This window comes from Pseudomonas sp. Marseille-Q7302 (assembly GCF_965111925.1).
In genome coordinates, this window is record NZ_CBCOPK010000001.1 from 4,283,126 (window position 1) to 4,339,852 (window position 56,727).

A 56,727-nucleotide genomic window follows, 5' to 3' on the forward strand; every position below is an offset into this window, starting at 1 on the left:
TGCTCATCCTCGTGTTGTTGTCATTGGCGGAAGGGCCGATTGTTCGCCGATGCGAGCTGCGGGTGCAATCGGTGCGCGATCAGCCCATCGGTTGTTGCAAGTCATTCTCGATAACGAAAGAATGCCTTCAGGGAACCTAAGACCGCAGGACTGCGACGAATGACCACGGCCAGAGCGCTGGGAAAGGGTGCTGCCCTTTGCAAAGCTTGCTGCCGCTGACGTCCCCGGCCCCTACCGGGCCAGCGTTGCCGCTGCACGCGGTGACCTGTCGTCAGCCACCCCGGCCCAGGCCGGTTTCCCGAGACCACCGGAATCTGCGAGCGCCCGATGCGTACCACCTGGAAATTCCTGTTGCCCCTCGCCGTCACCGGACTGCTGGCGCTGCTGCCTGCCCCGGCCGGCCTGCCCAGCCATGCCTGGCTGTACTTCGCCCTCTTCGCCGGCGTGGTGGTGGGGCTGATCCTCGAACCCCTGCCTGGGGCGGTGATCGGTCTGATCGGCGTGGCCCTGGCGGCCTTGCTGGCGCCCTGGGTGCTGTTCAGCCCGGCGCAATTGGCGACACCGGGCTTCCGAGCGCCCCAGGAGGCGCTGAAATGGGGCCTGGCGGGCTTTTCCAACAACACCGTCTGGCTGATCTTCAGTGCCTTCATGTTCGCCCTGGGCTACGAAAAGACCGGTCTCGGCCGACGGATCGCCCTCCTGCTGGTCAAGGCCATGGGCAGCCGGACCCTGACCCTGGGCTACGCAGTGATGCTGGCGGACCTGGCCCTGGCGCCCTTCACGCCGTCCAACACCGCGCGCAGTGGTGGCACCGTCTACCCGGTAATTCGCAACCTGCCGCTGCTCTACGATTCCAAGCCCAACGACCCCAGCGCCCGGCGCATCGGCTCCTATCTGATGTGGGTGGCGATTTCCTCCACCTGCGTCACCAGCACTCTCTTCCTCACCGCCCTGGCACCCAACCTGCTGGCCGCCGCCCTGATCGAGAAGACCGCCCAGGTGCACATCAGCTGGGGCCAGTGGTTCATCGCCGCCGCGCCCATGGGCATCCTGCTGCTGGCCGTGCTGCCGCTGCTGGCCTACTGGCTATATCCGCCTGAGATCAAACGCAACGACCAGGTGCCGCTGTGGGCAGCCAAGGAACTGGCCGAACTCGGCCCGCTGACACGCAACGAGAAGCTGCTGCTGGCCCTGGTAATCGGCGCCCTGGCGCTATGGATCTTCGGTGCCGCCTGGGCCGATCCGGCACTGGTGGGCATCCTGGTGATCGTGCTGATGCTGCTGCTGAAGGTCATCAACTGGAACGATGCCCTGGGCAACAAGGCCGCCTGGAACACCTTCGCCTGGTTCGCCACCCTGGTAGCCCTGGCCGACGGCCTGACCCGGGTCGGCTTCGTCGCCTGGTTCGGCCAGTGGGTCGCCGGCCACCTGGGCGGCTTCCACGCCGGCACCGCCATGGTGGCGCTGGTGGTGGTCTTCTATCTCGCCCACTACCTGTTCGCCAGCTCTACCGCCCATACCACCGCCCTGCTCCCCGTGATGCTGGCCGCCGGCATGGGCATCCCCGGCATCGACCTGCCGGTATTTGCCCTGCTGCTGGGCACCTCGCTGGGGCTGATGGGGATCATCACGCCCTATGGCACCGGGCCAAGTCCGGTGTACTACGGCAGCGGCTACCTGCCCAGCGCGGACTACTGGCGACTGGGGACCATTTTCGGCGCGCTGTTCCTGCTGGTGCTGCTGGGGATCGGGGTGCCGTGGATCATGATGGTGGCGTGAGGCGGAAGCCCGTGCGGAGCACCGTAGGTTGGGTCGAGCGACAGCGAAGCCCAACATTGCGGAGGTTGCCGTGATGCCTTGGTTTAGCGGTGCCCTGGCTGCTTATCGAGTACTCGGATGGTTTTCGTTTCGCCCACCCGACCTTTTGCTTAGGGACCTAATCATCCCTTCGGCGTAGAATCCACATTCTTAGTGTGCTTTCGATAATGCCCGCAGAGGTCGTCATGTCCCACCGTATTCGCCATCCCGGTTTCGCCGCCAAGCGCCAGAGCGCCGAGCAGGCCGCACAGTTCATCCGTCACGGCATGACCGTGGGCATGAGCGGTTTCACCGGAGCCGGTTATCCCAAGGCCGTGCCCGGCGCCCTGGCCCAGCGCATCACTGCCAGCCATGGCGCCGGCGAGCCGTTTCGTATCAAGGTGCTGACCGGTGCTTCCACCGCTCCGGAACTGGATGGCGCCCTGGCGCGGGTCGATGGCATCGAGCTGCGGGTGCCCTTCCAGTCGGATCCCGAGCTGCGTAGCCGCATCAACGCCGGCGGCCTGGACTACATGGACATCCACCTGGGCCAGCTGGCGGAAAAGGTGCGCTACGGTTTCTTCGGCAAGATCGACGTGGCGGTGGTGGAGATCGCGGCGATCCGCGAAGACGGCCTGTTGGTACCCTCCTCCTCGGTCGGCAACAACAAGACCTGGCTGGACATGGCCGATGCGGTGATCCTCGAGGTCAATCGCTGGCAGCCCGATGCCCTGGACGGCATGCACGACATCTACACCGACGGCGCCCTGCCGCCCCACCGCACGCCCATTCCGCTCGCCCATCCCAGTGACCGCATCGGCTCGCCTTACCTGGAGGTACCGCTGGACAAGGTGGTGGCCGTGGTGGAGACCGACGCCCCCGATCGCAACAGCCCCTTCAAGGCACCCGACGCCGCCTCCCAGGCCATCGCCGCGCACCTGCTGGACTTCCTCAGATTCGAGGTACGCCAGGGGCGCATCCCGGCCAATCTGCTGCCGATCCAGTCGGGCGTCGGTAACATCGCCAACGCCTTCATGCAAGGCCTGGCCGAGAGCGAATTCCAGGGGCTGACCGCCTTCACCGAGGTGATCCAGGACGGCATGCTGGAGCTGCTCATCAGCGGCAAGATGGAGCTGGCCTCGGCGACGTCCTTCTCCCTGAGCCCGGCGGGCATCGAGCGTTTCCTCGAACACGCCGAGTCCCTGCGCCAGCGCATCATCCTGCGCCAGCAGGGGGTGAGCAATCATCCGGAACTGGTGCGCCGCCTGGGCTGCATCGCCCTGAACGGCATGCTCGAAGCCGACCTCTATGGCAACGTCAATTCCACCCACCAGATGGGTACCGGGATGATGAACGGCATCGGCGGCTCCGGGGATTTTGCCCGCAATGCCTACCTGTCGGTCTTCATGGCGCCAAGCACGGCCAAGAACGGCCTGATCTCGACCCTGGTGCCCATGGTCAGCCACGTCGACCATACCGAACATGATGTCTCGGTGATCGTCACCGACCAGGGCCTGGCCGATCTGCGCATGCTCAGTCCCAAGCAGCGTGCCCGGGCCATCCTCGAGCACTGCGTGCATCCGAGTTTCCGCCCGGCGCTGGAGGATTACTTCGAGCGCGCCCTGGCCGGCAGCCATGGCAAGCACACTCCGCACCTCCTTCCCGAGGCCCTGGCCTGGCACGAACGCTACCTGGTCACCGGCAGCATGCTCGGTCCCGCCGCCCAGGAAGCCCACGACTGAAGGCAAGGCGCCCGAGGCCACTCGGGCGCCCTTTCGGCCTCCTATCCCTGCCGTCCGTCGCCCATATGCAACTAATTGTGACTTTTTGCCAGCGCGCTGTGTAAAAAGCTGCCTTGTCGGATTCCCAGCCGACATCCCGGGTGATAAAAGACGTGAAATCTCTGAGCAATGTCCTTGATCTGCAAGGTGCATTGCCGTTCGCGGTTGTTCTAACCCCGCCCCCCTTTGAGAGCTGCCACCGTGAAGATCTGTCATCAACTTGCCGGCTTGTTGCTGGCTGGCTTGGTCGGGCTGAGTCCGGCCGTCCTGGCCCAGACCCCACCCAAGGTCAAGGCCGCGGCTGCCGCCACCGCCCAGCGCCTGGCCTCGAACCACGCCCTGGTCGTCGACCTCAAGACCAACCAGGTACTCTTTTCCCAGAATCCCGATCAGGTCGCCCCCATCGCATCGGTGACCAAGCTGATGACCGCCATGGTGGTGCTCGATGCCAAGCTGCCGCTGGAGCAGACCATCGACATCGACATCAGCGAGAATCCGGCCATGCGCGGCATCTTCTCGCGGGTGCGCCTAGGCAGCCAGCTGACCCGCCGCGACATGCTGCAACTGGCGCTGATGTCCTCGGAAAATCGCGCCGCCACCAGCCTCGCCTTCCACTATCCGGGTGGCCAGCGGGCCTTTGTCGCCGCCATGAACGCCAAGGCACGTGCCCTGGGCATGAAGAACACCCGCTACGCCGAGCCTACTGGCCTGTCGCCGCTCAACGTCTCCACCGCCCGCGACCTGGTGACGCTGCTCAAGGCCACCGAGCGCTACCCCCTGCTCGGTCAGCTCAGCACCACCCCGGAAAAGACCCAGGCCTTCCATAACCCCAACTATGTGCTGGGCTTTCGCAACACCAACCACCTGGTCTACAACGCCGACTGGAGCGTGCAGCTGACCAAGACCGGCTACACCGACAAGGCGGGTCACTGCCTGGTGATGCGCACCGTGATGGCCGGTCGTCCAGTGGCCTTCGTGGTGATGGACGCCTTTGGCAAGTTCACCCACATGGCCGACGCCACCCGCGTCCGTCGCTGGCTGGAAAGTGGCGAGCTGACGCCCCTGCCGGGCGCGCCCAAGGGCGCACGCAGCACGGTACTGGCGCGCAAGTAACGCCCGCCCAGGAAAGGCCCGAAGCCGCGTCCCCGACGCGGCTTTTTCATGTCTGGCGTCCAGGCGGCTGGCGTGATCGGCAGTGGCCAGCAATAGTTAGCTGAAGCGCTGGAGATTGCCGTACCGGCACGCCCTGCCCGTCCATCCTCGAAGAGGTGTTCCCGATGAAGCCCTCCCTGTCGCGTCGCCAGCTCCTGCACTGCGCCTGTTGCCTGCCGCTCGCTGCGGCCCTGGCGCCCCTGACCCTGCCTGCCCTGGCTGCTCCCACCAAGGCCCACACCACCCTCACGGCCGAGCAGGCCCTGCAACGGCTGATCGACGGCAACCAGGGCTTCATGGAGGACAAGCCCCTGCATGGGGAAACCAATCGCGACCGCCGCCTGGAGATCGCCAAGGGCCAGACGCCCTTCTGCGTGCTGGTGTCCTGCTCGGATTCGCGGGTCTCGCCGGAGCTGCTGTTCGGGCGCGGGCTGGGCGAGTTGTTTATCGTGCGCAACGCCGGCAATACCCTGGACACCACCGCCTTCGGCTCGGTGGAATACGCTATCAGCCAGCTGGGCGTGCCACTGATCGTGGTCATGGGCCACGAGAAATGCGGCGCGGTGGAGGCCGCGGTGGCGGTGGTGGAGCAGAACGTCCTCTATCCCGGCGCCATCGGCGCCATGATCGAACCCATCCTGCCGGCGGTACTCAGCGCCCGCGCCGGCAATCCGCCGGATCTGCTGGAAGCCGCGGTGCGCAGCAACGTGCAGCGCACGGTCAGACGGCTGCGCGCAGCCTCCGAACCAACCCTGCTGGCGCCGCAGAAGGAGGGTCGGGTCAAGGTGGTGGGCGCCTACTACACCCTGGAAAACGGCCACGTGGATTTCTTCGACGTCTGAGGCGGGCACCCCGGGCGTCCGGTGCGGTCTAGGGCTGTATCCCCTACCTGGAACGCCCCATGAGCAAAGACGCGATCGCCCACGAGTACTACGAGACCGTCACCGGCCGCTGCTGGCTGGATGACGTCCGCGAATGGCGCCGACTGCAAGCCGAGGCCCAGGCCGCCGCCGATCGCTACCTGGCCTGTCCGGAAGACCTGGGCACGCCCGAGCGTAAGCGGCTGGAACAGAACTGGCGCGCCATCAATGAAGAAGCCGGCGCCTTCTGGCAACGTATGTGGTCGAATCTGGATCGTCAGTGAGCGGCGGGTGGCTGCTGCAAGGTCAGGCTGAAGGTTTCGAAGCCTAAGGCGGCCCAGAACGCCTGACCGGCTCTATTGCCGGCAAGGACGTTGAGCTGTACCGGCCAGTCCGTTGGCCAAAGCTGATGACGCAGATGACCATAGAACGCACGGCCCAGGCCCTGGCGACGTGCCTGCGGCGCCACATAGAGATGGCGCAAGAAGATCGACGTCTCTTGCAGGCGATACAGTGCGTAGCCCAAAGGCAGTCCGTCCTGCTCGGCCAGTACCGCCTGGTAGGTGCCATCGATCAACCAGCCCGCCAGGCGGTGACGCAAGGCCGTCTCAGCGAGAGGCCGTGGACTACCCTCGTCCCTTTGCAGGCCGGCATTGAAGCCAGTCAGTACCTCAAGGTCCTCCAGTCCGGCCTGCCGGTAGATGATCGGCATCGCTAGACCAACCCTTCCGCCTTCAATTCGCTCTTGAGATAGGCGTAGTACACCGGCGCCGCCACCAGGCCCGGCAGGCCGAAGGCCGCCTCGAATACCAGCATGGCCACCAGCAACTCCCAGGAGCGGGCGCTGATCTGGCCGCCGACGATGCGGGCGTTGAGGAAGTATTCCAGCTTGTGGATGGCGATGAGGTAACCCAGTGCCGCCACCGCGACCCAGATCGACAGCGACAGGCCGGCGATGAAGATCAGGGTGTTGGACATCAGGTTGCCGATCACCGGCAGCAGCCCCAGGATGAAGGTGAGGATCACCAGGGTCTTGGCCAGCGGCAGATGGACGTCGAACAGCGGCAGCACCCCGAGCAGGAAGATGCCGGTCAGGGTGGTGTTGAGCAGCGAGATCTTGATCTGGGCGAAGACGATGTTACGAAAGGCCTGGGCAACCAGGCCGACGCGCACCAGCAGGGCGCCGCTTAGGGGCCGCAGGCGCTCGGGATCGGGGGTGGGCTGCAGGGCGACGATGGCGCCCAAGATCATGCCGATGAGCACGATGACGAAGGTCCGCGCCGCATCACGGCCGAACAGCTGCAACTGCGCCACGTGGGCGCGCAGCCACTCCACCAGCTCCCGCTTCATGCTGTCGGCGTTGACCGGCAGGTAGGCGTCCAGCGAGGGCGGCAACTGGGCGCGCGCGCGCTCGGTGAGCACCATGAACTTGTCCAGCAACCGTCCGGGGTTCTGCACCTCCTGGATGATGAAGCTGGTGAACCAGACGAAGAACAGTGTCAGCAGGCTCACCACCAGGGTCCCGAGCAGGGCCACGGCGAGCCAGCGCGCGCCGCCGCCAGGCATTTGCCGCTGCAGGCGCCCGGCCAGGGTGTTGACCAGTTCGTACACCAGGAGCCCGGCGAGCAGGCTGGGCAGGAGCTTGAGCGGGAGAACCAGGTAAAGCGCGGTGAAGACGATGATCCAACTGGCCAAGATGGCCTGGCGTTGCGTGAAGGCGTACATAGATTACCGGCGGCAGAATCCCTGTCCGCAGTCTGCCAGCCTGCCGCCTCGCCGCCCAGCCTGGATAGCGAAGAAAGCCTGAGCCTCTGTTACCCGGCGTTACCCGACCGGCCCTTTTCGACCGAACGCCTCAGCCGGCCAGCTCGGCGGCGCAGACCCGCGCGCGCCCCTGGTGCTTGGCCGCATAGAGCTGCGCATCGGCGGCGGTGATCAGGGCGGCTGGATCGACATTGGTCGGCGGAAGCGCGGTGGCCACGCCCAGGCTAAGGGTGACGTAGCCGGTCACCGATGAATAACCGTGGGGCAGCCGCTGGTCGTGCAACTGCTGCAGCAGCCGCTCGGCGACCTGAGTGGCACCCTCCAGGTCGGTGCCCGGCAGCAGGCAGCCGAATTCCTCGCCACCGTAGCGCGCCAGCAGGTCGTAGGGGCGGAACAGCCCCTGGCCCAGGGCCTGGGCGACCTGACGCAGGCACTGGTCGCCGGCGAGATGGCCATAGTGGTCGTTGTAGGCCTTGAAGTGATCGATATCCATGAGGATCAGCGAAAAAGGCGTGCCTTCGCGTTGACTCTGGCGCCAGCCGCGCAGCAGCGCCTCGTCGAACTGGCGGCGATTGGCGACCCCGGTGAGGCCATCGACCAGGGCGATGCTGCGCAGGGCGTCACGCTGCGCCTTGAGGGTCAGCTGGGTGCGTACCCGGGCACGCACGATGACCGGATTGATCGGCTTGCTGATGAAGTCCACCGCGCCCAGTTCCAGGCCGGTGACCTCTTCGTCCGGGCCTTCCTGGCCGGTGACGAAGATCACCGGAATGGCGGCGGTGGCCGGATCGGCCTGCAGCCGCCGCAGCACCTCATGGCCATCGAGCTGGGGCATCATCACATCGAGCAGGATCAGGTCCGGCTGCTGGGCGAGGGCCAGCTGCAACGCCTGGGCGCCATTGGTGGCCATGAGCGTCTCGCAGTCCTGGCGAAAGAGCTCGTGGAGGATGCGGATGTTCAGCGGTTGGTCGTCGACGATCAGCAGCTTGGGTTTGCTGCGCCGCCCAGCGGCCTCGGCGGTCGGCGGATTCATAGGGCTTCCTTCAGGTCAGGCAGGGTAGTGAGGGCCGCGGCGAAGTCGAGGGTCTCGACCTGGGCACGGAAGAGGTCGTAACGCACCTGGGCTTCGGCGCGGCACTGCACGGGCAGCTCGGCGATGAGATCCAGGGCTTCGAGACTGCCTTGGCCGAGCAGCTGCTCGAGCTCGTCCAGGCGCGCGGACCAGTCGACCGTCGACTCGGGGTCCTGGCTGACCACGACCGGCGGCGGTGGCAACACCTCCGCCAGGGCGCTGCGCAGCTCCACCAGGGCTTCGTCCAGCAACAGTCGCAAGGTAGCGAGTTCAGCCATGACATCCGCGGGCACTCCAGCACCGGCCTTGCCGTGGCGCTCACCCTCGGCGGCACGAGCCGCCAGGCGCTGCGCGCCCATGGTGCCGGCACTGCCCTTGAGCGAGTGTAGTACAGCCACCGCGCCCTCGCTGTCGCCGGCCTGCCAGGCCCGCGCGAGGTTTTCCAGCAGACTGGCGGAGTCCTCGGCGAAGCGCTCGAGCAGCGAGCCGAACAGCCGGGCATCACCACCGAAGCGGCGCAGGACGACGCTCAGGGGCTCCACCTGGCGGTCGGTGGCGGCCGGGGCGACGTCCACGGCGGCGCTGACCTCCTGGCCGGTCAGGCGTTGCAGCCGGCTGACCAGCAACTCCAGGTCGATGGGCTTGCCGACGTGGTCATCCATGCCGGCGGCCAGGCAGGCGTCGCGATCGGTGTGGGAGGCGTTGGCCGTCATCGCCAGGATCGGCAGGGTGCGGAAGCGGCCGTCGGCGCGGATACGACGGGTGGCCTCCAGGCCATCGATGTCGGGCATCTGCATGTCCATGATGACCACGTCCAGTGGCGCACCGGAGAGCACCCGTTCGACGCCTTCCAGCCCACCCTCCGCCAGTTCCACCTGGGCACCCTGGGCCAGCAGCAGCTCGGCGGCCACCTGGCGGTTGAGGGCGTTGTCTTCCACCACCAGCAGGCGCATGCCGGCCAGGCGGTGGCTTTCGTCGACCACCGCGGCGGCGTGGACACCGGCCGGGACTTCGGCGCCCAGGGCGCGCTCCACCACCTCGACGATCTGCGCCGGGGTCACCGGCTTGGTCAGGTAGTCGTCGAAGGGCGCATCGGCGCTCTGATGGGCCTCATTGAGAAAGTCGCGGCCGAAGCCGGTGAGCATGATGACCTTGGGTCGACTGGCCTGCTGGTGCTCGCGCAGGTGCCGAGCCGTGACCAGGCCGTCGCCATCGGGCATGCGCCAGTCCATGAGCACTGCCTCATAGGGCTGCTCCTGCTGCTGGGCCTGGGCGACCCGCGCCAGAGCGGCGGCGCCGCTGGTGACCAGGTCGACGTCCCAGCCGAGGGCGGCCAGGGTTTCCACCAGCACCTCCCCGACCAGGATGTTGTCGTCGGCCAGCAGCACCCGGCGCTGCCGGGGCGCGAGCAGGGCCTGACTCTGGCTATCCAGCGCCAGGGTCACATCGAACCAGAAGCGGCTGCCCACGCCCAGTTCGCTTTCCACCTGCAGCTGGCCGTCCATCAGCTCCACCAGACGCTTGCAGATGGCCAGGCCCAGCCCGGTACCGCCAAAGCGCCGGCTGATGGAGGCCTCGGCCTGGGTAAAGCCCTGGAACAGCTGCGCCTGCTGGGCCGGACTGATGCCGATGCCGGTGTCCTGCACCGAGAACTCCAGCCGCAACTGGCCGTCCGCCCAGGACAGCTGGCGCACGCTGACCAGCACCTGGCCCACCTCGGTGAACTTGAGGGCATTGCCGGCCAGGTTGATGAGGATCTGCTGCAGGCGCAGGCTGTCGCCGATCAGCGCGGTGGGCAGCCCGGCTTCGAGGTGATAGTTGATCTCGACGTTCTTCTCGCCGCTGTTGCCGGAAAGGACCACGCCCAGGTTGCGCAGCACCTGCTCCAGGCTGAAGGGATGGACGTCCAGCTGCAGCTTGCCGGCTTCGATCTTGGAATAGTCCAGCACGTCGTTGAGCAGCCCCAGCAGCGAGCGCGCCGCCTGCTGGGCCTTGGTCAGGTAATCGCCCTGGCGCGCGTCCAGGGCCGTGCGCTGCAGCAGCTGCAGCATGCCCAGCACCGCGTTCATCGGGGTGCGGATCTCGTGGCTCATGTTGGCCAGGAAGGACGACTTGGCCTGGCTGGCCAGGTCGGCGCGGGTACGCTCCTCGCGCAGACGATGCTCCAGCTCCAGCTGTTCGGTGATGTCGCGATTGATGCCCACCACCCGCAGCACCCGGCCGCGCGGATCACGCTCGGTGCGGGCGCCAGCAATGATGTGCCGTAGCGAGCCATCCCGACGGCGGATCCGGAACACCGGATCGAACACCGCGCGCCCGGCCATGGCCGCACCCAGGCGCTCTTCGGCGCTGCCCAGGTCGTCCGGGTGCACACGGTCGCGCCAGTCGTTGTAGGTGATGCCGCTAGTGCGCTGCTCCTCGCTCCATTCATAGAGATCGAACATCCGATCGTTGCACTGCACCTGGCCGGTGTCGGGCTGCCAGCACCAGATGCCGAGCTGGGCGACGTCGGCGGCCATGGTCAGCTGATCGCGGGTCTGCACGAGCGCCTGGCGCTGGCGACTCTGTTCGGTGATGTCGGCGATGATGGCCACCGCCAGGCGCTCGCCATCGGTCCACATCACCCCCAGGCTCAGGGTGATGGGGAAGACACTGCCGTCCGCACGGCGCCCCTCCATTTCCTGGCCCTGTTGGGCGGCATTGTCGTCGGGTACCGCCTGCGAGCAGCTGAACAGCGCCTCGTAGCCGGCCAGATAGCCGGGAATCAGGCGACGGATGGGTTGACCGATCACCTCGTCAGCGCGATAGCCGAAGATGTGCTCGCCGGCAGGGTTGAAGGAACGCACCAGGCCGGCGCTGTCCACGGTGACGATGGGGCTGACCGCGGTGTCCAGGATCGCCCGGGTCAGGGCCAGACTGGCGGCCAGCTCCTGCTCGGCGGCCTTGCGCTCGGTGACGTCCGAGGCGATACCCAGATAGCCGCTGATCTGGCCACCGGCGTCGCGCATGGTGGTCACCACCAGGCTGACGTCGCGGTGCTCGCCGTCGCGGCGCACGTAGGTCCATTCCCGGGCCTCGGCGCCGGCGCGCTCGGAGCGCTCCACCAGCACCCGGAAGCCGGCGACCGGCACGCCGTACGCGGCTTCCAGGGCAACGCCCTGGGTCGAGAGCTCTTCCGGCAGATGGAAATCACTGGCGTGCCAGCGCCCCACCACCTCGGCGGCACGATAGCCCAGCAGTCGTTCGGCGCCCTCGTTGAACAGGGTGATGCGGCCCTCGCGGTCGGTGGCGATGATGCCCACCTCGGAGGCCGCCCGCAGCACGTCGCCCAGCAGTCGGTTGGTCTGGCTGAGTTCGGCGGTGCGCTGGGCCACCTGCTCTTCCAGGCGGGCATTGAGCGCCAGGATCTCGGCCTGGGCGGCCTTCTGCACCGAGATGTCGCGCACCGTCTTGGAGGCGCCGATCACCCGGCCGTCACGGCCGCGCATGGGCGAGACGCTGACCAGGACATCGATCAGGCGACCGTCGCGGTGCTGACGCCGGGTCTCGAAGTGCGGTACCGGCTCGCCGCGACCGATGCGGCCGAGCACGTCCCTCTCTTCGTGCTCAAGCTCGGTGGGCACCACCAGATCGAGCAGGCGCTGGCCCACGGCCTCGCTGGCGGAATAGCCAAACAGCTGTTCGGCCGCATGGTTCCAGCTCAGCACCACGCCCTCGAGGTTCTTGCTGATGATGCCGTCGGAAGAGCTTTCCACCACGGCGGTGAGATTGGCCTGGTCCTGCTGATACTGACGACGCCGCTGGCGGGTGGTGAGCAGGGCAAAGGTCAGGCAGGCGGCCAGTAGGCTGACCAGCTTGCCGACCAGATGCACCAGGGGTATCGAAACCAGGTTGAGGCCGGCGACAAAGGCCGGGGTGGCGGTGAACGCCATCTGCCAGCGCCGCCCGTAGACATCACGGGTAGCGACCACCTCCGAGAGCCCCTCGGCGACCGGCTCGCTGGTAGCACCGCGGCTATAGAACAGCGTGGGCCGGGCAGGTTCGGTGACGTCGGTCAGGCGGATGAGTAGGCCGGGGATGTCCAGGCGCAGACTGCCGAACAGCTCCTGGATGCTCAGGGGTACATAGGACCAACCCAGGGTCGCGGCTTCACGGCGCGCCGGATCCTTGGGCAGCAGGCCATCGCGATAGATCGGCAGCATCAACAGCAGGCCGCGCTCGGGCGGTTGATAGGCCTGCAACTCCACCGGCCCGGACAGGTGCATGCTGCCGCGCTGCATGGCCAGTACTGCCGTCTCGCGGCGTACCGGTTCGGATGCGGCGTCCATGCCGACGGCGCGCTGGTTGAGCGCCACTGGCTCGACGTACTGGACCACGAATCTATCCCCGCCGTGGGGCGCGAAGCTGCGAATGGCGAAGTCCGGCCAGCCATCGGCGCGCGCGGCATGGACGAAGCGCTCCTCCTCGTCGACGGGAACCCGGCGGATGAAGCCTATGCCCCTGGCACCACGAAACTCCTGGTTGAGGTCGTGGGTACGGCCATAGTGCTCCAGCAGCTCCCGCGACAGACCCGGTCCGGCCACCACGATAACGTCACGCATGCCGCTCAGGCTGTATTCATAGACCCGCAGGCGCTCGGCGATCTGCTCGCGCACGTCAGTCGCCGCGGCCTCGAGAGCGTTGCGTACCTGGCGCTCGTTGCGCTCAGCCAGATGACGCATGGTCAGGCTGGTCAGCAAGACGCCGAATAGAAAGACGCCGAGACTCCAGCGTACGCGAGAGGATTTGCACAGCCTGATGAACATGGAGCCCCTGATGGCAAAAGGTGCCACACCGCGAATTGGCGATGCCAGGGACAGGAAGCTCAACGGGAGCGGGCCTCCACCAGACCTGGCGGTAACGGCTAACCCATCGGCGGGAAAAAACGCTTTCTTGATACCGCGGAACGGTCGCAGCGCTGAACCACAGCGCTGCAGGCGCGGAAAAGGGCGGACCAGAGCAAGTTGGTGCGCTAACAGGTTTTGCCCTATCTGACGAACGGCGGTGGTAGCTAGTCGGCCAATTACGCCAGATGCCAGAGATTTCGACGTGATTGGGTCCTACCGGCAGGAGCGCTGCTGCGGCAGCGGCCCTTGACTTTCACGCTAAAGACGACGTTTAGTAAGCGTCAGTGTTAACGTTACCAAAACAACAACAAGAGGTTCTTCCATGGCTCGTTCGCATCGTCGCGCCTATTGGCTGGTCAGTGGTCTGCTGTTCACTTTCTTTTTCGCCTGGTCGTCCAGCTACTCGTTGTTCTCGCTCTGGTTGCACCGAGAGGTCGGTTTGAATGGCACCGAGACCGGTTTCGTCTTTGCTGCCAATGCCATCGCGGCCCTGCTTATCCAGCCCTGCTACGGGGCCCTGCAGGATCGACTTGGGTTGTCGCGCAAGATCCTGGTCTGGATCGGCGTTCTGCTGGCCTTGGGCGCCCCCTTCTCCACTCATGTCTACGCCACCCTGCTAGCCGGTAACCTGGTACTCGGCGCCCTGGTGGGTGCGCTGTTCCTCGGCTTCGCCATGCTCGCCGCCGTCGGTGTGATCGAGTCCTATACCGAGCGCCTGGCCCGTTGCGGTGGCTTCGAGTTCGGCCTGGTCCGCACCTGGGGCTCGCTCGGCTGGGCTGCGGCCACCGCAGTGGCGGGCATAGCCTTCAACATCGATCCACAGATCACCTTCTACCTGAGCAGCGCTGCCGGCACGGTCTTTCTGCTGCTGCTGAGCCGGCTCGACCTGAGCCTCTTCAATCAGGCCGAAGCCCGCGCCTATACCGCCGCCGTGCCGGTACGCGGTGCCGATCTCCTGGGGCTGCTGCGCCTGCGGCGGTTCTGGGCGCTGAGTCTGTACCTGACTGGTGTGGCCGGGGTTTACATGGTCTACGAACAGCAATTCCAGGTGTATTTCGCCAGCTTCTTCGCCACGCCGGCAGAGGGCGTCCGCGCCTATGGCTACCTGAATTCCAGCCAGGTGCTGGTGGAAGCGGGTTGCATGCTGTTGGCGCCCTGGCTGGTGATCCGCCTGGGGGCCAAGCAGGGCCTGATCCTGGCCGGCACGGTGATGTTCGTGCGCATCCTTGGCTCGGGGTTGGTCGACAGCGCCTGGGCTCTCGCTGCCTGCAAGATGCTGCATGCCCTGGAGGTACCCATCCTGCTGGTAGCGGTCTTCAAATACATCAACCTGCACTTCGATCCGCGCCTGTCGGCGACCCTCTACATCGTCGGCTACCAATTTGCCCAGCAACTCACTGCCATGCTGCTCGCCCCGGTGGTCGGCTATGGCTACGACCGGCTTGGCTTCGCCCCGGTCTACCTTCTGCTGGCCGCACTCGTGGGCGGCTGCCTGCTGCTGTCCTGGTCACTGCTGCGCGGCGATCCACGCACGACCCGCCCTGCCCTTGCCGTCGAACACTCGACCCCTGCCTGAGAGAAGTCCATGTCCAGCTCCGCCCTGCGCGATGCGCAAGCCGCCCTCCTGCATCTTCTGCCGCAGCGCCAGGATGACTGGCGCCCGGCCTATCACCTGGCACCGCCGGTAGGCTGGATGAATGATCCCAACGGCCTGGTGTTCTTTCGCGGCCATTACCATGTCTTCTATCAGCACCACCCCTATTCGACCCAATGGGGCCCCATGCACTGGGGCCATGCGCGCAGTGCCGACCTGGTCCACTGGGAGCATCTGCCGGTGGCCTTGGCACCGGACAGCGAGGCCGACCGCGACGGCTGCTTTTCCGGCTCGGCGGTGGTCTGGGACGACACCCTGTACCTGGTCTATACCGGTCACCGCTGGCTCGGCACGCCGGGCCGCGACGACGAGGGGTTGCACCAGGTGCAATGTCTGGCCAGCAGCCGGGATGGCCAGACCTTTACCAAGCACGGCGTGATCATCGATCCGCCCGAGCCGGCGCTGCAGCACTTTCGCGACCCCAAGGTCTGGCGCCAGGACGACAGCTGGTGGCTGGCCCTGGGCGCGCGATACGGCGACGATCCTCACTTGCTGCTCTATCGCTCCACTGACCTGCATCATTGGGAGACACTGGGCAGCGCCCTTGCGGGTACCCGTGAGGCGGACGGCTACATGTGGGAGTGTCCCGACCTGTTTCGGCTCGACGACACCGAAGTCTTCCTCTACTCACCGCAAGGCCTGGCGCCTTGCGGCTACGCTCATCGCAACCGCTACCAGACCGGCTACCGGCTCGGCCGGCTGGACGCGAACGGACGCTTCCAGCCACGCACCCCCTTCGTCGAACTCGACCACGGCCACGATTTCTACGCGGCCCAGACCCTAGACGCGCCCGACGGCCGCCGCCTGCTGTGGGCCTGGCTGGACATGTGGGAAAGCCCCATGCCCAGCCAGGCCCAGGGCTGGTGCGGCCAGCTCTCGCTACCGCGGGAGCTGAGCCTGGACGGTGAGCGTCTGCGCCAACGTCCGGCGCGGGAGCTGGTGGGTCTGCGCCAGACCGCGCAGCAGTACGGTGCGACACGGCTGCGCAACGAGCGCTGTCCGCTGCCACTCCGGGGCGACCGCCTGGAATTGCAGCTTGAACTGGATCTGGCTACCAGCGATGCCGAGCGGTTCGGCCTGGCCCTGCGTTGCGACGCCACGGGCCAGGAGCAGACCCGCCTCTATGTGGATGCCCAGGCCGGCCGCCTGGTGCTGGACCGAGAACGTGCCGGATGCGGCGTCAGCGGCGTGCGCAGCATCCCGCTGACGCCCGGACAGGCACGGCTGAAGCTGCAGCTGTTTCTCGATCGCTCTTCGCTGGAGGTGTTTGTCGACGACGGCGCCTGGGTTCTCAGCAGCCGCCTCTATCCCCGCCAGGACAGCCAGGGACTGGCGCTGTTCGCCCATGACGGCCAGGCCCTGTTCGGCGACATGCAGGCCTGGACGTTGCGCGACCTGCAGCTCTGAAGACGGCATACTCCCAGCCCTGGATAACAGGCGGTGGAGTAGCGGATGGCGTCGGTAAAGGATGTGGCCCGGTTGGCGGGGGTTTCAGCCATGACCGTGTCGCGCGCCCTGAACAGCCCGGACAAGCTCAGCGCCGACACCCTGGCACGCATCCAGGCAGCGATCCAGGCCCTGGGTTATGTGCCCGACCTAGCTGCCCGGCGCACCCGCGGCGGGCACTCCGGTGGCAAGACCATCGGGGTCTTCGCCCTCGGCACCGCCACCACACCCTTCGCCGTGGATCTGCTGCTGGGCCTGGAGCGTACCGCCCGTGAGCACGACTGGAATCTGTTCATCGTCAACCTGCTGGACGAGGGCCCCCGCCCGCAGGACCTGGCCCTGATGCTGGCGCATCGTCCCGACGGCATTGTCTTCAGCTCCATGCACCTGTGCCAGGTGGAGATTCCCGCCGGCCTGGGCGAACGCCCCCTGGTGCTGAGCAACTGTCATACCCTGGCGGCCGACCTGCCCTGCTATGTGCCCGACGATAGCGCTGGCCAGTATCTTGGCATGCACGCGGCCCTGGCGCGCGGCGTGCGGCAGCCGTTGTGCCTCAATCTGCCGCGTCACAGCCTGGCCTGGCCGTTGCGTCAGGCCGGCATGCTGCAGGCCTGCCGTGAGGCGGGCCTGGCCGCAGCAGACCTCAAGCAGTACGACCTCAGCGCCGACGACGCCTATCAGGAAATCCCGGCCGAACTGGAGCGCCGCTTCGCTGCCGACCAGTCGCCACCCGACCTGCTGGTGTGCGGCAACGATCGCATCGCCCTGGTGGCCTATCAATGGTTACTGGCCCGCGGCCTACGCATTCCCACGGACGTCGCGGTACTCGGCTACGACAACATGGTAGGGGTGGCCGAACTCTTTCATCCGCCCCTCACCACGGTGCAACTGCCGCACTTCGAACTGGGCCGCCAAGCCGCCCTGCACCTGATCGAGGCCCGCACTGACCGCGGGCTGATCAGACTGCCCTGCCCGCTGGTGGAGCGGGCGTCGCTCTAGCTAGATCCGGAAGCCCCCCACCAGGCGCTGCAGGCGACCGGCTTCGGCTTCCAGCGCGGTGCAGGCCGCCAGGGTGGCCTGGAGGTTGTCGACGCCCTGCTGGTTCAGCAGGTTGATCTCGCTGATGTCCATGTTCAGGGTCTCCACCACCGAGGTCTGCTCCTCGGTCGCAGTGGCCACAGATTGGTTCTGGCCGTCGATCTCGCCGATGCGCTCGGTCACGCTGCCCAGGCGCTCGCCGGCGCTCTTGGCCACCTGCATGCTGTGGGCGCTCTGCCGCTGGCTTTCCTGCATCAGGGCCACGGCGTCGCGCGAGCCGGTCTGCAATTCCTCGATCATCTGCTGGATCTGCTGCGCCGAACTCTGGGTACGGCTGGCCAGGGAACGCACCTCGTCGGCCACCACGGCGAAGCCACGACCGGCCTCACCGGCCCGAGCGGCTTCGATGGCGGCGTTGAGCGCCAGCAGGTTGGTCTGCTCGGAGATGCCGCGGATGACTTCGAGGATCTGGCCAATGTTGGCGGTCTTGCCGTTGAGGGCTTCGATATGCTCGCAACTGGTGCCGATCTTGGTCGACAGTGCCAGCATGGCGTGCAGGGCTTCGTCCAGCACCTCACGCCCCTCTTCGCCCTGGGCGCGGGCGGTACTGGCCTCGCCCGAGGCATGGGCGGCGTTGCGCGCGATCTCCTGGGCGGCAGCGCCCAGCTCGTTGATCGCCGCAGCCACGCTGGTAGTGCGCTGGGCCTGGACATCCGACTGCTGCATGGAGGATTGCGAAGACTCCAGCACCCGCCGCGTGCTTTGGTTCAACTCGCCGGTGGTCTGGGCCACGTCGCGGATCGAGGTATGAATCCGCGCCACGAACTTGTTGAAGGCCTCGGCCAGGGCGCCGAATTCGTCGCGAGCCTGTACTGGCAGCCGCCGGGTCAAATCGCCCTCGCCTTCGGCGATGTCGTCCATGGCGCGGGTCAGGTCATGCAGCGGGCGCAGCAGAACGCGGATCAAGAGGCCCAGCAGCAGGATGATGGCGATCACCGCCACCAGGGTGGCGACGATGGCCAGGTTGCGCGCCTGGGTCACCGGGGCATAGGCCTTGGCCTGGTCGATGGACAGACCCAGGTACCACTTCACCGAGGGCAAACCGTTGACCGGGGTGAAACTCACCAGGCGCTCGTTGCCGTTCTGGGCGAGGGCCTGCAGGCCGGGCTGCAGCGACAGGCTCTGCGCGGGGAAGACGTCCTTGAGCGTCTTGAGCACCTGCTCGGGATGGCTGCTGACCAGGATCTTGCCGTCGCCGTCGACCAGGAAGGCTTCACCCAGGCCGCCGACGTTGAGCGACGTGATGATCTCCACCAGGGCTGAGAGGTTGAGGTCGCCGGCCACCACGCCGGCCAACTGGCCGTCACGCTGCAGCGGGGTGGCGATGGTCACGCCCAGCTGTCCGGAGGAGGCGAAGATATAGGGCGGAGTCAGCACCGTGGTGCCGGCGGCGGTGGCAGCCGCGTACCAGGGCCGCTTGCGCGGATCATAGCCGGCTGGCAGGTTGCGCAGCGGTCGGGTGGTGTAGGTGCCGTCGACTTCGCCCAGGTAGGTGGAGTCGAAGTTGCCGGTATAGATCTTCTGATCCAGCAGGCCCACCAGCCCCTCGGGCGAGTGGTCGCGTGCCAGGGTCTGGGCCTCGCCTTCGATGAGCTTGACCCGTGTATCCAGCCAATAGGCAATGTTGCCAGCCGTGACCCGGCCGGTTTCCGCGAGGTTGGCGCTCAGGCTCTGGTCGATGGCCTGACGTTGCAGGTAGGCATTGAAGCCGGCCGAGGCAGCCAGCGCGGTGGTGATCACCAGTGCCGCGACCAGCAGGATCTTGTGGCTGAATTTCAGGTGTCGCTTCATACAGGTCTGCGTCCGTAGCGAGAGGAGCCAGGCCGGATTCAGGGCATGGCGGTCCCTCGTTATCGGGCACGTACGTTACGACTTGAGCGGAGCGGCACCCTCTTTTCAGCCTGCCCGAGCTAGATGCGGAAGCCCCCCACTAGCCGCTGCAGGCGACCGGCTTCGGCTTCCAAGGCGGTGCAGGCAGCCAGGGTGGCCTGGAGGTTGTCGACGCCCTGCTGGTTCAGCAGGTTGATCTCGCTGATGTCCATGTTCAGGGTCTCCACCACCGAGGTCTGCTCCTCGGTCGCAGTGGCCACAGATTGGTTCTGGCCGTCGATCTCGCCGATGCGCTCGGTCACGCTGCCCAGGCGCTCGCCGGCGCTCTTGGCCACCTGCATGCTGTGGGCGCTCTGCCGCTGGCTTTCCTGCATCAGGGCCACGGCGTCGCGCGAGCCGGTCTGCAATTCCTCGATCATCTGCTGGATCTGCTGCGCCGAACTCTGGGTACGGCTGGCCAGGGAACGCACCTCGTCGGCCACCACGGCGAAGCCACGACCGGCCTCACCGGCCCGAGCGGCTTCGATGGCGGCGTTGAGCGCCAGCAGGTTGGTCTGCTCGGAGATGCCGCGGATGACTTCGAGGATCTGGCCAATGTTGGCGGTCTTGCCGTTGAGGGCTTCGATATGCTCGCAACTGGTGCCGATCTTGGTCGACAGTGCCTGCATCGCATGCAGGGCTTCGTCCAGCACCTCGCGGCCCTCTTCACCCTGGGCGCGAGCGGTACTGGCCTCGCCGGAGGCATGGGCAGCGTTGCGCGCGATCTCCTGGGCGGCAGCGCCCAGCTCGTTGATCGCCGCGGCCACGCTGGTGGTGCGCTGGGCCTGGACATCCGACTGCTGCATGGAGGATTGCGAGGCTTCCAGCACCCGCCGCGTGCTTTGGTTCAACTCGCCGGTGGTCTGGGCCACGTCGCGGATCGAGGTATGAATCCGCGCCACGAACTTGTTGAAGGCCTCGGCCAGGGCGCCGAATTCGTCGCGAGCCTGTACTGGCAGCCGCCGGGTCAAATCGCCCTCGCCTTCGGCGATGTCGTCCATGGCGCGGGTCAGGTCATGCAGCGGGCGCAGCAGAACGCGGATCAAGAGGCCCAGCAGCAGGATGATGGCGATCACCGCCACCAGGGTGGCGACGATGGCCAGGTTGCGCGCCTGGGTGACCGGGGCATAGGCCTTGGTCTGGTCGATGGACAGCGCCAGGTACCACTTCACCGAGGGCAGCCCCTCGATCGGGGTAAAGCTCACCAGCCGCTCGCCGCCATTTTGGACGACGTTGTGAAAACCAGGCGCCAGCGACGGCGTCTGGTCCGGGAAGACGTCCTTGAGCGATTTCAGCACCTGGTCGGCGTGGCTGCTGACCAGGATCTTGCCATCGCCGTCGACCAGGAAGGCTTCGCCCAGGCCACCGGCGTCCAGCGAGGTGATCATCTTCATCAGGCTGTCCATCACCAGGTCCCCGGCCACCACGCCGATCAGCTTGCCGTTCTGCAGGACCGGCGCCGCGATGGTGATGCACAGGAAGCTCTGCGGCGGTGCGGTGAGATAGGGCTCGGTGAGGATGGGCCGCCCGGCGCTGACCGCGGCCTTGTACCAGTCGCGCTGGCGGGCGTCGTAACCGGCCTCCATGGGTGTATGGGGGCGGTCGGTAAAGGTGCCGTCGACTTCACCCAGGTAGGTGGAATCGAAGTTGCTCGTGTAGAGCTTCTGCTCCAGCAGACCCACCACGTTGGCTGGGCTGCTGTCACGGCTGAGCGCCTGGGCCTGGCTGTCGATCAGCTTGACCCGCGCATCCAGCCAGTAGGCGATGTTGCCGGCGGTGATGCGGCCGATCTCACTCAGGGAAGCTTCAAGACTCTGGGTGATGGCCTGGCGCTGCAGATAGGCGTTGAAACTGGCGAAACCGGCCAGGGCGACGGTCACCACGAGGGCAGCCGCCAGCAGGATCTTGTGGCTGAATTGAAGCGAGCGTTTCATGGATACCACGCGAAAGGCTTGGATAGTAGACGGCCCCTCCCCTCGCAAATACTAACTGCGATAACAATCGGAAGGGTAAGCGGACCTGGGACGGTCGATGCCGCACTATTACGCTTAATCTCACTTTTCGCTGCGGACAACCGATGGACGCTTTCACAACGCCGATGTCTGGTGGACGGCGCCCTATAGCAAGCTGAATCCTTTCAGTAGCAGCAGGCCCAGATTGGTGGTCAGCATCCCGCCCAGGGTGCTGAGCACCACGATGGTCGCTGCCAGCTGGGAGTTGCTGCCAGCGGCGCGGGCCATGACGAAACTCGACGCGGCCGTGGGGCAGCCCAGGTAGAGGAAGAGGATGCCCAGCGCCGGCCCCTGGATCCCCAGCGCCAGGGCGCCCAGCACGCCCAGCAGCGGAATCCAGACGATCTTCCACAGGCTCGCGCCTATCGCCAGGCTGCTGCTCTCGCGCAAGGAGGTGAGCGACAGGGTGGCGCCTATGCACATCAGTGCCAGCGGCAGAGTGAGACCCGCGAAGTAGCGCGCCGAGGTGTCCAGCCAGCGTGGCAGCTGCCACTGGAAATAGGCAAAGGGAATCGCCAGCAGGATGCCGATGATCAGCGGGTTGCCAAGGATGCTGCGCAGCAGGGTGCGCCAGTTGGCCTCCAGGTGCGGACTGTAGAGCGCCAGCACGATGGTCGAGAGCACGTTGTAGAAGAGGATGACCATGCCGGCCATGATCCCGCCCACCGACAAACCGTAGTCGCCGTACTGGGTGGCCGCCAGGGCCAGGCCGACGATGCCGCAGTTGCCGCGGAAGGCGCCTTGCACATAGACCCCGCGATCGGCATGGGGGCAGCGCCAGATCGCCCAGCCCCAGGCAGCGAGAAAGCTCACCACCGTGGCCAGGGCGAAGTAGCCCAGCAGCAGCGGTTGCAGGGCTTCGCCGAGGTCGGCCTTGAGGATGCCGAGAAACAGCAGGGTCGGCATGGTGGCGCGAAACACCAGGGCGGACGAGGTGTTGATGAAGGCGGTATCGATCCAGTTCAGCCGCTTGAGCACACAGCCGAGCAGCACCAGGGCGAAGACCGGGGCGGTGACGTCGAAGGTCGCCTGAACCAGGGCAAGCACGTCGGACATGGCGGACAACATCGGAAAAAGGCCCGCGATGGTAGCAGGCACGGTGCCAGATCGGCCCCGTCCTTCTGTCATCGCGAAGTGACATCAGTCAATGCTTAGCTTACTATCTACCCGCCCGATTCAGACGACGCCTCTCAACCATCCCTCGCTTCGCCTACGCGCGACCGCTCTAGCTTCCTGCCAGGGAAGCCGGCGAAGGGGTGGAACAATAAGACACACAACAGGTTCAGACGTAGCAGACGACAGATCCGCATGCGGTTCCGATTTGCGATGTCGTCGATCGAGTCGAAGTCTTTTTTCACGATTGCATTGCGAGCGCTGCCATGACTGTCACTTCCAACGCGAGACCGGGAGGCCTGCCCGCCAGGTTACTCGGCATCCTGTTCATCCTCCTGGGCCTGGCCCTCTTGGGGCTGGGCATCAAACTGGCCACCCTCGGGGGCTCCCTCTACTACCTCGGCGGCGGCGTGCTGCTCGCCCTGAGTGGTTACCTGCTGTGCATTCGGCGGGCCAGCGGGGTCTGGGTCTATGCCTTCTTCCTGGTGGTGTCCACCGCCTGGGCCGTACTGGAAGTCCAGTTCGACTGGTGGCAACTGGTGCCGCGCCTGGCACTCTGGTTCGTCCTCGGCCTGGTCCTGCTGATCCCGGCGTTCCGCCGGCCGCTGGACAGCCGTAGCGGCGGCCTGCCGCTGGTCGGCTCGCTGGTGATCGCGGCGGTCGTCGCCCTGGTCGCCCAGTTCGTCAACTACAACCGTCTGGACGGTGACCTGGGCCGCGACACCGCGGGCGTCGAAAGCGCCGCCCCGACCGCCGCCGATGGCGACTGGCCGTCCTATGGCCGCACCGCCTTCGGCGATCGCTACTCGCCGCTCAAGCAGATCGACGTCAACAACGTGAAGAATCTGGAGCCCGTCTGGACCTTCCGTACCGGCGACATCCCCGGCCCGAACGATCCCCAGGAGACCACCGCGGAAAACACCCCGCTCAAGGTCAACGGCATGCTCTATGTCTGCACGCCGCACAGCCAGGTGATCGCCGTGGACCCCGACAGCGGCAAGGAAATCTGGCGCTTCGATCCCAAGCTGAGCACCCAGCACGCCGACAGCTTCAAGGGCTGGGCGCACATGACCTGCCGTGGCGTGGCCTACCATGACGACGCCACCTACGCCGGCACCACCACCGCGGGCCAGAGCCCGGCCACCGGCAGTGCCGTCCCGGTCGACGAGCAGAGCACCCCGGCTGCCAGCAGCTGCCCGCGTCGCCTGTTCCTGCCCACCGCCGACACCCGCCTGATCGCCCTCAACGCCGACACCGGCAAGGTGTGCAGCGACTTCGGCGACAACGGCCAGGTCGACCTGACCGCCAACATGGGCAGCTTCACGCCCGGTGGCTACTACTCCACCTCGCCGCCGGCCGTGACCCGCAACCTGGTGATCATCGGTGGCCACGTCACCGACAACGTCTCCACCGACGAGCCTTCCGGCGTGATCCGCGCCTACGACGTGCACAGCGGCAAGCTGGTATGGAACTGGGACAGCGGCAATCCGGACGCCACCGCGCCCATCGCCGCCGACGGCATCTATACCCGCAACTCGCCCAACATGTGGTCGATGATGGCGGTCGACGAGAAGGTCGGCATGGTCTATCTGCCCATGGGCAACCAGATGCCCGACCAGTGGGGCGGTAACCGTACCCCGGCGTCCGAGAAGTACAGCGCTGGCGTGGTCGCCCTCGACATCGCCACCGGCAAGGTACGCTGGAACTACCAGTTCACCCACCATGACCTCTGGGACATGGACGTGGGTGGTCAGCCGACCCTGGTGGACATCAAGACCGACGGCGGTGTGAAACCCGCGCTGATGGCCTCGACCAAGCAGGGCAGCATCTATGTGCTGGACCGCACCAATGGTCAGCCCATCTACCCGATCAAGGAAACCCAGGTGCCCCAGGGCGCGGTGGAAGGCGACCACACCTCGCCGACCCAGCCGGTCTCCTCGATCAACCTGGCGGCGCCGACCCTCAAGGAAAGTGACATGTGGGGCGGTACGCCCTTCGACCAGGCGCTGTGCCGTATCTCCTTCCGCGAGCACCGCTACGAGGGTATCTACACCCCGCCGTCCACCCAGGGTTCGATCGTCTACCCGGGTAACTTCGGCGTGTTCGACTGGGGCGGTATCTCGGTCGATCCGGTCCGCCAGATCGCCTTCCTGAACCCCAGCTACATGGCCTTCACTTCCAAGCTGGTACCCCGTGAAGAGATCGCCAACCAGCCGGCGCGCAAGAGCGAGACCGAGGGCATCCAGCCCAACAAGGGCGCGCCCTACGGCGTGATCCTGTCGGCCTTCCTGTCGCCCCTGGGCCTGCCCTGCCAGGCACCTGCCTGGGGCTATGTGGCCGGTCTCGACCTGACCACTGGCAAGCTGGTCTACAAGCACAAGAACGGCACCGTGCGCGACAACTCGCCGGTTCCGCTGCCCCTGCCCATGGGCGTGCCCAGCCTGGGCGGCACCGTCACCACCGCTGGTGGCGTGGCCTTCCTGAGCGGCACCCTGGACCAGTACCTGCGCGCCTATGACGTGAAGAACGGCAAGGAACTGTGGAAAGGCCGCCTGCCGGCCGGTGGCCAGACTACCCCCATGACCTACACCGGCAAGGACGGTCGCCAGTACGTGCTGGTCTACGCTGGCGGCCATGGCTCGCTGGGCACCAAGCAGGGCGACTACGTGATGGCCTTCGCCCTGCCCGAGAAGAAGTAACGGCGCCTGCGCCTGAGCTCCCCTCTCCTTCGGGAGAGGGTCGGGGCGGGGCGGGGGATGCTTCGAGCATCCCGACATCCTGTTAGAAACCCCCTCGCCCCACCCCAAAATCCCGGCCTGGCCGGGATTTTTTTCGCCTGGGCTTTTCTCTTCATGAAAAGGGCTGCCGCCAGGGCTCTTTTCCTTCTGGGAGAGAGCGGGGTGAGAGCCCCCTGGCACCCAGAGCCGCAGGACCCTAGTGGAAAAGGCTGCGCCGTTTTCCACGCTGCGGTGTCGAGACCGCGCCTCGAACCTCTCCCTCAGGGAGAGCGTCGGGGATGGGGGCAAACCCAGGCACGGCTCTCGCTTTTCCCCCTCTCCCTCTGGGAGAGGGCTGGGGTGAGGGCACGCCCGCTCCATCACCTTGCCTTGGACTCGGTTAAGCTATCCCCATGCCCAGTTCCCTGCCCCAACACCGCCGCCTGCGCCTGGCCAATGGCCTGGCCGTCGCCCTGCTCCATGACCCCGAGCTGCCCCAGGCCGCCGCCCTGGTGCGCATCGGCGCGGGCAGTCACCAGGCACCGCGGGCCTATCCGGGGCTGGCCCACTTTCTCGAACACCTGTTCTTTCTCGGCAGCCGCCACTATCCCGCAGCGGACGGCCTGATGCCCCTGGTGCAACGCCTGGGCGGCGAACTCAACGCCAGCACCCGCGAGACCACCACCGACTTCTTCTTCGCCCTGGCGCCCGAGCACCTGGCCGCCGGCCTGGCCCGCCTGCTGGACATGCTCGCCGCTCCCCTGCTGGAGCCGGGCGCCCAGCGCCGCGAACGTGAGGTGCTGCACGCCGAGTTCATCGCCTGGTCGCGCAGCGCCGATACCCGCCGCGACCTGGCCCTGGCGGCCGGATTGCCCGCGGACCATCCAGCCGCCGGCTTCCACGCCGGCAACCGCTACAGCCTGCCGCTGCAGAACCCCGCCTTCCAGACGGCACTGCGCGACTTCCAGCGCCAGCAGTACCGTGGGGAAAACGCCCTGCTGCTGCTGGCCGGGCCGCAACCGCTGGCCGAACTGGCAGAACTGGCCCGCGAACACGGCGCCCTGCTGCCCTCCGGCCCTGCGCCCAGGAGCCCAGTACCCCCACCGCTCGCGGCCAGAAGCGAACACTGGCAGACAGCGGCTGACGCACCCCCGGCGCTGGCCCTGCAATTCGCCTTCGACGACCTGCCGCCCGGCAGCTGGGAGGCAACGGAGCTGCTGGAAACCCTGCTGCTTGGCGACCATCCCGGTGGCCTGCCAACACGCCTGCGTCAGGCGGGGCTGGCCGAGCGCCTGGGCCTCGCCTGGCCTTATCGCCAGGCACGACAGGGGCTGCTCCGGCTGGATATCACGCCTGGCCCCAAGGCCGACCCTGCCCGCCTGAGCGCCACCTTGTTCGGCTGGCTGGACGCCTTGCGCCAGGTGCCCCTCGCCACCCTGGAGCAGGACCATGCGGACCGCATCCAGCGCCAGTGGGCCACCCTGCCCGCCCTGGCACTGGTGCGACGCCTGGGTGAACGCCTCTGGCTGGATCGCGACGGCGAGACCTGGCCACACGCCACGCTCTCGCCTGCGGCCCAGGCAGCCTGGCCGCGGCTGCTCGCCCAACTGGTGCCAGGCCGTCTCAGCGGTTTCGCCACCGGCCTGCCCGACCAGCCAGGTGCGACCGAACCCGTCGCAGCCCCCTTCGAGCTGCCACCACCCAATCCGCTACTTGCCGATCCACCGGTGGCGCGCCCTTGCTCGACGCAACCCTGGCCGATCAGCCAGGCCCTCGCCCCCCAGCAGCGCGAAGGCCTGCTGTTCCTGCGCTGGCAGTGGCCGGGACAACCGCCGGTCGCACCCGCGGCCAGCGCCCTGGGCGCCTTGCCGCGTCTGGCCGCCGAGGCCGGGGTCACACTGCGCTGGAGTCCGCCAGGAGCCCCCTGGGAGCTGCGCCTGCAAGGCTGGGCCACGACGCTGCCGGCAGCGCTGGAGCAGGCGCTCGAACACTTGAAAGGCGAACTGGACAGCCCCAAATCGCCCTCTGCGGCACCCTCCGAACCCATGCTGATCCGCCAGCTGCTCAAGGTGCTGCCCGAGCGCTTGCCCGCCCTTACCCCTCAAACAAAGAGCGACGAGGGGCTACAGTGGCAGGCGCTGGCCTGCGGCCTGCCCGCGACCGCGCAGGCGGGCCTGGCCTGGATCGCGCCGCCCTCCCTGTTGCAGGCCGCTGCGCTTGGCGCGCGGCCGGTCTTGCGTGGTCGTCACTGGCACCCCGAACCCAGCGCCGATGCCCAACAGGCAGTGCTGCTGTTCTGTCCGCAACCCGATGCCCAGCCCGCCACCGAGGCTGCCTGGCGGCTGCTGGCGGCACGTCTGCAGGGGCCGCTGTTCCGCCGGCTACGCAGCGAACGGCAACTGGGCTATGCGGTGTTTTCCGCCTATCGCCAGTTGGGCGATCACGGCGGTCTGCTGATCGGAGTGCAATCGCCCCATGCCGGGGCGGCCGACATCCTCATGGAGATCGAGGCCTGCCTGACCGACAGCGGGCCGGCTGTCTGGACCGATATCGCGACGTTGACGGAAAGCATTCGCCAGCTGGTACGCGACTTCAGCCCCACCACCCCCCAGCGCGCGGCCCTGGCCGAACGGCTCTGGTGGGGCTTCCAGCGCAACGGCGCCCTGGACCTTGGATCCCTGGGAGAGGCTCTGGCCATGCTGGACGATCAGGCCCTGCGCCAGGCCTGGCATCAGCTCACGAGGGCCGACGCCCCGCGCTTCGTCTTGAGCAATGCCGAGCCACCATCCGGCTGGATGTCATAGCTTTCAACATTTTCCCGGGAGCGTCGGCCGTTGCTGGCGGTCAATCTGTTGCAGGATCGGTAAGACAGTTATGTCGGCCGAACCGTCGTCGATTCGTCGCGGCAAAAACCCTTAGCTAGGTAACATTTGTTAAACTTGGCAACCGGATCCATCCGGCTTTCGCAGTCAAAGAGGAGACCTCCCATGTGGACCAAGCCTGCCTACACTGACCTGCGCATCGGCTTCGAAGTCACCATGTACTTCGCCAACCGTTGATGCGCCCCACGCCCCGGTTCGCCGGGGCGTACTTTTTTCAGGTTTAGCCTTTCCCATGCATATCCAGATTCTCGGCTCCGCCGCCGGCGGCGGCTTTCCCCAGTGGAACTGCAATTGCGTCAATTGCGACGGCTTCCGCAAGGGCACCCTCAGGGCCCAGGCCCGCACCCAGTCTTCCATCGCCCTGTCCGACGACGGGGTGAACTGGATCCTGTGCAACGCCTCGCCCGACATCCGCGCCCAGCTCGCCAGCTTCGCCCCGTTGCAGCCGGCGCGGGCGCTGCGCGACACCGGTATCCGCGCCATCGTCCTGCTGGACAGCCAGATCGACCATACCACCGGGCTGCTCAGCCTGCGCGAGGGCTGCCCCCATGAGGTGTGGTGCACCGACATGGTCCACCAGGACCTCACCACCGGCTTTCCGCTGTTCAACATGCTCCAGCACTGGAACGGTGGGCTCAGCTGGCAGCCCATCGCCCTGAGCGGCAGCTTCACCATCCCGGCCTGCCCGAACCTGGAATTCACGCCCTTCCCGCTGCGCAGCGCCGCGCCGCCGTATTCGCCCCATCGCCACGATCCGCACCCCGGCGACAACCTGGGGCTGCTGGTCCATGACCGGCGCACCGGCGGCAAGCTGTTCTATGCCCCGGGCCTCGGCCAGCCGGACGCGGCCCTGCTGGAGCTGATGGGCCAGGCCGACTGTCTGCTGGTGGACGGCACCCTCTGGACCGACGACGAGATGCAGCGTCGCGGCGTGGGCACCCGTACCGGCACCGAGATGGGCCACCTGCCGCAGAGCGGTCCTGGCGGCATGCTGGAGGTGCTGGCCGGCTTCGAGCGCCAGCGCAAGGTGCTGATCCACATCAACAACACCAATCCGATCCTGGACGAAGACTCCCCCGAGCGCGCCATCGTCGAGCGCCAGGGCGTGGAAGTCGCCTGGGATGGACTCTCCATCGAGCTGTGACCGCCATGCCCAATGCCCTCACCCCCGCCGAATTCGAAGCCGCCCTGCGTGCCAAGGGCGACCTCTACCATATCCACCACCCCTATCACGTGGCCATGTACCAGGGTCGCGCCAGTCGCGAGCAGATCCAGGGCTGGGTAGCCAATCGCTTCTACTACCAGGTCAACATCCCGCTCAAGGACGCCGCCATCCTGGCCAACTGCCCGGACCGCGAGATCCGCCGGGAGTGGGTGCAGCGCATCCTCGACCACGACGGCGAGCCCGGCAGCGAAGGCGGCATCGAGGCCTGGCTGCGCCTGGCCGAGGCCACCGGCCTGGACCGCGAGCAGGTGCTCTCCCAGGAACTGGTGCTGCCCGGGGTACGCTTCGCGGTGGATGCCTACGTCAACTTCGCCCGTCGCGCCTCCTGGCAGGAAGCCGCCAGCAGCTCCCTGACCGAGCTGTTCGCGCCGCAGATCCACCAGTCGCGGCTGGACGCCTGGCCGACCCACTACCCCTGGATCGATCCGGCCGGCTACGAGTACTTCCGTAACCGCCTGGGTCAGGCCCGCCGCGACGTCGAACACGGCCTGCAGATCACTCTGCAGCACTACACCACCTGGGAATCCCAGCAGCGCATGCTGGAGATCCTGCAGTTCAAGCTGGACATCCTCTGGAGCATGCTCGACGCCATGAGCATGGCCTACGAACTGCACCGCCCGCCCTATCACAGCGTCACCAGCGAGCGCCGCTGGCACCGAGGAATCGACCTATGAGCTTCGACCGCACCCAGGTGCCGCGCTGGCGTCCCGGCTACCGCTTCCAGTTCGAGCCGGCGCAGGACGCCCATGTGCTGCTCTATCCCGAGGGCATGATCAAGCTAAACGACAGCGCCGCCGCCATCGGCGGGCTGATCGACGGCCAGCGTGACGTGACGGCCATCATCGAAGCCCTCGACGAACGCTTCCCCGGCGTGCCTGAACTGGGTGCGGACGTCGAGCAATTCATGGAGGTCGCCCGTGCAGAGCACTGGCTCCTGCTCGGCTGATACGTCGCTGCCTGGAGTGCCCATGCAACTCCCGCAGCCGCCGGTCATAGCCAAGCCGAATGTCGGCCTGCCGTTGTGGCTGCTGGCCGAGGTCACCTATCGCTGCCCACTGCAGTGCCCCTATTGCTCCAATCCCCTGGACTTCGCCGCCCAGGGCCGCGAGCTGACCACCGAACAGTGGTTCAAGGTCATGGCCGAGGCACGGGAGATGGGCGCTGCCCAGATCGGCTTCTCCGGGGGCGAACCCCTAGTGCGCCAGGACCTCGCCGAGCTGATCCGCGAGGCGCGCCGGCTGGGCTACTACACCAACCTCATCACCTCCGGCATCGGCCTCACCGAGGCGCGCATCGCCGAATTCAAGGAGGCCGGCCTGGACCATATCCAGATCAGCTTCCAGGCCAGCGACGAACAGGTAAACAACCTGCTGGCCGGCTCGAAGAAGGCCTTCGCCCAGAAGCTGGCCATGGCCAAGGCGGTCAAGGCCCATGGCTACCCGATGGTGCTCAACTTCGTCACTCACAGGCACAACATCGATCGCATCGACCAGATCATCGACCTCTGCCTGGCCCTGGAAGCCGACTTCGTCGAACTTGCCACCTGCCAGTTCTATGGCTGGGCCGAGCGCAATCGCGCCGGTCTCCTGCCGACCAAGGCCCAGCTGGAGCGCGCCGAACGCATCACCAACGACTACCGCGCGCGCCTCAAGGCCGAGAACCATCCCTGCAAGCTGATCTTCGTCACCCCGGACTACTACGAAGAGCGTCCCAAGGCCTGCATGGACGGCTGGGGCAAGCTGTTCCTGACCATTACGCCGGACGGCACCGCCCTGCCCTGCCACGGCGCCCGGCAGATGCCCATCGCCTTCCCGAACGTGAAGGAGAATGACCTCAGGCATATCTGGTACGACTCCTTCGGCTTCAACGTCTACCGCGGCTACGACTGGATGCCCGAGCCCTGCCGCTCCTGCGACGAGAAGGAAAAGGACTACGGTGGCTGCCGCTGCCAGGCCTTCATGCTCACCGGCGATGCGCGCAATGCCGATCCGGTCTGCGCCAAGTCTCCGCACCATGACCTCATCCTCGCCGCCCGCCAGGAAGCCGAGACCGCGACCCAGCGGATCGAGGACCTGCAATTCCGCAACGAGCGCAATTCGCGACTGATCGCCAAGGCTTGAAGCCAGAGGCGTCGCCAGGCACGCCAAGGTCGCCGGCGGAATCCAGTCCCCCACGACCAGGGCGCAGGCTTGCCAAGGGGACTCACCACCCACGGCTCCGAGGCATTTGCCTCCCGGCCGGGCAGTGACCATACTGCCCGGCCGGACCTTTTCGCCTCGTCGTCATGCCCTCGATACGCCCGCTACGCCCTACAGATATCCCTGCCGTTCTCGATATCCAGGCGGCCACCTACCCCGCCGACCTGCTCGAAGACCGCGCTTTCTACGTCAACCGCCTGGAGCTCGCCCCGGAGCACTGCTGGGCGGCGACCGATGCCGAGGATCGCCTGCGCGGCTATCTGATCGCCTATCCCTGGGACGACGGCCTGCCGCCGGTGCTGGGGGCCCGCCTGGAGCAGCTGCCTAGCGAGGCTTCCACCTGGTTCCTGCACGACTGCGCGGTGCATCCCGAGGCCCAGGGCCAGGGCGTGGCCGGTCGCCTCTATCGCCACGCCAAGGGCCAGGCCCGGCGTGCCCGCCTGCGCCAGGGCCGTCTGGTGTCGCTGTCCGGGGCCATCGGCTACTGGCAGCGCCACCACTATCACCCGGTTCCCGCCGACGCCGCGCTCAAGGCCAAGCTGGCCGGTTATGGTGCCGGCGCCTGCCTGATGCAGCGCACCCTCGATACCCCGGATGCCGAGCACGCCTAAAACCTGCAAATCTAAATGCAAGTATTTCGCTTTCGCTTTAACATGGCCTAGCCCAGGAGGGCCTCTGCCGCCCGGCGCTCTGGCGCGGGTATCTTGATCGCCGCTACAAGGAATCCCTGATGAACATCGCTCCAGCGTCTTCGGCCAAGGGCCGGCGCGTCTTTTCCGTTACCTTGTTGGCCGCCCTGCTGGCGCTGGGTGGGCAAGCCGCCCAGGCGCGCTCCAGCTTCGAAGCCCCCGATCCGGACTACCACGGCGAGATCAAGGCCAGCCCCGTTGCCGGCACCGCCATCCTGGCGGGCAGCGAGGTCAATCTGGACGGCCGCGGCTTCACTCCTGGTCAGCAGATCACCCTGTCCCGCGGCGGCGTGGCGCTCAACCCCGATGCCGCCTACGTGGCCGACGCCCAGGGCAACTTCAAGGCGACCATCCGCATTCCCGAAGACGCCGCCCCCGGCCAGCACCCCATCGTCATCAGCACCGCCCAGCCCTCGGGCGCTGCGGTCTTTCCGCTCAAGGTCTCGCCGGTGGTCCCCCTGAGTGGCGCCGACGGCTACAGCCTCACCTCCGTCAAGCTGGTGCCCGGGCTGTATCAGGTGGACATCAGCGGCAAGTCCGGCGCCCTCTTCGTCACCTCGGCCGTGGGCCGCCCACCGGTCAAGGTCTCGCAACTGCTCAAGCTCGACCCCAAGGACCTGTCCATCGAGCGCCAGATCACCCCGGCCGCCGCCCCGGGCGAGGACGCCGGTGTCTACGCCGTCTACGGCGTGGCCGTGGACGACCGCAACGGTAACGTCTGGACCACCAACACCCGGCAGAACACCGTGGCGGTCTATCGCCAGAGCGACCTGGGCCTGGTCAAGCAATTCGAACCCGGCATCGTCTTCCATGCCCACACCGTGGTGGTCGACGAGAAACTCGACCGCGCCTTCGCCTCGGCGGCCATCACGCCGGATATCATCAGCTTCGACGCCAAGGCGCCGACCCTGCGCAAGCGCATCTCCATCGAGTCGGGCGTGCGCGGCGAGCGGTTCGCCGTGGTGGGCCTGTACCTGGACCCGGCGGTGCACAAGCTCTACGCCGTCAGCATGAAGACCAACGAAGCCGCGGTGATCGACGCCAAGACCGAGACCGTCGAGAAGGTCTTCCCGATCCAGGGCGCCAAGACCCCCATGGGCGTGGCCCACGATCCCCAGACCGACCGCCTGTTCATCGCTGCCCAGGGCAGCGACAACCTGCTGATCGTCGACGCCAAGACCGGCAAGACCCTGCACAACGTCACTACCGGCGCCGGAGCGCTGAACGTGGCCTTCGACCCGGTCAAGCGCCTGGCCTACGTGACCAACCGCGGCGCCGGCACCCTGACCGTGGTCGACCCGGACGGCAACATCAAGGCCAACCTGGAACTGGGCACCTTCCCCAACCAGGCGGTGGTGGACGCCAAGGGTGTGGTCTATGCGGTGAACAAGGCCAAGGGGCAGGATGATGCCGAGGGGGATCGGGTTACGCGGGTGATGGCCAAGTAAGAGGCGTGTAGCCCCCGGCCTGGGCTGGGGGCGGCTTTCGGCTTCTGGCGTTCGTAGGTTGGGTTGAGCGTGGCGAAGCCCAACATTGAGCGCTCACCATAGGTACGGCAGACGTAGGTTGGCGCTAAGCGTAGCGAAGCCCAACAAAGCGGAGCTGCCTCAGCTGGTTATCGAGTGCTTTGAAGGTTATTGTTTCGCCCACCCGGGCGACTCACTTTTTTCAGTCGCGAAAAAAGTAAGCAAAAACGCTTGCCCCGGACATCCGGCCCTGCGCTGCGCTCCGGGTGACTCGCGTCGCTCGCCCTTCGGGCCAACCTACGGCTGTTACTTCGCTACGCTACGTTTCGCTCACGCCAGCGCCGTTCCGGGGTCGGTCCAGATGGGCCGTCCATGGCCCACTGGACCTCTCGCCGCATCCATGCGGCTCGACCCACTCCACGACACTGGCGTTCGCCCTCCTGAACGGGGCGATTCGCTAGCCTGAAAGTGTTGGTTGAACTCACCAGTAGAAAACACTGCGCGGTTTTCCACGCTACAAACCCTGTGAACACCGAACTATCAGGCTTGCGCCCCGCCCCGTCAGTGAGGCCGAGTGCAGGTGTCGCGGAGGGGGATGCGAGGCAGGACGCCGAGCAAGGCGCGAGGGGCAGGATGCCCCTTCGTGCCGTGCCCCCGGAGCGGCGCCGGAACGAGGGGACCCGGAGCGCAGCGCAGGGCCGAAACGTGGGGCAAGCGTTTTGGTTACTTTTGCCGCGATTGGCAAAAGTGACTCGCCCGAGGGGGCGAAACAAGGACCTCCTCTAGACCTCAATAAGCAGCTAGGGCACCAGCAGGCAAAGCCAGGTATCGAGGGCTAATCTCGTGATGTCGGGCTTCGCTAACGCTCAGCGCCAACCTACGTCCCCAAAACCAATAACGCCCACCAAATCCAATCCGGCGGGCGTCATCCAAGGGGCCCAAGGGGGAAAACTCACCCCTCCAACGACTCCACCCCCAACTCATCCCATACCGCCTCCGCCAAATGGAAGGTGGCATTGGCCGCCGGGATGCCGCAGTAGATGGCGCTCTGCATGATCAACTCCTTGATCTCCTCCCGCGTCACCCCGTTGCTGCGCGCGGCGCGCAGGTGCAGGCGCAGTTCGCCTTCGCGGTTCATGCCGATCAGCATGGCGATGGTGATCAGGCTGCGGGTGTGCCGCGGCAGGCCCGGGCGGGTCCAGATGTCGCCCCAGGCGTGGCGGGTGATCATCTCCTGGAATTCTTCGTTGAAGGGGGTCAGCTTTTCCAGGCTGCGATCGACATGGGCGTCGCCCAGCACGGCGCGGCGGACCTGCATGCCGGCTTCATAACGTTCTCTTTCGTCCAAGATCGACTCCTTTAGGCGCTCAGGAAGGCCAGCACGCGCTGGGTAAAGGCATCGCCCATCTGCACGTTGGACAGGTGGGCGGCGGGAAACTCGACGTACTCGGCGCCGGGAATACGCTCCTGCAGGAAGCGCCCGTCGGCCGGGGTGGTCACGGCGTCATGGGTGCCGGCGACGATCAGCGTCGGCGCACGGATGGCATCCAGCACCTCGCGGAAGTCGGCATCGCGCACCGCCGCGCAGTTGGCCGCATAACCCTGGGGCGAGGTCCCGGCGAGCATGGCGACGATGCGGTCGACCCGTTCCGGCTCGGCGCTGGCGAAGTCGGGGGTGAACCAGCGACCGATGGAGGCGTCGCGCAGGTCGCGCATGGCCTGCTCGCCACCGGCTTCCACGGTCTGGATGCGGGTGTTCCACACCTCGGGGGTGCCGATCTTGGCGGCGGTGTTGCACAGCACCAGGCGGGTGATCCGCTCCGGCGCGTTGATGCCCAGCCACTGGCCGATGGAGCCGCCCATGGACAGGCCGCAGAAGGCGAATCGCTCGATGCCCAGGGCATCGGCCAGCGCCAGGACGTCGCGACCGTTCTCGTCCATCCGATAGGGACCGGGGGTCACCAGGGAGGCGCCATGGCCTCGGGTGTCGTAGCGCAGCAGGCGGAAACGCTCGCTGAAGGCCGCGGCCTGGTCATCCCACATGGCGAGGTGGGTGCCCAGGGAGTTGGACAGGATCAGCACGGGGGCGCCCTCGGGGCCCTCCAGCCGGTAGTTCAGGTCGCCATCGGCGAGACGTACGCTGGGCATCAGGCAGTCCTCTGGTCTAGGAATGGGCAAGCAGGGTGCGGTGTTCGGCCAGGGCGCGGGTCACCCAGGCGCGGGCCTGTCCTTGGTAATGGGCAGGGTCCAGCAGACGATCCAGTTCGGCGCTGGAGAGTTCGGCGGTCACTTCCGGCGTATCGCCCAGCACCTGGCGCAGGTGACGCCCCTCCTGGACGGCGCGCTTGCAGCTCTGCTCCACCAGATGGTGGGCGGCCTCGCGCCCTAGCCGTCCGGCCAGGGCGATGCTGACCGCCTCGGCTAGCACCAAGCCATGGGTCAGTTCCAGATTGGCCTGCATCCGCGCGGCATCGACCTCAAGGCCGGCGACGATAGCCTGGGCCTGTTGCAGGGCGCCGGAGACCAGGCAGAACAGCTCCGGCAGGGTTTCCCACTCGGCGTGCCAGAGGCCCAGGCTGCGCTCGTGCTCCTGGGGCATGGCGGAAAACAGGGTGCTGACCAGACCCGGCGCGCGGGTGGCGGCGGCGATCAGCACCGCCGCGCCGACCGGATTGCGCTTGTGCGGCATGGTGGAAGAGCCCCCCTTGCCCGGCGCCGAGGGTTCGAAGACCTCGGCGGCTTCGGTCTGCATCAGCAGCGACAGATCGCGGCCCAGCTTGCCGAGGCTGCCGGCCACCAGGCCGAGCCAGGCACCGACCTCGACCAGGCGATCGCGCTGGGTGTGCCAGGGTTGTTCCGGCAGGTTCAGGTCCAATTCCCGGGCCAGGGCCTCGGCCACTGGCAAGGCCTGATCGCCCAAGGCGGCCAGGCTGCCCGAAGCGCCGCCGAATTGCAGCACCAGCACCCGTGGCCTCAATTCGGCCAGGCGCTGGCGGTGACGGGTGATGGCGCCCAGCACCCCGGCCAGCTTCATGCCCAGGGTCACGGGCGTCGCATGTTGCAGCCAGGTGCGCCCGGCCAGCACGGTACCGGCATGGCGCTCGGCCTGGGCCGCCAGGGCCTCGGCCAGATGCGCCAGGTCGGCGTCCAGTAGGTCCAGCGCCTGGCGAATCTGCAAGACCAGCCCGCTGTCCATGGCGTCCTGGCTGGTCGCGCCGCGATGCAGATGGCGCTCGGCCTCGGAGTCCTGGGCGGCGATCTGCCGGCCCAAGGCCTTAACCAGGGGAATGGCCGAATTGCCGGCGCTGACCACCGCCTGAGCGAGCTCGCCAGCGTCATACCGCTCGGCGCGGCAGGCGGCGGCGATGGGTGCCACCGCCGTCTGGGGAATCACCCCCACCGCCGCCTCGGCGCGAGCCAGGGCCGCCTCAAAGTCCAGCATGCCCTGCAGTCGGCCCAGGTCACAGAACACCGCGCGCATGGCGGCGCTGGTGAAGTAGGCATCGAATAGCAGGTTGGACATGAAGGACTCCTCTCGCTTAGTGGTCGTGATGCAGGTAGGTGGCTTGTCGCGGCAGCCGCAGGCTGACTAGGAAGGCCACCGCCAGCATCACCGAGACATAGATGTAGAACACCTCTTCGTGCCCCTGGGTCTTGAAGCTCAGGGCGACGAATTCCGCCGAACCGCCAAAGATGGCATTGGCCACCGCATAGGACAGGCCCACGCCGAGGGCGCGCACCTGCGGCGGGAACATCTCCGCCTTCACCAGCCCGCTGATGGAGGTGTAGAGGCTGATGATGGCCATGGCCAGGCAGATCAGCAGAAAGGCCACGAAGGGGCTCTGGACGCTGGCCAGGGCGGTGAGGATCGGCCAGGTGCAGACCGTGCCCAGGCCACCGAACAGCAGCATGGAAGCGCGCCGGCCGATGCGGTCGGAGAGCATGCCGAAGAGCGGTTGCATGAGCATGAACACCAGCAGGGCGCAGGTCATCACGGCGCTGGCGGTCTTGGCGTCCATGCCGCTGGTGTTGACCAGGTACTTCTGCATGTAGGTGGTGAAGGTATAGAAGATCAGCGAGCCGCCGGCGGTGTAGCCGAGCACGGTGAAGAAGGCCGCCTTGTGATGCTTGAACAGGCCGCTCAGGGTGCCGGCCTCCTTGTTGGCGCGGGTCTCGGCGGTGGTGGTCTCTTCCAGCGAGCGGCGCAGGAACAGCGACACCACTGCCGCGGCGGCACCGACCAGGAAGGGAATCCGCCAGCCCCAGGCGCGCAGGTCGGCATCGCTGAGCACCTGCTGCAGGATCACCACCACCAGCACGGCCAGCAGCTGGCCGCCGATCAGGGTGACGTACTGGAAGGAAGCGAAGAAACCGCGCTGGCCACGCAGGGCCACTTCGCTCATGTAGGTGGCGGTGGTGCCGTATTCACCCCCTACCGAGATGCCCTGCAGGAGCCGCGCGAGCAGCAGCAGCGCTGGCGCCGCGACGCCGATGCTGGAATAGGTGGGCAGGCAGGCGATGGCCAGGGAGCCGGCGCCCATCATCAGGATGGAGATGACCATGGAGGTGCGCCGACCGTACTTGTCGGCGACGCGCCCGAAGATCCAGCCGCCCAGGGGGCGCATGAGAAAGCCCGCGGCGAACACCCCGGCGGTGCTCAGCAGCTGCACGGTGGGATCGCTCTTGGGAAAGAAGGCGGCGGCGAAGTAGATGGAACAGAAGGCGTAGACGTAGAAGTCGAACCATTCCACCAGGTTGCCGGACGAGGCGCCGACGATGGCGAAGATGCGCTTCTTGCGCTCCTCGAAGGTGTAATGCGGGCGAGTGCTCATGGAGATCCTTAATTATAGGTATGGATGGACGGGGGACAGCCTACCGCCATCGGACCAAGAGAGACACACGCGGTTACAGGGATGATGGGCATGAGGTGAATGAGATTTGGTGGTTTGCTCAAGCACGGCCTCTACGATCGGCCCCGAGAATCGCGGCCATGGGCCGCTCCTACACGTGCCGTACCTGTAGGAGCGGCCGCATCGGCGGACCGCCATGGCCGCGATTTGCCTCAGCGCCAAAGCCTCAGATACCGTCCACCCGCTCCACCGCCAGCGCCAACCCTTGGCCGACGCCCACGCACATGGTGGCGAGCCCCAGGCGGCCGCCGGTCTTTTCCAAGTGGTGCACCGCAGTGAGCACCAGGCGGTTGCCGCTCATGCCCAGGGGATGACCCAGGGCGATGGCGCCGCCATTGGGATTGACCTTGGGGCTGTCGTCGGCCACGCCCAGTTCGCGCAGGACGGCGATGCCCTGGGCGGCGAAGGCTTCGTTGAGTTCGATGACGTCGAAGGCGTCGATGGACAGGTCAAGCTGCTTCAGCAGCTTGCGTACTGCCGGAGTCGGACCGACCCCCATGATGCGCGGCGCTACCCCGCCGCTGGCCATGCCCAGTACCCGGGCGCGGGGCGTGAGGCCATGCTTCTTCACGGCTTCTGCCGAGGCCAGGATGATGGCCGAGGCGCCGTCATTGAGCCCGGAGGCGTTGCCCGCGGTCACGGTCCGGTCCGGGCCGTTGACCGGTTTGAGCTTGGCCAGGCCTTCGGCAGTGGTGTCCGGACGCGGATGTTCGTCCCGCTCCACCACCACGTCACCCTTCTTGCCCTTGATCGTCACCGGGACGATTTCCTCGGCGTAGTAGCCGGATTCCTGGGCCGCCGCAGCACGCTGCTGGCTGCGCAGGCCGAAGGCGTCCTGGTCGGCGCGGCTGACACCATAGTCGGCGGCGACGTTGTCACCGGTGACCGGCATGCTGTCCACCCCATAGGCCTCCTTCATCGCCGGGTTGATGAAGCGCCAGCCCAGGGTGGTGTCTTCCAGCTTCTGGCCACGGCCGAAGGCGCTGTCGGCCTTGCCCATGACATAGGGCGCCCGGGTCATGGATTCCACCCCGGCGGCGATCACCAGCTCCATCTCGCCCAGGGCGATGGCACGATAGGCCTGGCCTACCGCTTCCATGCCCGAGGCGCAGAGGCGATTGAGGGTCACGCCCGGCACCGTTTCCGGTAGCCCCGACAGCAAGACCGCCATGCGCGCCACGTTGCGGTTGTCCTCACCGGCCTGGTTGGCGCAGCCCATGAACACCTCGTCCACCGCCGTCCAGTCCACCTGGGGATTGCGCTCCTGCAGCGCCTTGAGCGGAATGGCCGCCAGGTCGTCGGCGCGCACCGCCGAGAGACCGCCGTTGAGACGGCCGATGGGGGTACGGATGGCATCGCAGATATAGACGGGGCGACTCATTCCTCAGCTCCTTTCTGGCCGCCGTGGGCAGCATTGGTCCGGGCCTGCAGATCACGCAGGGCGTCGAGTTCGGTCGCGGTCGGCGCCGCAGTGGTGGCGATCTGGTCGGCGAAACGGATGGCCCAGCCAGTGGCGGCCACCACCTGCTCGCGGGTCACCCCGGGATGCAGGGCGGTCACCACGAATTCGTGGGTGCCGGCCTCCGGCTCCATGATGCAGAGGTCGGTGATGATGGCGGTCGGGCCCTTGCCCGGCAGGCCCAGCTGCTGGCGGTGATCGCCACCCTCGCCGAAGCCCACCGAGGTGATGAAGGCCAGCTTGTCGACGAAGCTGCGGTGCGACTGCTTGAGGATGATCAGCACCTCCTTGGCCGAGCCGGCGATTTCCGGGGCGCCGCCAGCGCCAGGCAGGCGTACCTTGGGCTGGTGGTAGTCACCGATCACCGTGGTGTTGATGTTGCCGAAGCGGTCGACCTGGGCCGCGCCCAGAAAGCCCACGTCGATGCGTCCGCCCTGCAGCCAGTAGCGGAAGATCTCGCCGGTGGGCACCACGGTGTCGGCGGTCTCGGCCAGCTCGCCGTCGCCGATGGACAGCGGCAGCACCGAGGGCTTGGCACCGATGGGCCCGGATTCGTAGATCAGCACCACGTCCGGCGCATGGGTCAGGCGCGCCAGGTTGGCGGCGGTGGACGGCAGGCCGATGCCGACGAAGCAGACGCTGCCATTGCCGAGGCGGCGCGCGGCGGCCACGGTCATCATTTCATTGGTGGTGAAGTCGCTCATGATTCAGGCCTCCGCAGCCAGCTTCGCCTGGAAGGCGGCGAAGTCCGCGGTACCGCGGATGTAGGTGTCGATCCACTGGGTAAAGGTGTCGCGGTCGCGGGCGATCGGATCCCAGGCCTGGTAGAAGCGGTTGTCCCGCTCGTAATAGCCGTGGGCATAGGACGGATGTGCCCCACCCGGCACCACGCAGACGGCGCTGAGCGCCCAGGTCGGCAGTACACAGGCGTTCATCGGCGCCTGGAGGTCGTCGACGAGCTCTTCCACGGTGACGATGCAGCGCTGGGCGGCCAGGGCCGCTTCCTTCTGCACACCGAGGATGCCCTGGATCAGCACGTTGCCCTGGCGGTCGGCCTTCTGCGCATGGATGACGGTGACGTCCGGGCGCACGCTGGGCACCGCGGCGAGCTGCTCGCCGGTGAAGGGGCAGGCGATGGTCTTGATGTCCGGATTGACCTTGGCCAGGTCCGAGCCCTGGTAGCCGCGCAGAACGGCGAAGGGCAGGTTGGAGGCGCCGGCGACATAGGCGTTGGCCAGGGCCGCGTGGCTGTGCTCGGAAATCTCCAGCTTGTGCGGCCAGCCTTTTTCCACCGCATCGCGCAGCCGGTGCAGGGAGCCGACCCCGGGGTTGCCGCCCCAGGAGAAGATCAGCCGCCTGGCACAGCCGGCACCGATCAGCAGGTCATAGACCAGGTCGGGGGTCATGCGCACCAGGGTCAGGTCGCGCCGATTCTGGCGGATCAGCTCGTGGGCGGCGGCGGTCGGAATGAGATGGGTGAAGCCTTCGAGGGCGACGGTCTCGCCATCGTGGACGAAGCGCTGGATGGCTTCGCTCAGGGACAGGATCTGGGCCATGGATTGTCGACTCGCGTCTTTGTTGTCGGCGCCGCCCGGTGCGGCGGTCTGGAGTCAGACTACAAAGCCCCATCCGCGCAAACAATCCGATAATCGACTAACAGTTCGATTATCGAACAGCATCGTTCTGTGGACTGTCGACTGCTTCGACGCGCAGCGAGCTGTTGCAGCGGCTACACTGCCCTCCCCTCATCCAGAGCCCAACCGATGTCCGACAAGCCCCGCGCCTCCCTCGAAGGCATCACCCTCGAAGCCTTGCTTACCCGCCTCGTGGAGCATCACGGCTGGGAAGAACTCGGCCGCCGCATTCCGCTGCGCTGCTTCACCCATGAACCCAGTATCAAATCCAGCCTGACCTTCCTGCGCCGCACGCCCTGGGCGCGGGAAAAGGTCGAGCAGCTCTATCGGCGCCTGCCCAGGCAGGGCTGAGGCGTATCCCTGCGAACAGCCGTCGGACTAGGGCTTGGTCCCCAGCAACCCGCGCAGTGTCTGTTGGATATCGGCCGGCAAGACCACTGTCTTGGCGTTGTCGCTGGTGGCCAGCTTTTCCATGGCATTGATGTAGCGCTCGCCCAGCAGGTAGAGCACCGGGGTTGGCTCGCTGCCCACGGCTTCGGAGATCTTGCTCAGGGCGGCGGCGGAGGCTTGCGCCAGGGTCACCTGGGCCACGCTGTCGCGCTTGGCCGCCTCCAAACGGGCATCGGCCTCCAGGATGGCGGCCTGCTTGGCGCCCTCGGCGCGGGTCACCACCGCCTTGCGCTCCCGCTCGGCTGCCGCCTGCATTTCCATCGCCGCCTGCATCGACGGGGTCGGCTTGAGCTCCTGCACCTCCACCGCCTTGACGGTGATGCCCCAGTCCACGGTCTGCTCGGCCATGCTGATCCGCAACCGTGCCTTGATCTCGTCCCGCGAGGACAGCGCCTGGTCCAGCTCCATCTCGCCGATGATGGCCCGCAACGAGGTCATCGCCAGGCTGGTGATGGCCTGGGCGTAGTCTTCGACGCCGTAAGCCGCCTTGGCCGGATCGACGATCTTGGCGAAACACAGGGCATTGGCCAGGATCACCGCGTTGTCACGGGTGATCACCTCCTGTTGCTGCACATCGAGGATCAAATCCTTGGTGCTGAGGCGGTAGCTGACCTGATCCATGTAGGGGATAAGGAAATTCAGCCCGGGCTTGAGGGTGGTGCGGTACTTGCCCAGGCGCTCGACGATCCATTCCTGCCCCTGGGGCACCAGCCGTACGCCCTTGGCGACGGTGACGACGATGAAGACCAGCAATAGCAGGGCGACGATAAGGCTGACACTCATGGCGTTTGTCTCTAGAGGTGGAAGACGTCAGGATTGACGAGCGACCTTGACCAGGTTGCCTTCGAAGGCAAGCAGCCGCACGCGCTCGCCGGCCGCGATCTCGGCATCGGCCAGGCAAGGCCATTCGTCACTGCCAAGGATGGGTTTCTGGAAGCGTACGCGCCCGCGGGCAAAGGGGCCGACCGCTGCGACCAGCAGGCCGATCTCGCCCAGATGGGCGTCGGCGCTCCAGTCCTCGCCCGGCTTGCTGCGGCCCTTGCCATAGCGAAACCAGAGAAACACCGCCGCGAGCGAAGCCAGACTCCAGACCAGCAGCTGCCAGGCCAGTGCCAGAGTCGGCAGTGCCAGCAGCAGCACACCGACCAACAGGGCGCCCAGACCGAACCAGATCAGGAAAAAGGCCGGCACCACCAATTCGCTCAGCACCAGGCCGACGCCCAGCACCAGCCAGTACCACCATTGCACGTCCATTGCCGCTCCTTCCAGCTAACGCCACAGCATGGACCCTGGCGCGCCCCGCCGCCACCAGGGCCTCCGAGCGGTACGCATCGATCGATAAAGCGGAAGATCGCCCCGGACAGAACGTATGTAGGTTGGCGCTGAGACGGCATCATCGTCGAAGCCCAACAGGCCTGGATTCGGCACCACGGGCACCGTTGGGCTTCGCTGCGCTCAGCGCCAACCTACGGGCGGGTTCCGTAGGTTGGGCTGAGACGGCTTCATCGTCGAAGCCCAACAAACCAGGGTCGAGCGTGAGCACCGTCGGGCTTCGCGGGGCTCAGCGCCAACCTACGGGGTTCATCCTTGCTGGAACACCAACACCTTGAGGCCGCCTTCGGGGTCCTCGTCGGCGAATTCCGGCGGATTGGCCAAGCGCTCGACGAAGGTCAGTCCCGGTGCTTCCTGGGCCATGCCGGCGATGAGGAAGTCCGCCTCCACACCCGGGTCGTTGACGCAGGCCAGCACCCGCCCACCAGGGGTGAGCAGCTCCGGCAACCGACGCAGGATGCGCGCATAGTCCTTGGTCAGGGCGAAGCTGCCCTGCTGGAAGCTGGGCGGGTCGACGATCACCAGGTCGTAGGGCCCGAGCTTGCGCACCTTGCCCCAGGACTTGAACAGCTCGTGGCCGAGAAAGCTGACCTTGCCCAGGTCGTGGCCATTGAGACGGTGATTCTCGCGGCCGCGGGTCAGGGGCCCGCGGGCCATGTCCAGATTGACCACCTGGGCGGCGTCGCCGGCCAGGGCCGCTACGGAGAAACCACAGGTGTAGGCGAACAGGTTGAGGATCCGCAGCCCGGCGGCCTGCTCGCGTACCCAGCGCCGGCCCAGGCGCATGTCGAGGAACAGCCCCATGTTCTGGTGACGGGTGAGGTCCAGGCCGAACTTCAATCCCTCTTCATGGATGACGTGCTCGCCCACCGGCGCGCCGATCAGCGCCTCGCTGGCGGCATCCAGCCGATAACGATGCTGCAGGAGCAGGCTCTGGGCACCGCTGGCGCGCCACGTCGGGTTCTCGCCCAAGGCCGCCAGGGTCGTGCGTAGGGCGTCCAGCTCGGCCGCAGGCAGCTCGCGGAACAGGCCCACCCGCACCACGCCTTCCAGCCAGTCGACGGTGAGCTGCTCCAGCCCCGGTAACAACCGGCCGCGGCCATGCACCAAGCGGCGCGCCTCGGCGGGTGGCGATGCGAGGGCGGCGAGAAGCAGATCGGTAAGGCTGGCGAGCGTAGCGGTATTCATGGGCGATCACGGCGCGGTAAAAGAGCGGCATGCTACGCCAAAAGCGTCGCCATCGCTTCTCGGGCAGGCCATCAGGCGCGCCCCGTATCCGCCTTTTCTGGCTCAGCACCCGCCACCCGATTCACGAGAGGCCCAAGCGAATCGACAAGGCTGATGAAAATCTGTCTCAGGCGGTAACGACTCGCAGTTGTGTCCCCTTTGCAAGGCGCTCTAGAATCCGCCTCCCCGAACTCCAGGACGATAACAATGCGCCGGCTGGTCCCTGCTTTCTATCTGCTGCCTTTCTGTGCCCTTCCCCTCGCTGGTCATGCCCAGGAGGCAGCGGAAGATACCCCCCAAGCCCTGTCCGACCTCACCATCGTTGGCTCGGCCGAATCACCCACCGGGCCAGTACAGGGCTACAAGGCAGAGCGCTCCAGCAGTGCGACCCGCACCGATACCCCGCTGCACGAGACGCCCCAGTCGGTGAGCGTGGTCTCCCGCGAGGCCATCGACGACCTTTCCGCCACCCGCCTGCAGCAGGCGCTGGACCAGGCCGGCGGCGTCGGCCGTGGCAACAACTTCGGCGGCCAGGGCCTGACCAGCTACACGGTGCGCGGCTTCACCAGCTCCGAGTATTTCCGCAACGGCTTCCCCATGAACCGCGGCTACCCCAGCGCGCCGGATGCCGCCACCCTGGAGCGGGTCGAGGTCCTGCGCGGCCCCGCCGCGACCCTCTATGGCCGCAGTGATCCGGGCGGCACCTTCAACGTGGTCACCAAGCAACCGCTGGGCGAGCGCAAGACCACCCTTGGCAGCCAGTTCACCGACCAGGGCCAGAAACGCGGCACCCTGGACACCACCGGCCCGGTGGACGAGGACGGCCGCCTGGCCTATCGCCTCAACCTGATCGCCGAGGGCGGCGACACCTTCCGCGACGACGTGCACACCGAGCGCTACGAAGTCGCCCCGGTGCTGAGCTGGCAGGCCACTGACGCCACCCTCATCACCTTCGAGGCGGACATCATCCGCAGCAACGCCCCGCTGGATCGCGGCCGCACCAACTACCTGACCCAGCGCGCCGAGGCCAGTCGCTCCACCAATGCCTGGGAAAAGGGCACCACCAACCTGCTGCACAGCGACAGCGAGGCCTATCAGCTGCGCTTCGAGCACCAGTTGAACGACGCCTGGACCCTGGCCGGCGGCTTCCAGTACCTCGACGGCAGCCTCAAGGGCAATGCCGTGGAAGCCAACGGCGTGCAGGCCGACGGCGTGACCCTCGGCCGCAATTTCAACTACCGCAAGCTGGAGTGGACCGATCGCGACCTGCAGCTGAACCTGACCGGTCGCTTCGACACCTTTGGCCTCGGTCATACCCTGATCACCGGGGTCGAGGTGGAAGACTACGACTATCAGTCGATCATCCAGCGCTCCCCCGGCGGCACCGATGTCTATGCGGTCAATCTGGTCAATCCGGTCCTCGGCCAGCCGCGTCCGGCCCTGACCCGTACGCCGACCCATGACCACGAGACGCTCAAGACCTGGGCCGCCTTCGTGCAGGACCAGATCGCCCTCACCGAGCGCTTCAAGGTGCTGGGTGGCGTGCGCCTGGAGCGCTTCGAGCACGACTACGATAACTTCGTCGCCGGCGGCAAGAGCTGGAGCAACGCCGACAACGCCGTCACCCCGCGCCTGGGCGTCAGCTACGACCTCACCCCGGAACTGGCTCTGTACGCCAGCGCCTCCAAGTCGTTCAAGCCCAACACCGGCGCGGCGCGCCTGGGCGGCGGTTTCGATCCCGAGGAAGGCAAGGCCTACGAAGTGGGCATGAAGTGGGCGGCGCTGGATGGCCGTCTCAGTGTCGACACGGCGATCTTCCATACGGTCAAGGAAAACGTCCTGACCCTGGACCCCGTCGACCCGGCCTTCAACGTCGCCGCCGGCGAGGTGCGCAGCCGCGGTTTCGAACTCAACGTGACCGGCGACCTGACACCCAACTGGCGCATCCTCGGCGGCTATGCCTTCACCGATGCCGAGGTCACCAAGGACAACACCCTGGCCCGCGGCACGCGCCTGACCAACATCCCGCGCAATGCCGTCAACCTGCTCAACGTCTACGAATTCCACGAAGGCAGGCTGCGCGGCCTGGGGCTCGGCGCCAACCTCAAGTACGTGGGTGAGCGCGAAGGCCAGAAGACCGCCGTCAGCGACTACAGCATGGACAGCTACACCGTCACCGACCTGTTGAGCTTCTACAAGGTCGACGAACACCTGCGGCTGAACCTGGACGTGCGCAACGTCTTCAACAAGGGCTACGACGAGAGCTCCTGGAACGCCTACAGCTATCCGGGCGAGCCGCGTACGGTGCAGGCCGGCTTCACCTACACCTTCTGACGCCCCACCCTCTGCAGCCCTGCGGTCAGGCCTCGCTGAAGGCCTGGCCGGTCAGCGGCTGGACTACCGGACGGCCCTGGCGGTCCTGCAGGATGTCCACCGCCACGCCGTAGGTGGCCTCCAGCAGGTCGGCGGTGACGATGGCGGCGGGCCGGCCGGCGGCCAGCAGACCACCGTCGACCAGCACCAGCAGCGAATCGGCGTACTGGCAGGCCAGGTTGAGATCGTGCAGCACCACCACGGTCACCTGATTGTGCAATCGGGTCTCGTGGCGCACGCGATCGAGCAGGTTGATCTGGTGACGCAGATCCAGGGCGCTGACCGGTTCGTCCAGCAGCATCACCTCGGGTTCACGCATCAGCACCTGGGCGAAGAACACCAGCTGCCGCTGACCGCCACTCAGGGCGCCCAACTGGCGCGAGGCCAGGTGCCCGATGCCCACTTCGTCGAGCTTGCCCAGCGCCCGTTCCAGCAGCTCATCGTCCAGGTGCAGGGTCAGCCGTTCCAGGCTGCCCATGGCCACCGTCTCCAGCACCGACAGCGCCGCCTCGGCATGGGAATCCTGGGGCATATAGGCCACGCCCTGGCGCCAGCCCTCGCGCTGAGCGCGGAGCGAAGTACCCGCCACCAGCCGCCTTTCCCCGCGCTCGATATGACCCGCCGCCAGCGGCAGGTCTCCAGCCAGGGCGCGCAGCAGGGTGGTCTTGCCGGTGCCATTGGGGCCGAGAATCACATGGACCTGGCCGGGATGCAGCTCGGTGCTGAGCCCGGAGATCACGGTACGGTCGCCGCGCTTCAGCGCGAGGTCATGGAGGCGGATCATAGGCTGGGCCTGCGCGGGGCGAAGATGAGCCAGAGCAGGAAGGGCACCCCGACGATGGCGGTGACGATGCCCACCGGAAACAGCGCCCCGGGCAGGATCGACTTGGACAGCACCGAGGCGAAGGACAGCATCAGGGCGCCGCAGATGGCCGACAGCGGCAAGAGGAAGCGCTGATCCTCGCCCACCTGCCAGCGGGCGATATGGGGTGCGACCAGGCCGACGAAGCCGATCACCCCGACGAAGCTGGTGGCCGTGGCGGTCATCACCGCCACCAGGATCAGCACCTTGAGGCGCAGGCGGCGGATGTCCACGCCCAGGCTCTCGGCACGCGCCTCGCCCAGGCGCAGGGCGGCCAGTTTCCAGGCATCGCGCAAGAGCAGGATGCAGCACAGCAGGGTCACCCCGGCGACGATGGCCAGGGTAGTCCAGGTGGCGCGGCCAAGGCTGCCGAACAGCCAGAAGAGGATCTGCTGCGAGAGCTCCGGCGACGAAAGGAACTGCACCAGCGACAGCAAGGACTGGAACAGGAACAGCAGGGCGATGCCCCCGAGGATGATGGTGTCGCTGCCGGTGCGCTTGAGCGAGGCCAGAGCGAAGAGAAACAGCGCCGCCAGCATGGCGAAGACGAAGGCGCCCAACGGTACCCCGATCAGCGCGCCCAGGCCGAAGCTGCCCAGCGCCAGGCTGAGGGCGGCGCCACAGCCCGCGGCGGCGGCCATACCCAGGGTATAGGGGCTGGCCATGGGGTTGTTGAGCAGCGTCTGCATCTGCGCTCCGCCGGCGCCGAGGGCGGCGCCCACTGCCAGGGCCATCAGGGCGATGGGCAGGCGCAGGTCGCGGACGATGGCGTCGGTCATCGGCTGGCGCTCACCCAGGCCGGTCAGGGACTTGAGCACCTCCAGCGGCGAAAGAAGCGAAGGACCGGTGGCGATGTCCAGCACCAGACCCGCCAGGGTCAGGGCCAGGAACACCCCGCAGGCACGCCAGCGACGACGTTCGCGGGCGCGCTGCTCGGCGATGGCGTCCGCGTGGCTGGAGAGCGAAGAGGTGCTCATGGGTTCAGGCCTATGGCGAAGGTGCCCTGGGGCTGGATCGGCATGTAGCGGCGGTAGTACTCGCGATAGTTGGCCATCGGATCCACGTCCTGGAACAGATCCGGATAGAGCTGCTTGGCGATGAACTGCAGCATGGCGAAGTCCTCCAGGCTGCGCGAGGCACCCTGGTAGACGCCATAGAGACGACCGTCGCGGATGGCCGGCAGATTGCTCCAGCCCGGCCGCTGCATGAAGGCGCGCAGGTGACTGCGGGCATCGTCGGCGCTGACGCCGGGGCCCATGGGCAAGGCAGTGGGATTGCTGTTGTCCTCACGCCCGGAGATGAAGATGACCTCCGGCTGGGCCATGAGCACCTGCTCCGGATTCATCACTCCCCACCACTGGATGAAGGGCGCGGCGATGTTGTCACCGCCGGCCAGGGTCACCATGGCGCCCCACATGTTGCGGCCATAGGTGAAGGAGTACTCGGCCGGGCCCTTGTTGCCGAACTCGGCATAGACTCGCGGCCGCGGGCGATGGGCCGCCGCGATACGGGTCTGGATGTCTTCCACCACCTTGGCGTAGAAATTGGCCAGTTCGGTGGCCCGTGCCTCCTGGCCGGTGATGATGCCGAGCAAGCGGGTGGAGGCCAGATGGCGTTCCAGGGTCTGGGCGTTGTAGTCGATCGCCACCACCGGGATGCCGAGCTGTTCGAGGCGCTTGACCTCGCTGTCCAGCGCCTGGAGCTGCCAGGCGGCCAGCACCACCAGATCCGGCTTGAGGGCGAGCACCTTCTCGACGGAAAAACTATTGTTTTCCGTTTCCCCCACATCGGGAAGGGTGGCCAGGGATGGCCGGTGGGCGACGTTGAGCGCCCAGTTGGCCGGCACCTTGCGCTCCCAGGCGCCGCGGGAAACACCGACCACGGCGTCGAAGGCATGCTCGCCCCCAACCGCCAGGTAGTCGCCATAGTGGAAGCCCAGCACCACGCGCTTGGCTGGCGCCTCGATAGTCACCGTGCGCCCGAGGACATCGGTGACCTGGCGGGTCTCGGCGAAAGCCGGAGCAATCAGAAAGCAAGCGATAAGCGTTACCAGCCGGACAGCCCACTGCCCGCTGCGAGCGAAACCTTTCATGGAACCCCTTGGACATCTGCACCCGCTCTAGACGGATGACTGCGGCGCATGCAAAGGGTGCAACTTTACGCGGTGGCAGCGCCTGCGCCTAGCCAGAGAGGGAATGGCGCTCAAATCCTGAATAGCAATAACGCAGCGCCTGAGATGTAGCGCCAATATCAAAGGCTTATGCTGTTCCACAGTTACCGTACGTCTACCAGCAAACCAGAGCCTAGACTGGTGACGGCTAGGAAACCCAAAGTGAATTGGCCTATTCAAGGACGAGCAGTGAAAACACCCAACTCGGTTAAAGCCCTCGAAGAATTTGGACGGAAACGGCTATCCCAGCACTTCTTCATGCGCGACTTCCTTTACTCCGAAATCAGTCAAGTCGAAGGCATACCCAACGTACCTGAGCGACCGGATCTAGCCATCGAGGCGGGTACCCAGTTGTGCGAACGACTGCTGGAGCCCTTGCAGGCGCGCTTCGGCCGGATCGCTATCCGTTCGGGATATCGCAGCGCGGCAGTCAATGCCAAGGGGGCGGAGAAAGGCAACCAGTACAACTGCGCCAGCAACGAGGCGAACGCTGCTCATCACATCTGGGACCTGCCGGATACGGACGGTTACCTGGGCGCCAGTGTGTGCATCGTGGTGCCGGCACTGCTAAAGGGCTTTGAGCAAGAAGAAAGTCCTTGGTACAAGGACTGGACGCCCCTCGCCTGGTGGATCCATGACCACCTGCCCTATAGCTCGCAAGAGTGGTTTCCCAAGCTCGCCGCTTTCAATCTGGGCTGGCGGGCGAATCCACAGGTAAGGCCATCCATTCGCACCTATGCCGCAAATCCTCATACAGGCGATCGCAAGGCGCTGGTCAAAGACGGCGTGCCTACTCTGTCACCTGCAGACCGACACGCCCGGGTAGAGGCTTGGCTAGAAAGCCTGGATTAAGCTCACTCTGGCGCTAGGCCCTGCGGCTAGCCTAGCGCCTAACCACTTTATTGCGCTTCAGGTCGCGTCGGCATGACTGACCACCCCCTTGATCAGCACCGCCAGGGCGGCGAGACCGGCCGGCAGGAGCAGCGCGGTGAGCACCTGGGTGAAGGTCCAGCCCAGGCCCAGCAGGGTCGCGCCCATCCAGGCACCGGTGATGGCGCCGAAGCGGCCGATGCCGAGCATCCAGGACACCCCGGTGGCGCGGCCATGGGTTGGGTAGTAGCGCGCTGCCAGCGACGGCATGGCCGACTGGGCACCGTTGATGCACATGCCGGCCACCAGCACCAGGGTGGCCACCAGGGCGACCTGGCCCAGGCTCTGGCCGACGCAGTAGGCGAAGATCCCGGCCAGGGCATAGAACAGGCCGATGACCTTGTGCGGGTTGAACCTGTCCATGGCCCAGCCGACGAACACCGCGCTGAGTACCCCGCCGAACTGGAACAGCGCGCCGATCAGGGCGGCCTGCTCCAGGCTGGCACCGGCGTCGCGCATCAGCGTCGGCAGCCAGCTGGTGAGCAGATAGACGATCACCAGGCCCATGAAATAGGTCAGCCACAGCAGCAGGGTGCCGGCGCTGTAGCTGCGGTTGAAAATCACCGCGAAGACGTTGCCGGTCTTGACCGACTTTTGCTCGGGCACCATGAAGTGCCGTGCTTCGGCGGCTTCGCGACCGATGGGCGCCAGTACCCGGCGGATGCGCTCGGCGCTCTTGCCGTGCACCACCAGGTAGCGCGCCGATTCCGGCAGCCAGAGCAGCAGCACCACGGCCAGCGCCAGGGGCAGTACCCCGCCCAGCACCAGCAGGCTGTGCCAGCCATAGGCCGGGATCATCCAGGCCGAGACGAAGCCGCCGCCGGCCATGCCCAGGTTGAAGCCGCAGAACATGCTGGTCACCAGCAGCGACTTGAGGCGTTCCGGGGTGTACTCCGAGAGCAGCGTGGTGGCGTTGGGCATGGCGGCGCCGAGGCCCAACCCGGTGAGGAATCTCAGGATCACCAGCTGTTCGAGGTTGGCGCTGAAGGCCGACAGCAGGCTGAAGCCGCCAAAGAGGAAGGTGGCGACCACCAGCACGCCCTTGCGGCCGAAGCGGTCGGCCAGCGGACCGGAGCCCAGGGCGCCAAAGACCATGCCACCCAGGGCGGCGCTCATCACCGGGCCGAGGCTGGCCCGCGGAATGCCCCACTCCACCGACAGCGCCGGGGCGATGAAACCCATGGCAGCGGTGTCCAGGCCATCGAGGAAGACGATCAGAAAGCACAGGGCGACGATGCGCCACTGGTAGGCGGACAGTGCCTGGCGATTGATGAACTGCTGGACGTCCAGGGTGCCGGCTGTCGCCGTGGCCGGATGGTCGGCCAGGGGCACGGCGCCTGCGAGGGTTTGCGTCATGGTGGTCTGCTCGTGTTGTTGTTATCGGCGTAGTGCGCCACTGCGCCGACGTTAAGCCCAACCCCGAACAGCTGACAATTCGATTATCGGAGACATGGCCGATAATCGACCGGATTCGCTAGTGAAACAGCCGAGTACTCAATTCCTGGCTGGCTGCCAGCAGCACCGGCAGGAACCGCGTCTCCAGCTCCTGGCGGCTGACCCGGCTGGCGTGGGTGCCGACGTTGAGTGCCGCCAGTACCTGGCCAGCGGCGTCGCGCAAGGGTACCGCCAGGGACCTCAGGCCCACTTCCAGTTCCTGGTCGACGATCACGTAGCCCTGCTGACGTACCTGGCCCAGGCACTCGATGAGCGCCGGTGGCTGGTAGAGGGTGCGGCTGGTCTTGGCCTGCAGATCGGCGTGCTCCAGATAGTCGTGCAGCGCCGCATCGTCAAGGGCGGCGAGCAGGATGCGGCCCATGGAGGTGCAATAGGCCGGCAGCCGGCTGCCGACGCTGAGGTCCACCGAGATCAGCCGCTGCGGCGTGGCCGAGCGGGCGATGTAGAGGATCTCGTCGCCCTCCAGGGTGGCCATGGAGCAGGCTTCATGCAGCTGCTCGCTCAGGCGGTCGAGCACCGGCTGGGCGGTGACCGCCAGCGGCGTGGACGACAGATAGGCGTGCCCCAGGGTCAGCACCTTGGGCAGCAGCGAATAGGTGCGACCGTCGGTGGTGACGTAGCCGAGCTTCATCAGGGTGTGCAGGCAGCGGCGCACGGCGGCGCGAGGGATCTCGGTGCGATGGCTGATCTGGGCGATGGTCAGCTGGCGCTTGCGTTCCTGGAAGGCATGGATGACCGCGAGGCCGCGGGCCAGGGAGGTCATGAAATTCGGGTCGCCGGTAAAGGCTTCGATGCGCTTGGCTGGTGAGGCGATGATGGGCGGCGCGGCCAGCGGCGGCAGGCCCGTGGCGTGAGCGGTGCGGTTATCGTCCATCGAACCGGTCCTCGGCAGGCTTTTGATCGATTATCGAGCGAGGGGGCGATTATCGCAATCGCATTTCTTCTCGCCCCCGCAGACGAAAGCGCTCGTCCAGAGGCATGCTGAGGCTTCACGCCAGCCGCCTGGATGCCTGTCGATGAAAACCCTGGAAGATCATCTCAGCCACTACGCAAGCTACCACCGCGATCCGCGCAACATCGCCAGCCACTTCCCCGGCATCCTGCTGATCATGCTGGCGGTGGCCATCCTGCTGTCCCGCCCCGTATTCACGCTCGCTGGCTGGCCACTGTCCCCTGCACTGCCGGTCGCTGGCGCGGTGGCGATCTTCTATCTGCGCCTGGATCGGCCGCTGGGGCTGCTGATGAGCGGCCTGCTCGGTCTTGCCATTTGGCTGGGTGCCGCGCTGGCAGCCCAGGCCACGGGCGTCTGGCTGACCTGGGGGCTGGGTCTGTTCCTGGTCGGCTGGGCGATCCAGTTCGTCGGCCACCACTACGAGGGACGCAAGCCGGCCTTTTTCGACGATATCGCCGGCCTAGCCATCGGCCCGCTGTTCATCGTCGCGGAACTGGTGTTCCTGCTGGGCGGGCGCCCGGCGCTGCGGCGGGTGATCGAAGAGCGGGCCGGCCCGGTGCGGCGGCGTCAGGCCAGTCGATAGCGGATCGTCGGCCGATCATCGGGGCCGTCCAGCGCCACCTGCGCCCTTACCCCCCAGACCTGCTGGATCAGCTCGGCCGTCAGCACCTCGGCAGGCGCGCCTTCGGCCACCAGCTGGCCGTCTTTGAGCACCGCCAGGCGGTCGCAGAACAACGCGGCGAGGTTCAGGTCGTGGATGGCCAGCACGCAGGTGGCCGGCAGCCGGCGCACCAGGTCGAGGATCTCCAGCTGGTGCTGGATATCGAGGTGGTTGGTGGGTTCGTCCAGCAGGAGTTCGCTGGGTTGCTGGGCCAGGGCGCGAGCGATCTGGGCGCGCTGGCGTTCGCCACCGGAGAGGCTGTGCCAGCGGCGGGCAGCCTTGTCGACCAGGCCTACCTGGGCCAGGGCCCGCTGGCAGACCTCGGCATCGCGGGCGCTCCAGGCATCGAGCAGGCCCCGATGGGGCGTACGGCCCAGGCGCACCACCTCGGCTACCGAGAGATCAGCTTCGGTACCGGCCTGCTGCTCCACCAGGGCTACCCGGCGCGCCAGGTCGCGCCGGCGCAGGTCCTGCAGGGGCGTCTCGTCGAGGCTGACCCTGCCCTCCTCCGGCCGGCGCAGCCCGGCCAGCAGCCGCAGCAGGCTGGACTTGCCCGAGCCGTTGGGGCCGAGCAGCCCGAGCACCCCACCGGGCGGTACCGCCAGCGTGACCCCGCGGAGGATCGGCTGGCCGCCGGCGCTCCAGGCGACGTCGCGCGCGGCGAGACTCATCGGACCTCCCGTGCGCGATAGAGGATGAAGGCGAAGGCCGGCGCGCCGACCAGGGCGGTGACCACGCCGATGGGCAGGGTCTGCTTGGCCACCAGGGTACGGGCGACGATGTCGGCCAGCACCATGAACAGGGCGCCGATCAGGGCGCAGGTCGGCAGCAGGCGCCCATGCCCCGGACCGACCAGAAAGCGCGCCACATGGGGGATCACCAGGCCGACGAAGCCCACCGCGCCCACCAGGCTAACCAGGCAGGCGGTGATCAGGCCGGTGACCGCCAGCAACAGGAGACGCAGCGGTCCCACTGCCACGCCAAGGCTGGCGGCGGCGTCTTCGCCAAAGGCGAAGGCATCCAACGCCCGGGCACAGGCCAGGCACACCAGCAGCCCGGCGAGCACCACCCCGGCGGCCAGCCAGACGTCTGGCCAGCGCACCCCGGCCAGGCTGCCGAGCAGCCAGAACATGACGCTGCGCGCCTGCTCGGCATTGGCTGCGGTGGCAACGATATAGGCGGTCAGGGCATTGAACAGCTGGGAAGCGGCCACTCCGGCGAGGATGATGCGGGTGCTGCCACCGCCGCCCAGAAACGGCAACACCACGGCGAAGGCCAGCACCGCGCCGAGAAAGGCGCCGAGCGAGACCCCGAGCACCCCGCCGCCGACGCCCAGCAGCATTACCAGCACCGCGCCGGTGGAGGCCCCCGCCGAAAGCCCCAGCACATAGGGTTCGGCCAGGGCGTTGCGCAACAGCGCCTGGAGAATGGCGCCGGAGACCGCCAGGCCCGCGCCACAGCAGGCCGCCACCAGGGCACGACTGAGGCGGTACTCCCAGACGATGCCCTGGACAATGCGCTCCACCGGATAGGGCCCCAGGCCGAGGCCGTTGGCGATGGCCTGCAGGCTGGTCAGGGGCGCGATCGGCATCTCGCCGAAGGACGCCGCCAGCACCACGCTCGCCGCCAGCGCCAGCACGGCGGCCAGGCCCAGCAGCCAGCGCCAGGGCCGGGCCCCTTCGGCTGCCAGGGGCAGGCTCATGGTTGCGGCTTGGCTAGGTCGGCGGCCAGGGTCTCGACGCTGTCCACCACCCGCAACGAGGGATTGAGGGTCGGGGCGTCCACCACCAGCAGGTGGTTCTCGCGCACGGCGCGCAATTCGCGGGTCAGGGGGTCGCTGCGCAGGAAGGCCAGCTTCTTGTCGACGTCATCGGCAGGATAGAGACGGCGGTCCATGCGCGCCACGACGATATAGTCAGGGTCCAGACTGGCGATGCGCTCCCAGCTCACCGCCGGCCATTCCTCGGCGCTGTCGACCACGTTGCGCAGGCCCAAGGCGCGGGCGATCCAAGCGGGTGCGCCCAGGTTGCCAGCGACCCAGGGATCGCCTTCCAGGCGTGGACTGGAAAACCAGAACAGCACCGAACGCCCCTGGACCCCGGCCGCCTTGGCCTGCTCGCCAGCGGCGGCGATGCGGTGATCCAGCTCGGCAACCAACTGCTTGCCAACCGGCTGCACATCGAGAATGGCCGCCAGTTCCTGGGCCTCGCGGGTCACCAGGTTCATGTCGAAGGGCGCGCTGCGGCTGCCGTCGCTGTTGGAATCAGCGGTCACCGCCTTGCCCTCGCAATCGCTGGGCGCCACATAAGCGGCGATACCCAGCTTGGCGAAGCGGGGGAAGTCCGCCACCTCGCCGCCGGGTCCGACGTGATAGGTGTACTGCGCCGCCACCAGGTCCGGCCGGGTACCGACCACGGCTTCGAAGCTGGGAGCGTTGTCGGCCAGGCGCGGAATGCCCTTGCCCTCCTCCTGCAGGTCTTTCGGCAGGCCGCCGAACCAGACCCCGGTACCCACCAGGCGCGAGCCCACGCCCAGGCGCAAGAGCAACTCGGTACTGGCCTGGCCCAGACTGACCAGGCGCTGGGGCGCGCGCTCGAAGACCAGGTCACGGCCGCAGTTGTGGATGGTCAG

General features: G+C 66.8%; 46 protein-coding genes and 2 pseudogenes (1 of these 48 running past the window's edge). 21 read left to right on the forward strand and 27 right to left on the reverse strand.

Annotated features, from left to right (window positions below; all coding sequences use genetic code 11):
* Positions 1-327 precede the first annotated feature (327 nt).
* The 5 genes from ACWPW1_RS19985 to ACWPW1_RS20005 all read left to right on the forward strand — a co-directional run bounded on the left by ACWPW1_RS19985 (position 328) and on the right by ACWPW1_RS20005 (position 5,874).
* Positions 328-1,779 carry an anion permease gene (locus tag ACWPW1_RS19985; RefSeq protein ID WP_454253801.1) on the forward strand — a complete coding sequence of 484 codons (1,452 nt, stop codon included), beginning with the start codon at positions 328-330 and terminating at the stop codon, positions 1,777-1,779.
* 224 nt (positions 1,780-2,003) lie between these two features.
* Entirely contained in the window at positions 2,004-3,539 is a 1,536-nt protein-coding gene (locus tag ACWPW1_RS19990; protein WP_059316315.1) for an acetyl-CoA hydrolase/transferase family protein, read from the forward strand.
* 240 nt (positions 3,540-3,779) lie between these two features.
* The gene (gene pbpG, locus ACWPW1_RS19995; protein WP_454253802.1) at positions 3,780-4,691 is read left to right on the forward strand and encodes a D-alanyl-D-alanine endopeptidase; all 912 of its coding nucleotides are present in this window, start codon (positions 3,780-3,782) and stop codon (positions 4,689-4,691) included.
* A 164-nt stretch (positions 4,692-4,855) separates the two neighbouring features.
* Complete coding sequence (locus ACWPW1_RS20000) at positions 4,856-5,572, forward strand: carbonic anhydrase (protein WP_454253803.1); 717 nt, start codon at positions 4,856-4,858, stop codon at positions 5,570-5,572.
* A gap of 59 nt (positions 5,573-5,631) precedes the next feature.
* Complete coding sequence (locus ACWPW1_RS20005; protein ID WP_454253804.1) at positions 5,632-5,874, forward strand: hypothetical protein; 243 nt, start codon at positions 5,632-5,634, stop codon at positions 5,872-5,874.
* On the opposite strand, the gene ACWPW1_RS20010 is transcribed toward ACWPW1_RS20005, so the two are convergent.
* From ACWPW1_RS20010 to ACWPW1_RS20025, 4 genes are all read right to left on the reverse strand, one after another.
* Complete coding sequence (locus ACWPW1_RS20010) at positions 5,868-6,302, reverse strand: GNAT family N-acetyltransferase (protein ID WP_313648174.1); 435 nt, start codon at positions 6,300-6,302, stop codon at positions 5,868-5,870. The genes ACWPW1_RS20005 and ACWPW1_RS20010 overlap by 7 nt on opposite strands.
* 2 nt (positions 6,303-6,304) lie before the next feature.
* Positions 6,305-7,315, reverse strand: a complete 1,011-nt coding sequence (locus ACWPW1_RS20015) for an AI-2E family transporter (protein ID WP_454253805.1) — start codon at positions 7,313-7,315, stop codon at positions 6,305-6,307.
* A gap of 130 nt (positions 7,316-7,445) precedes the next feature.
* Positions 7,446-8,387 carry a diguanylate cyclase domain-containing protein gene (locus ACWPW1_RS20020; protein ID WP_059316321.1) on the reverse strand — a complete coding sequence of 314 codons (942 nt, stop codon included), beginning with the start codon at positions 8,385-8,387 and terminating at the stop codon, positions 7,446-7,448.
* Positions 8,384-13,231 (reverse strand): PAS domain S-box protein, encoded by a 4,848-nt coding sequence (locus ACWPW1_RS20025; RefSeq protein ID WP_454253806.1) that lies wholly within the window; start codon positions 13,229-13,231, stop codon positions 8,384-8,386. The genes ACWPW1_RS20020 and ACWPW1_RS20025 overlap by 4 nt, the downstream gene beginning before the upstream one ends.
* Before the next feature lie 403 nt (positions 13,232-13,634).
* On the opposite strand from ACWPW1_RS20025, the gene ACWPW1_RS20030 reads away from it, so the two are divergent.
* Genes ACWPW1_RS20030 through ACWPW1_RS20040 form a run of 3 tightly spaced genes read left to right on the forward strand, consistent with a single transcriptional unit; the run spans position 13,635 to position 17,411 of the window.
* Entirely contained in the window at positions 13,635-14,888 is a 1,254-nt protein-coding gene (locus ACWPW1_RS20030; protein ID WP_454253807.1) for an oligosaccharide MFS transporter, read from the forward strand.
* 9 nt (positions 14,889-14,897) lie between these two features.
* Positions 14,898-16,373, forward strand: coding sequence for a glycoside hydrolase family 32 protein (locus ACWPW1_RS20035; protein ID WP_454253808.1), 1,476 nt, complete (start codon positions 14,898-14,900; stop codon positions 16,371-16,373).
* 45 nt (positions 16,374-16,418) lie between these two features.
* Positions 16,419-17,411 carry a LacI family DNA-binding transcriptional regulator gene (locus tag ACWPW1_RS20040; RefSeq protein ID WP_454253809.1) on the forward strand — a complete coding sequence of 331 codons (993 nt, stop codon included), beginning with the start codon at positions 16,419-16,421 and terminating at the stop codon, positions 17,409-17,411.
* On the opposite strand, the gene ACWPW1_RS20045 is transcribed toward ACWPW1_RS20040, so the two are convergent.
* The 5 genes and pseudogenes from ACWPW1_RS20045 to ACWPW1_RS20065 form a co-directional block, all read right to left on the reverse strand.
* Positions 17,412-18,176 (reverse strand): methyl-accepting chemotaxis protein, encoded by a 765-nt coding sequence (locus tag ACWPW1_RS20045; RefSeq protein WP_454253948.1) that lies wholly within the window; start codon positions 18,174-18,176, stop codon positions 17,412-17,414.
* A 93-nt stretch (positions 18,177-18,269) separates the two neighbouring features.
* Positions 18,270-19,301 (reverse strand): annotated as a pseudogene (locus ACWPW1_RS20050) (HAMP domain-containing protein); the annotation flags it as partial.
* 119 nt (positions 19,302-19,420) lie between these two features.
* Positions 19,421-20,185: a methyl-accepting chemotaxis protein gene (locus tag ACWPW1_RS20055; RefSeq protein WP_423815223.1), complete on the reverse strand. Its 765-nt coding sequence runs from the start codon at positions 20,183-20,185 to the stop codon at positions 19,421-19,423.
* Between the two features lie 93 nt (positions 20,186-20,278).
* Positions 20,279-21,313, reverse strand: a pseudogene (locus ACWPW1_RS20060) (HAMP domain-containing protein); the annotation flags it as partial.
* A gap of 183 nt (positions 21,314-21,496) precedes the next feature.
* Entirely contained in the window at positions 21,497-22,438 is a 942-nt protein-coding gene (locus tag ACWPW1_RS20065) for an AEC family transporter (protein WP_454253949.1), read from the reverse strand.
* Positions 22,439-22,770: 332 nt separating this feature from the next.
* Between ACWPW1_RS20065 and ACWPW1_RS20070 the strand changes: the two genes are divergently transcribed.
* The 9 genes from ACWPW1_RS20070 to ACWPW1_RS20110 all read left to right on the forward strand — a co-directional run bounded on the left by ACWPW1_RS20070 (position 22,771) and on the right by ACWPW1_RS20110 (position 33,663).
* Positions 22,771-25,203, forward strand: coding sequence for a glucose/quinate/shikimate family membrane-bound PQQ-dependent dehydrogenase (locus tag ACWPW1_RS20070; protein WP_454253810.1), 2,433 nt, complete (start codon positions 22,771-22,773; stop codon positions 25,201-25,203).
* 431 nt (positions 25,204-25,634) lie between these two features.
* Positions 25,635-28,025 carry a pyrroloquinoline quinone biosynthesis protein PqqF gene (gene pqqF, locus ACWPW1_RS20075; protein WP_454253811.1) on the forward strand — a complete coding sequence of 797 codons (2,391 nt, stop codon included), beginning with the start codon at positions 25,635-25,637 and terminating at the stop codon, positions 28,023-28,025.
* A 183-nt stretch (positions 28,026-28,208) separates the two neighbouring features.
* Complete coding sequence (pqqA, locus tag ACWPW1_RS20080) at positions 28,209-28,280, forward strand: pyrroloquinoline quinone precursor peptide PqqA (RefSeq protein WP_003243383.1); 72 nt, start codon at positions 28,209-28,211, stop codon at positions 28,278-28,280.
* A gap of 55 nt (positions 28,281-28,335) precedes the next feature.
* A complete protein-coding gene (pqqB, locus tag ACWPW1_RS20085; protein WP_323149983.1) occupies positions 28,336-29,247 on the forward strand; it encodes a pyrroloquinoline quinone biosynthesis protein PqqB in 912 nt (303 codons plus the stop codon).
* 5 nt (positions 29,248-29,252) lie between these two features.
* Positions 29,253-30,002 (forward strand): pyrroloquinoline-quinone synthase PqqC, encoded by a 750-nt coding sequence (gene pqqC, locus ACWPW1_RS20090; protein WP_454253812.1) that lies wholly within the window; start codon positions 29,253-29,255, stop codon positions 30,000-30,002.
* Complete coding sequence (gene pqqD, locus ACWPW1_RS20095; RefSeq protein ID WP_093257225.1) at positions 29,999-30,274, forward strand: pyrroloquinoline quinone biosynthesis peptide chaperone PqqD; 276 nt, start codon at positions 29,999-30,001, stop codon at positions 30,272-30,274. The genes pqqC and pqqD overlap by 4 nt, the downstream gene beginning before the upstream one ends.
* A 22-nt stretch (positions 30,275-30,296) precedes the next feature.
* Positions 30,297-31,448 carry a pyrroloquinoline quinone biosynthesis protein PqqE gene (pqqE, locus tag ACWPW1_RS20100; protein WP_454253813.1) on the forward strand — a complete coding sequence of 384 codons (1,152 nt, stop codon included), beginning with the start codon at positions 30,297-30,299 and terminating at the stop codon, positions 31,446-31,448.
* Between the two features lie 164 nt (positions 31,449-31,612).
* On the forward strand, positions 31,613-32,137 hold the full coding sequence (locus ACWPW1_RS20105) for a GNAT family N-acetyltransferase (RefSeq protein WP_454253814.1): 525 nt from the start codon (positions 31,613-31,615) through the stop codon (positions 32,135-32,137).
* Positions 32,138-32,256: 119 nt separating this feature from the next.
* The gene (locus tag ACWPW1_RS20110) at positions 32,257-33,663 is read left to right on the forward strand and encodes a YncE family protein (protein WP_454253815.1); all 1,407 of its coding nucleotides are present in this window, start codon (positions 32,257-32,259) and stop codon (positions 33,661-33,663) included.
* A 970-nt stretch (positions 33,664-34,633) separates the two neighbouring features.
* On the opposite strand, the gene pcaC is transcribed toward ACWPW1_RS20110, so the two are convergent.
* The 7 genes from pcaC to ACWPW1_RS20145 form a co-directional block, all read right to left on the reverse strand.
* Positions 34,634-35,029: a 4-carboxymuconolactone decarboxylase gene (gene pcaC / locus ACWPW1_RS20115; RefSeq protein WP_017642968.1), complete on the reverse strand. Its 396-nt coding sequence runs from the start codon at positions 35,027-35,029 to the stop codon at positions 34,634-34,636.
* An 11-nt stretch (positions 35,030-35,040) separates the two neighbouring features.
* Positions 35,041-35,829, reverse strand: coding sequence for a 3-oxoadipate enol-lactonase (pcaD, locus tag ACWPW1_RS20120; protein WP_454253816.1), 789 nt, complete (start codon positions 35,827-35,829; stop codon positions 35,041-35,043).
* A 16-nt stretch (positions 35,830-35,845) separates the two neighbouring features.
* Positions 35,846-37,204, reverse strand: a complete 1,359-nt coding sequence (locus tag ACWPW1_RS20125) for a 3-carboxy-cis,cis-muconate cycloisomerase (protein ID WP_454253817.1) — start codon at positions 37,202-37,204, stop codon at positions 35,846-35,848.
* A 16-nt stretch (positions 37,205-37,220) separates the two neighbouring features.
* The gene (locus ACWPW1_RS20130) at positions 37,221-38,513 is read right to left on the reverse strand and encodes an MFS family transporter (protein WP_271653164.1); all 1,293 of its coding nucleotides are present in this window, start codon (positions 38,511-38,513) and stop codon (positions 37,221-37,223) included.
* A gap of 244 nt (positions 38,514-38,757) precedes the next feature.
* Complete coding sequence (pcaF, locus tag ACWPW1_RS20135; RefSeq protein ID WP_454253818.1) at positions 38,758-39,972, reverse strand: 3-oxoadipyl-CoA thiolase; 1,215 nt, start codon at positions 39,970-39,972, stop codon at positions 38,758-38,760.
* Positions 39,969-40,754 carry a CoA-transferase subunit beta gene (locus ACWPW1_RS20140; protein WP_454253819.1) on the reverse strand — a complete coding sequence of 262 codons (786 nt, stop codon included), beginning with the start codon at positions 40,752-40,754 and terminating at the stop codon, positions 39,969-39,971. The genes pcaF and ACWPW1_RS20140 overlap by 4 nt, the downstream gene beginning before the upstream one ends.
* Before the next feature lie 3 nt (positions 40,755-40,757).
* Entirely contained in the window at positions 40,758-41,606 is an 849-nt protein-coding gene (locus ACWPW1_RS20145; RefSeq protein ID WP_454253820.1) for a CoA transferase subunit A, read from the reverse strand.
* 207 nt (positions 41,607-41,813) lie between these two features.
* Here ACWPW1_RS20145 and ACWPW1_RS20150 point away from each other — a divergent pair, with 207 nt between their 5' ends.
* The gene (locus ACWPW1_RS20150) at positions 41,814-42,035 is read left to right on the forward strand and encodes a VF530 family protein (protein WP_454253821.1); all 222 of its coding nucleotides are present in this window, start codon (positions 41,814-41,816) and stop codon (positions 42,033-42,035) included.
* A 27-nt stretch (positions 42,036-42,062) separates the two neighbouring features.
* Here ACWPW1_RS20150 and ACWPW1_RS20155 read toward each other — a convergent pair whose 3' ends face one another.
* The 3 genes from ACWPW1_RS20155 to ACWPW1_RS20165 form a co-directional block, all read right to left on the reverse strand.
* Entirely contained in the window at positions 42,063-42,917 is an 855-nt protein-coding gene (locus tag ACWPW1_RS20155) for an SPFH domain-containing protein (protein ID WP_454253822.1), read from the reverse strand.
* Between the two features lie 27 nt (positions 42,918-42,944).
* Positions 42,945-43,388 (reverse strand): NfeD family protein, encoded by a 444-nt coding sequence (locus ACWPW1_RS20160; protein ID WP_271653168.1) that lies wholly within the window; start codon positions 43,386-43,388, stop codon positions 42,945-42,947.
* 327 nt (positions 43,389-43,715) lie between these two features.
* Positions 43,716-44,654 (reverse strand): class I SAM-dependent methyltransferase, encoded by a 939-nt coding sequence (locus ACWPW1_RS20165; protein WP_454253823.1) that lies wholly within the window; start codon positions 44,652-44,654, stop codon positions 43,716-43,718.
* A 246-nt stretch (positions 44,655-44,900) separates the two neighbouring features.
* Here ACWPW1_RS20165 and ACWPW1_RS20170 point away from each other — a divergent pair, with 246 nt between their 5' ends.
* Positions 44,901-47,027, forward strand: a complete 2,127-nt coding sequence (locus ACWPW1_RS20170; RefSeq protein WP_454253824.1) for a TonB-dependent siderophore receptor — start codon at positions 44,901-44,903, stop codon at positions 47,025-47,027.
* Between the two features lie 25 nt (positions 47,028-47,052).
* On the opposite strand, the gene ACWPW1_RS20175 is transcribed toward ACWPW1_RS20170, so the two are convergent.
* The 3 genes from ACWPW1_RS20175 to ACWPW1_RS20185 are packed head-to-tail and all read right to left on the reverse strand — an operon-like array spanning position 47,053 to position 50,020.
* Positions 47,053-47,850, reverse strand: coding sequence for an ABC transporter ATP-binding protein (locus tag ACWPW1_RS20175; RefSeq protein WP_271653171.1), 798 nt, complete (start codon positions 47,848-47,850; stop codon positions 47,053-47,055).
* Positions 47,847-48,905: an iron ABC transporter permease gene (locus ACWPW1_RS20180; protein ID WP_313648195.1), complete on the reverse strand. Its 1,059-nt coding sequence runs from the start codon at positions 48,903-48,905 to the stop codon at positions 47,847-47,849. Before ACWPW1_RS20180 ends, ACWPW1_RS20175 begins: the two co-directional genes overlap by 4 nt.
* Positions 48,902-50,020 carry an ABC transporter substrate-binding protein gene (locus tag ACWPW1_RS20185; protein ID WP_323149618.1) on the reverse strand — a complete coding sequence of 373 codons (1,119 nt, stop codon included), beginning with the start codon at positions 50,018-50,020 and terminating at the stop codon, positions 48,902-48,904. The genes ACWPW1_RS20180 and ACWPW1_RS20185 overlap by 4 nt, the downstream gene beginning before the upstream one ends.
* Positions 50,021-50,287: 267 nt before the next feature.
* Here ACWPW1_RS20185 and ACWPW1_RS20190 point away from each other — a divergent pair, with 267 nt between their 5' ends.
* Positions 50,288-50,950, forward strand: coding sequence for a peptidase M15 (locus tag ACWPW1_RS20190; protein WP_454253825.1), 663 nt, complete (start codon positions 50,288-50,290; stop codon positions 50,948-50,950).
* 57 nt (positions 50,951-51,007) lie between these two features.
* Here ACWPW1_RS20190 and ACWPW1_RS20195 read toward each other — a convergent pair whose 3' ends face one another.
* The gene (locus ACWPW1_RS20195; protein ID WP_271653174.1) at positions 51,008-52,384 is read right to left on the reverse strand and encodes an MFS transporter; all 1,377 of its coding nucleotides are present in this window, start codon (positions 52,382-52,384) and stop codon (positions 51,008-51,010) included.
* Between the two features lie 118 nt (positions 52,385-52,502).
* A complete protein-coding gene (locus ACWPW1_RS20200; protein ID WP_068383265.1) occupies positions 52,503-53,357 on the reverse strand; it encodes an IclR family transcriptional regulator domain-containing protein in 855 nt (284 codons plus the stop codon).
* 142 nt (positions 53,358-53,499) lie between these two features.
* On the opposite strand from ACWPW1_RS20200, the gene ACWPW1_RS20205 reads away from it, so the two are divergent.
* A complete protein-coding gene (locus ACWPW1_RS20205; protein WP_454253826.1) occupies positions 53,500-54,018 on the forward strand; it encodes an Mpo1 family 2-hydroxy fatty acid dioxygenase in 519 nt (172 codons plus the stop codon).
* Here ACWPW1_RS20205 and ACWPW1_RS20210 read toward each other — a convergent pair.
* The 3 genes in view from ACWPW1_RS20210 to ACWPW1_RS20220 are tightly spaced (each overlapping or abutting the next) and all read right to left on the reverse strand, a layout consistent with a single transcriptional unit that may run on beyond the window.
* The gene (locus ACWPW1_RS20210; RefSeq protein WP_454253827.1) at positions 54,003-54,767 is read right to left on the reverse strand and encodes an ABC transporter ATP-binding protein; all 765 of its coding nucleotides are present in this window, start codon (positions 54,765-54,767) and stop codon (positions 54,003-54,005) included. The two genes, ACWPW1_RS20205 and ACWPW1_RS20210, sit on opposite strands and share 16 nt — an antisense overlap.
* Positions 54,764-55,798 carry a FecCD family ABC transporter permease gene (locus ACWPW1_RS20215; RefSeq protein ID WP_059316351.1) on the reverse strand — a complete coding sequence of 345 codons (1,035 nt, stop codon included), beginning with the start codon at positions 55,796-55,798 and terminating at the stop codon, positions 54,764-54,766. The genes ACWPW1_RS20210 and ACWPW1_RS20215 overlap by 4 nt, the downstream gene beginning before the upstream one ends.
* A protein-coding gene (locus ACWPW1_RS20220; RefSeq protein ID WP_454253828.1) for an ABC transporter substrate-binding protein crosses the window boundary here: on the reverse strand, positions 55,795-56,727 show its 3' portion. 84 nt of this gene lie beyond the right edge of the window; the window shows 933 of its 1,017 coding nt (coding positions 85-1,017); its start codon lies beyond the right edge, outside the window; it ends in the stop codon at positions 55,795-55,797. The genes ACWPW1_RS20215 and ACWPW1_RS20220 overlap by 4 nt, the downstream gene beginning before the upstream one ends.

What these genes read in the sequence shown, in the direction of transcription:
- ACWPW1_RS20205 (WP_454253826.1), top strand. Translation starts at nt 53,500, where the DNA reads ATGAAAACCCTGGAAGATCATCTCAGCCACTACGCAAGCTACCACCGC.
- ACWPW1_RS20045 (WP_454253948.1), bottom strand. Translation starts at nt 18,176, where the DNA reads ATGCAGCAGTCGGATGTCCAGGCCCAGCGCACTACCAGCGTGGCTGCG.
- pcaD (WP_454253816.1), bottom strand. Translation starts at nt 35,829, where the DNA reads ATGCCCAGCGTACGTCTCGCCGATGGCGACCTGAACTACCGGCTGGAG.
- ACWPW1_RS20185 (WP_323149618.1), bottom strand. Translation starts at nt 50,020, where the DNA reads ATGAAAGGTTTCGCTCGCAGCGGGCAGTGGGCTGTCCGGCTGGTAACG.
- pqqB (WP_323149983.1), top strand. Translation starts at nt 28,336, where the DNA reads ATGCATATCCAGATTCTCGGCTCCGCCGCCGGCGGCGGCTTTCCCCAG.
- ACWPW1_RS20150 (WP_454253821.1), top strand. Translation starts at nt 41,814, where the DNA reads ATGTCCGACAAGCCCCGCGCCTCCCTCGAAGGCATCACCCTCGAAGCC.
- ACWPW1_RS20215 (WP_059316351.1), bottom strand. Translation starts at nt 55,798, where the DNA reads ATGAGCCTGCCCCTGGCAGCCGAAGGGGCCCGGCCCTGGCGCTGGCTG.
- ACWPW1_RS20055 (WP_423815223.1), bottom strand. Translation starts at nt 20,185, where the DNA reads ATGCAGCAGTCGGATGTCCAGGCCCAGCGCACCACCAGCGTGGCCGCG.
- ACWPW1_RS20020 (WP_059316321.1), bottom strand. Translation starts at nt 8,387, where the DNA reads ATGAATCCGCCGACCGCCGAGGCCGCTGGGCGGCGCAGCAAACCCAAG.
- ACWPW1_RS20195 (WP_271653174.1), bottom strand. Translation starts at nt 52,384, where the DNA reads ATGACGCAAACCCTCGCAGGCGCCGTGCCCCTGGCCGACCATCCGGCC.
- ACWPW1_RS20070 (WP_454253810.1), top strand. Translation starts at nt 22,771, where the DNA reads ATGACTGTCACTTCCAACGCGAGACCGGGAGGCCTGCCCGCCAGGTTA.
- ACWPW1_RS20005 (WP_454253804.1), top strand. Translation starts at nt 5,632, where the DNA reads ATGAGCAAAGACGCGATCGCCCACGAGTACTACGAGACCGTCACCGGC.
- ACWPW1_RS20200 (WP_068383265.1), bottom strand. Translation starts at nt 53,357, where the DNA reads ATGGACGATAACCGCACCGCTCACGCCACGGGCCTGCCGCCGCTGGCC.
- ACWPW1_RS20155 (WP_454253822.1), bottom strand. Translation starts at nt 42,917, where the DNA reads ATGAGTGTCAGCCTTATCGTCGCCCTGCTATTGCTGGTCTTCATCGTC.
- pqqE (WP_454253813.1), top strand. Translation starts at nt 30,297, where the DNA reads ATGCAACTCCCGCAGCCGCCGGTCATAGCCAAGCCGAATGTCGGCCTG.
- ACWPW1_RS20160 (WP_271653168.1), bottom strand. Translation starts at nt 43,388, where the DNA reads ATGGACGTGCAATGGTGGTACTGGCTGGTGCTGGGCGTCGGCCTGGTG.
- ACWPW1_RS20145 (WP_454253820.1), bottom strand. Translation starts at nt 41,606, where the DNA reads ATGGCCCAGATCCTGTCCCTGAGCGAAGCCATCCAGCGCTTCGTCCAC.
- ACWPW1_RS20175 (WP_271653171.1), bottom strand. Translation starts at nt 47,850, where the DNA reads ATGATCCGCCTCCATGACCTCGCGCTGAAGCGCGGCGACCGTACCGTG.
- pqqD (WP_093257225.1), top strand. Translation starts at nt 29,999, where the DNA reads ATGAGCTTCGACCGCACCCAGGTGCCGCGCTGGCGTCCCGGCTACCGC.
- ACWPW1_RS19990 (WP_059316315.1), top strand. Translation starts at nt 2,004, where the DNA reads ATGTCCCACCGTATTCGCCATCCCGGTTTCGCCGCCAAGCGCCAGAGC.
- ACWPW1_RS20030 (WP_454253807.1), top strand. Translation starts at nt 13,635, where the DNA reads ATGGCTCGTTCGCATCGTCGCGCCTATTGGCTGGTCAGTGGTCTGCTG.
- ACWPW1_RS20015 (WP_454253805.1), bottom strand. Translation starts at nt 7,315, where the DNA reads ATGTACGCCTTCACGCAACGCCAGGCCATCTTGGCCAGTTGGATCATC.
- ACWPW1_RS20040 (WP_454253809.1), top strand. Translation starts at nt 16,419, where the DNA reads ATGGCGTCGGTAAAGGATGTGGCCCGGTTGGCGGGGGTTTCAGCCATG.
- ACWPW1_RS20000 (WP_454253803.1), top strand. Translation starts at nt 4,856, where the DNA reads ATGAAGCCCTCCCTGTCGCGTCGCCAGCTCCTGCACTGCGCCTGTTGC.
- ACWPW1_RS20130 (WP_271653164.1), bottom strand. Translation starts at nt 38,513, where the DNA reads ATGAGCACTCGCCCGCATTACACCTTCGAGGAGCGCAAGAAGCGCATC.
- ACWPW1_RS20105 (WP_454253814.1), top strand. Translation starts at nt 31,613, where the DNA reads ATGCCCTCGATACGCCCGCTACGCCCTACAGATATCCCTGCCGTTCTC.
- ACWPW1_RS19985 (WP_454253801.1), top strand. Translation starts at nt 328, where the DNA reads ATGCGTACCACCTGGAAATTCCTGTTGCCCCTCGCCGTCACCGGACTG.
- ACWPW1_RS20180 (WP_313648195.1), bottom strand. Translation starts at nt 48,905, where the DNA reads ATGAGCACCTCTTCGCTCTCCAGCCACGCGGACGCCATCGCCGAGCAG.
- ACWPW1_RS20170 (WP_454253824.1), top strand. Translation starts at nt 44,901, where the DNA reads ATGCGCCGGCTGGTCCCTGCTTTCTATCTGCTGCCTTTCTGTGCCCTT.
- pqqF (WP_454253811.1), top strand. Translation starts at nt 25,635, where the DNA reads ATGCCCAGTTCCCTGCCCCAACACCGCCGCCTGCGCCTGGCCAATGGC.
- ACWPW1_RS20010 (WP_313648174.1), bottom strand. Translation starts at nt 6,302, where the DNA reads ATGCCGATCATCTACCGGCAGGCCGGACTGGAGGACCTTGAGGTACTG.
- pcaF (WP_454253818.1), bottom strand. Translation starts at nt 39,972, where the DNA reads ATGAGTCGCCCCGTCTATATCTGCGATGCCATCCGTACCCCCATCGGC.
- ACWPW1_RS20035 (WP_454253808.1), top strand. Translation starts at nt 14,898, where the DNA reads ATGTCCAGCTCCGCCCTGCGCGATGCGCAAGCCGCCCTCCTGCATCTT.
- ACWPW1_RS20210 (WP_454253827.1), bottom strand. Translation starts at nt 54,767, where the DNA reads ATGAGTCTCGCCGCGCGCGACGTCGCCTGGAGCGCCGGCGGCCAGCCG.
- ACWPW1_RS20110 (WP_454253815.1), top strand. Translation starts at nt 32,257, where the DNA reads ATGAACATCGCTCCAGCGTCTTCGGCCAAGGGCCGGCGCGTCTTTTCC.
- ACWPW1_RS20140 (WP_454253819.1), bottom strand. Translation starts at nt 40,754, where the DNA reads ATGAGCGACTTCACCACCAATGAAATGATGACCGTGGCCGCCGCGCGC.
- ACWPW1_RS20125 (WP_454253817.1), bottom strand. Translation starts at nt 37,204, where the DNA reads ATGTCCAACCTGCTATTCGATGCCTACTTCACCAGCGCCGCCATGCGC.
- pqqC (WP_454253812.1), top strand. Translation starts at nt 29,253, where the DNA reads ATGCCCAATGCCCTCACCCCCGCCGAATTCGAAGCCGCCCTGCGTGCC.
- ACWPW1_RS20025 (WP_454253806.1), bottom strand. Translation starts at nt 13,231, where the DNA reads ATGTTCATCAGGCTGTGCAAATCCTCTCGCGTACGCTGGAGTCTCGGC.
- ACWPW1_RS20165 (WP_454253823.1), bottom strand. Translation starts at nt 44,654, where the DNA reads ATGAATACCGCTACGCTCGCCAGCCTTACCGATCTGCTTCTCGCCGCC.